This window comes from Roseibium limicola, assembly GCF_017313085.1.
GTDB lineage: Bacteria > Pseudomonadota > Alphaproteobacteria > Rhizobiales > Stappiaceae > Roseibium > Roseibium limicola.
Genome location: NZ_JAFLNF010000005.1, coordinates 112761 through 170431, shown reverse-complemented (window position 1 = coordinate 170431; position 57671 = coordinate 112761). Strand labels below are relative to the sequence as shown.

At 57.0% G+C, this 57671-nt stretch carries 39 protein-coding genes and 1 tRNA gene (2 of these 40 cut by a window edge); 14 read left to right on the top strand and 26 right to left on the bottom strand.

Annotation, left to right across the window (positions count from 1 at the left end; all coding sequences use genetic code 11):
• The 3 genes in view from pip to cysS are tightly spaced (at most 30 nt apart) and all read right to left on the bottom strand, a layout consistent with a single transcriptional unit that may run on beyond the window.
• Positions 1-683: the 5' portion of a prolyl aminopeptidase gene (pip, locus tag J0X15_RS12865; RefSeq protein WP_206941377.1), read on the bottom strand. Its footprint begins 277 nt before the window's first position; 683 of the gene's 960 nt are visible here — the first part of the coding sequence; the start codon lies at positions 681-683; the stop codon falls past the left edge of the window.
• 5 nt (positions 684-688) lie between these two features.
• Entirely contained in the window at positions 689-1147 is a 459-nt protein-coding gene (locus J0X15_RS12860; RefSeq protein WP_209015320.1) for a GFA family protein, read from the bottom strand.
• A gap of 30 nt (positions 1148-1177) precedes the next feature.
• The gene (cysS, locus tag J0X15_RS12855; RefSeq protein WP_206941354.1) at positions 1178-2608 is read right to left on the bottom strand and encodes a cysteine--tRNA ligase; all 1431 of its coding nucleotides are present in this window, start codon (positions 2606-2608) and stop codon (positions 1178-1180) included.
• Between the two features lie 376 nt (positions 2609-2984).
• Here cysS and J0X15_RS12850 point away from each other — a divergent pair, with 376 nt between their 5' ends.
• Positions 2985-3170, top strand: a complete 186-nt coding sequence (locus tag J0X15_RS12850) for a hypothetical protein (protein WP_206941352.1) — start codon at positions 2985-2987, stop codon at positions 3168-3170.
• A gap of 14 nt (positions 3171-3184) precedes the next feature.
• Here J0X15_RS12850 and J0X15_RS12845 read toward each other — a convergent pair whose 3' ends face one another.
• Together J0X15_RS12845 and J0X15_RS12840 are read right to left on the bottom strand one after the other, a co-directional pair.
• Positions 3185-3709, bottom strand: a complete 525-nt coding sequence (locus J0X15_RS12845) for a CreA family protein (protein WP_206941350.1) — start codon at positions 3707-3709, stop codon at positions 3185-3187.
• Positions 3710-3877: 168 nt separating this feature from the next.
• Positions 3878-5035, bottom strand: coding sequence for an MBL fold metallo-hydrolase (locus J0X15_RS12840; protein WP_206941348.1), 1158 nt, complete (start codon positions 5033-5035; stop codon positions 3878-3880).
• Positions 5036-5633: 598 nt separating this feature from the next.
• On the opposite strand from J0X15_RS12840, the gene J0X15_RS12835 reads away from it, so the two are divergent.
• Complete coding sequence (locus J0X15_RS12835) at positions 5634-7028, top strand: DUF2865 domain-containing protein (protein ID WP_206941346.1); 1395 nt, start codon at positions 5634-5636, stop codon at positions 7026-7028.
• Here the strand turns inward: J0X15_RS12835 and gltX are convergent.
• The 5 genes from gltX to J0X15_RS12810 all read right to left on the bottom strand — a co-directional run bounded on the left by gltX (position 6991) and on the right by J0X15_RS12810 (position 13610).
• Positions 6991-8352 (bottom strand): glutamate--tRNA ligase, encoded by a 1362-nt coding sequence (gltX, locus tag J0X15_RS12830; protein WP_206941344.1) that lies wholly within the window; start codon positions 8350-8352, stop codon positions 6991-6993. The genes J0X15_RS12835 and gltX overlap by 38 nt on opposite strands.
• Positions 8353-8526: 174 nt before the next feature.
• Positions 8527-10218 carry an NAD+ synthase gene (locus J0X15_RS12825; protein ID WP_206941342.1) on the bottom strand — a complete coding sequence of 564 codons (1692 nt, stop codon included), beginning with the start codon at positions 10216-10218 and terminating at the stop codon, positions 8527-8529.
• Between the two features lie 114 nt (positions 10219-10332).
• Positions 10333-11175: a cyclase family protein gene (locus J0X15_RS12820; protein WP_206941339.1), complete on the bottom strand. Its 843-nt coding sequence runs from the start codon at positions 11173-11175 to the stop codon at positions 10333-10335.
• 257 nt (positions 11176-11432) lie between these two features.
• On the bottom strand, positions 11433-11996 hold the full coding sequence (locus J0X15_RS12815; RefSeq protein ID WP_206941337.1) for a response regulator: 564 nt from the start codon (positions 11994-11996) through the stop codon (positions 11433-11435).
• Positions 11997-12230: 234 nt separating this feature from the next.
• Entirely contained in the window at positions 12231-13610 is a 1380-nt protein-coding gene (locus J0X15_RS12810) for a class II 3-deoxy-7-phosphoheptulonate synthase (protein WP_206941335.1), read from the bottom strand.
• Between the two features lie 209 nt (positions 13611-13819).
• On the opposite strand from J0X15_RS12810, the gene J0X15_RS12805 reads away from it, so the two are divergent.
• Complete coding sequence (locus tag J0X15_RS12805; protein ID WP_206941333.1) at positions 13820-14545, top strand: VIT1/CCC1 transporter family protein; 726 nt, start codon at positions 13820-13822, stop codon at positions 14543-14545.
• Positions 14546-14560: 15 nt separating this feature from the next.
• On the opposite strand, the gene J0X15_RS12800 is transcribed toward J0X15_RS12805, so the two are convergent.
• Positions 14561-15154 (bottom strand): gamma-glutamylcyclotransferase family protein, encoded by a 594-nt coding sequence (locus J0X15_RS12800; protein ID WP_206941331.1) that lies wholly within the window; start codon positions 15152-15154, stop codon positions 14561-14563.
• 308 nt (positions 15155-15462) lie between these two features.
• Here J0X15_RS12800 and J0X15_RS12795 point away from each other — a divergent pair, with 308 nt between their 5' ends.
• Entirely contained in the window at positions 15463-17016 is a 1554-nt protein-coding gene (locus J0X15_RS12795; protein ID WP_206941329.1) for a diguanylate cyclase domain-containing protein, read from the top strand.
• Between the two features lie 138 nt (positions 17017-17154).
• On the opposite strand, the gene gor is transcribed toward J0X15_RS12795, so the two are convergent.
• From gor to rpiA, 3 genes are all read right to left on the bottom strand, one after another.
• The gene (gene gor, locus J0X15_RS12790) at positions 17155-18531 is read right to left on the bottom strand and encodes a glutathione-disulfide reductase (RefSeq protein ID WP_206941320.1); all 1377 of its coding nucleotides are present in this window, start codon (positions 18529-18531) and stop codon (positions 17155-17157) included.
• Between the two features lie 240 nt (positions 18532-18771).
• A complete protein-coding gene (locus tag J0X15_RS12785) occupies positions 18772-19287 on the bottom strand; it encodes a DUF2059 domain-containing protein (protein ID WP_206941318.1) in 516 nt (171 codons plus the stop codon).
• Positions 19288-19330: 43 nt separating this feature from the next.
• Entirely contained in the window at positions 19331-20032 is a 702-nt protein-coding gene (gene rpiA / locus J0X15_RS12780) for a ribose-5-phosphate isomerase RpiA (RefSeq protein WP_206941316.1), read from the bottom strand.
• A gap of 503 nt (positions 20033-20535) precedes the next feature.
• Between rpiA and J0X15_RS12775 the strand changes: the two genes are divergently transcribed.
• Positions 20536-22191, top strand: coding sequence for a methyl-accepting chemotaxis protein (locus tag J0X15_RS12775; protein WP_209015318.1), 1656 nt, complete (start codon positions 20536-20538; stop codon positions 22189-22191).
• An 85-nt stretch (positions 22192-22276) separates the two neighbouring features.
• Here the strand turns inward: J0X15_RS12775 and J0X15_RS12770 are convergent.
• A tRNA-Val gene (locus tag J0X15_RS12770) sits at positions 22277-22351 on the bottom strand.
• A 120-nt stretch (positions 22352-22471) separates the two neighbouring features.
• Positions 22472-23161, bottom strand: a complete 690-nt coding sequence (gph, locus tag J0X15_RS12765) for a phosphoglycolate phosphatase (RefSeq protein ID WP_206941305.1) — start codon at positions 23159-23161, stop codon at positions 22472-22474.
• 335 nt (positions 23162-23496) lie between these two features.
• On the opposite strand from gph, the gene J0X15_RS12760 reads away from it, so the two are divergent.
• Complete coding sequence (locus J0X15_RS12760) at positions 23497-25365, top strand: tetratricopeptide repeat protein (protein WP_206941295.1); 1869 nt, start codon at positions 23497-23499, stop codon at positions 25363-25365.
• Between the two features lie 30 nt (positions 25366-25395).
• On the opposite strand, the gene J0X15_RS12755 is transcribed toward J0X15_RS12760, so the two are convergent.
• Positions 25396-26529: a polysaccharide pyruvyl transferase family protein gene (locus tag J0X15_RS12755; RefSeq protein WP_206941293.1), complete on the bottom strand. Its 1134-nt coding sequence runs from the start codon at positions 26527-26529 to the stop codon at positions 25396-25398.
• Positions 26526-27257: an acylneuraminate cytidylyltransferase family protein gene (locus J0X15_RS12750; RefSeq protein ID WP_206941291.1), complete on the bottom strand. Its 732-nt coding sequence runs from the start codon at positions 27255-27257 to the stop codon at positions 26526-26528. Before J0X15_RS12750 ends, J0X15_RS12755 begins: the two co-directional genes overlap by 4 nt.
• A 334-nt stretch (positions 27258-27591) precedes the next feature.
• On the opposite strand from J0X15_RS12750, the gene J0X15_RS12745 reads away from it, so the two are divergent.
• On the top strand, positions 27592-28464 hold the full coding sequence (locus J0X15_RS12745; RefSeq protein WP_206941289.1) for a class I SAM-dependent methyltransferase: 873 nt from the start codon (positions 27592-27594) through the stop codon (positions 28462-28464).
• 50 nt (positions 28465-28514) lie between these two features.
• Here J0X15_RS12745 and J0X15_RS12740 read toward each other — a convergent pair whose 3' ends face one another.
• Entirely contained in the window at positions 28515-29381 is an 867-nt protein-coding gene (locus tag J0X15_RS12740; protein ID WP_209015317.1) for an N-acetylneuraminate synthase family protein, read from the bottom strand.
• A gap of 256 nt (positions 29382-29637) precedes the next feature.
• Positions 29638-30450: a ferredoxin--NADP reductase gene (locus J0X15_RS12735; RefSeq protein WP_206941286.1), complete on the bottom strand. Its 813-nt coding sequence runs from the start codon at positions 30448-30450 to the stop codon at positions 29638-29640.
• A gap of 388 nt (positions 30451-30838) precedes the next feature.
• Between J0X15_RS12735 and J0X15_RS12730 the strand changes: the two genes are divergently transcribed.
• The 3 genes from J0X15_RS12730 (at position 30839) to J0X15_RS12720 (ending at position 41518) form a co-directional block, all read left to right on the top strand.
• Entirely contained in the window at positions 30839-32065 is a 1227-nt protein-coding gene (locus J0X15_RS12730; protein ID WP_206941284.1) for a winged helix-turn-helix domain-containing protein, read from the top strand.
• Between the two features lie 417 nt (positions 32066-32482).
• Positions 32483-40111, top strand: coding sequence for an SDR family NAD(P)-dependent oxidoreductase (locus J0X15_RS12725; RefSeq protein ID WP_209015316.1), 7629 nt, complete (start codon positions 32483-32485; stop codon positions 40109-40111).
• Between the two features lie 21 nt (positions 40112-40132).
• Positions 40133-41518 (top strand): aminotransferase class I/II-fold pyridoxal phosphate-dependent enzyme, encoded by a 1386-nt coding sequence (locus tag J0X15_RS12720; protein ID WP_206941282.1) that lies wholly within the window; start codon positions 40133-40135, stop codon positions 41516-41518.
• Positions 41519-41599: 81 nt separating this feature from the next.
• On the opposite strand, the gene J0X15_RS12715 is transcribed toward J0X15_RS12720, so the two are convergent.
• From J0X15_RS12715 to J0X15_RS12700, 4 genes are all read right to left on the bottom strand, one after another.
• A complete protein-coding gene (locus J0X15_RS12715; protein ID WP_206941280.1) occupies positions 41600-42406 on the bottom strand; it encodes an SDR family NAD(P)-dependent oxidoreductase in 807 nt (268 codons plus the stop codon).
• Positions 42407-42455: 49 nt separating this feature from the next.
• The gene (locus tag J0X15_RS12710) at positions 42456-43649 is read right to left on the bottom strand and encodes a capsule biosynthesis protein (RefSeq protein WP_209015315.1); all 1194 of its coding nucleotides are present in this window, start codon (positions 43647-43649) and stop codon (positions 42456-42458) included.
• A 133-nt stretch (positions 43650-43782) separates the two neighbouring features.
• A complete protein-coding gene (locus J0X15_RS12705) occupies positions 43783-44898 on the bottom strand; it encodes a capsular biosynthesis protein (RefSeq protein ID WP_209015314.1) in 1116 nt (371 codons plus the stop codon).
• A 328-nt stretch (positions 44899-45226) separates the two neighbouring features.
• Positions 45227-46450 carry a polysaccharide biosynthesis/export family protein gene (locus J0X15_RS12700; protein ID WP_209015313.1) on the bottom strand — a complete coding sequence of 408 codons (1224 nt, stop codon included), beginning with the start codon at positions 46448-46450 and terminating at the stop codon, positions 45227-45229.
• Between the two features lie 232 nt (positions 46451-46682).
• Between J0X15_RS12700 and folD the strand changes: the two genes are divergently transcribed.
• The 3 genes from folD to J0X15_RS12685 all read left to right on the top strand — a co-directional run bounded on the left by folD (position 46683) and on the right by J0X15_RS12685 (position 54268).
• Positions 46683-47594 (top strand): bifunctional methylenetetrahydrofolate dehydrogenase/methenyltetrahydrofolate cyclohydrolase FolD, encoded by a 912-nt coding sequence (gene folD / locus J0X15_RS12695; RefSeq protein ID WP_206941276.1) that lies wholly within the window; start codon positions 46683-46685, stop codon positions 47592-47594.
• Between the two features lie 213 nt (positions 47595-47807).
• Positions 47808-49823: an autotransporter assembly complex protein TamA gene (locus J0X15_RS12690; RefSeq protein ID WP_209015312.1), complete on the top strand. Its 2016-nt coding sequence runs from the start codon at positions 47808-47810 to the stop codon at positions 49821-49823.
• Between the two features lie 62 nt (positions 49824-49885).
• On the top strand, positions 49886-54268 hold the full coding sequence (locus J0X15_RS12685) for a translocation/assembly module TamB domain-containing protein (RefSeq protein ID WP_206941273.1): 4383 nt from the start codon (positions 49886-49888) through the stop codon (positions 54266-54268).
• Between the two features lie 44 nt (positions 54269-54312).
• Here the strand turns inward: J0X15_RS12685 and J0X15_RS12680 are convergent, their stop codons facing one another.
• Together J0X15_RS12680 and J0X15_RS12675 are read right to left on the bottom strand one after the other, a co-directional pair.
• A complete protein-coding gene (locus tag J0X15_RS12680; protein ID WP_206941264.1) occupies positions 54313-55359 on the bottom strand; it encodes a YeiH family protein in 1047 nt (348 codons plus the stop codon).
• On the bottom strand, positions 55356-56378 hold the full coding sequence (locus J0X15_RS12675) for an Ldh family oxidoreductase (RefSeq protein WP_206941262.1): 1023 nt from the start codon (positions 56376-56378) through the stop codon (positions 55356-55358). The genes J0X15_RS12680 and J0X15_RS12675 overlap by 4 nt, the downstream gene beginning before the upstream one ends.
• 386 nt (positions 56379-56764) lie before the next feature.
• On the opposite strand from J0X15_RS12675, the gene J0X15_RS12670 reads away from it, so the two are divergent.
• Positions 56765-57671, top strand: partial view of an NAD-dependent succinate-semialdehyde dehydrogenase gene (locus tag J0X15_RS12670; protein ID WP_206941260.1) — the 5' portion only. 551 nt of this gene lie beyond the right edge of the window; 907 of the gene's 1458 nt are visible here — the first part of the coding sequence; it begins with the start codon at positions 56765-56767; its stop codon lies beyond the right edge, outside the window.

Sequence of the window (57671 nt, the reverse complement as noted above, 5' to 3'; positions counted from 1 at the left end):
GCATAGGCGAATTCGTCTTCGGCAAAGTGGGCCGAGTTATAGGCATGAGGCAGCAGGGTGATTGTCTCCCCTTCCCACAGGCTCCAGGCCTTCGCTGCCTTGTAGCGCTCGGCAACATTCTCACCGGTCAAGCGCCGGTGATAGGCGGCCATCAAATTGTCGCGCTCAACTTCGGGGATCAGTGAGATGAAAGCGTCCCATTTTTCCGGGAACATTTCCGAGACGCCGTACTGATAGTACCAATCCATCTCGCGCATTGTCAGCGTGTAGATGCCACGTACGATCAGTTCCGACACCCGTTGCGGATGTTTCTGGGCGTAGGCCAGCGCCAGCGTGGATCCCCAGGAGCCACCGAACACCTGCCAGCTGTCGACACCCACCATCTCGCGCAGGCGCTCGATGTCGTCGACCAGATGCCACGTCGTGTTGGCTTCAAGTTCGGCAAGCGGACGGGACTTGCCGCAGCCACGCTGATCGAACAGCAGGACGTCATAAGCCTGCGGATCAAAAAGCTGGCGATGCAGCGGCGAAAAACCGCCACCCGGTCCTCCATGCAAGAAAACCGCTGGCTTGGCACCCTTTGTGCCAGAACGCTCCCAATAGATCTCATGTCCATCGCCGACATCCAGCCATCCGCTGTCATAGGCTTCGATCTCGGGGTAAAAACCGCGTAGCTCACTCATGGGTCTTAATCTTCTTGTGGTGGCCATTCAGCCGTATCGTGATCGGGGTGCTGATGGGAGTGGATGGCGCCCGCCTCAAGACCGCTGTTTTCTTGCGGCAATTGGGAAACGTCCTCACACCATGGCAAGCGGCTTTCCACCGCCAACTGCACCACCGGCGGCATGGCACTCGGATCATCAAGGCTTGTGACCGTGATATCCGGATCAAAGCCGTCAAATTCAAAGGTCAGCGGCGTGCCGCAGGCGCCACAGAAACCGCGGCGCACCTTGTCGGAGCTTTGAAAGTAAGTCGGCTTGCCGCGCGTGTAGGTCAGGTCACGCGAAGTAACCAGCGTCGCATAAGGACTGCCCAACGCCTTCTGACACATGCGACAGTGACAGACGGAAGACCGCCCGAAATCGGACGCCCGATAGCGAACCGCCCCACATTGGCATCCGCCGCTGAGACCTTTCGCATCAGTCATGGCCAAGCGTCCCCGTGCATTCGGCGCGCATTATCGCTTCACTTCCCAGGTGGTGACGCGCTTGCCGGTTTCAGAGTCTTTTGAATCCTTTAGCTGAATGCCTTCAGACGCCAGCTCATCGCGAATGCGGTCGGCCTCGCCCCAGTTCTTGGAGTCCAGCTGGGCAAGACGTTCGGCGACACGGGCTTCGATGCCAGCGGTGTCGAGGTCGTCCGTTTCCACCTTGACCGGCGCAAGAGCCAGCAGCGCTGCCGAGGCCGAATAGACCTCAAGAAGCGTCGGGTCTTTCGTCGCATCTGCCGCCAACCTCTGCAGAACCTTGATCGACGCGACCGTGTTAAGGTCATCGCCGAGAGCGGACAACAGCTCATCGCTAGGCGCCGCATCGGTGTCCACCAGATCCGGCCATTTGGCCAGCAGGCGCTCCGCCTCTTCCAGTCGTTTGACGGAGAAGTCGATGGGCTCGCGGTAATGGGTCATGAGCATGGCAAGGCGCAGAACTTCGCCCGGCCAAACGCGGCCGCCGAACTTGTCGGTCGCCAGAAGCTCGTTGATGGTGACGAAGTTGCCCTCTGACTTGGACATCTTGCGACCTTCGACCTGAACGAAGCCATTGTGCATCCAGACGTTGGCCATCTTGTCCGTGCCATGGGCGCAGCATGACTGGGCGATCTCGTTCTCATGATGCGGGAAGATCAGATCCAGACCGCCGCCATGGATGTCAAACGTCTCACCAAGATGCTCGGCGCTCATCACCGAACACTCAATGTGCCAACCCGGACGGCCGCGACCCCAGGGGCTGTCCCAGCCGGGTTCATTCTCCGAAGACAACTTCCAAAGCACAAAGTCCCCTGGTGACTTCTTGTGGCTTTCAACCGCGACCCGCGCCCCAGCTCTTTGGTCGTCCAAGTTGCGCTTGGACAGTTCGCCATAGGCCGGCATGGAGGCGGTATCGAACAGAACTTCACCGCCATTTGCCGTCGCGGCAACATAGGCATGGCCCTTTTTGATGAGATCTTGAATCATCTCGATCATGCCACCGATATGGGCGGTGGCACGCGGCTCGATGTCCGGCTCGTCGCAGCCCAATGCCTTGACATCGGCGTGGAACTGATCGGCGGTCTTGCCGGTCACTTTTGCAATCGACTCATTCAGCGGCAGATCGGGAAAATCGCGCAAGGCCCGCGCATTGATCTTGTCATCGACGTCAGTGATGTTGCGCACATAGGTCACATGATCGGCGCCGTAGAGATGGCGTAGCAAGCGTGCCAGCACATCAAAGACGATGACCGGGCGCGCGTTGCCGATATGGGCGAAATCATAGACGGTCGGGCCGCAGACATACATGCGCACATTGTCGTCGGAAATCGGAACGAAGTCCTCTTTCTGACGGGTCAGCGTGTTCGTCAGCTTCAGACCTTTAAAGGTTCCTGACGTCGAAGTGCGTGACTGGGCAGTCATGTCGCTCGTCTCTCCCGGCGCGCAGAAGCGCTTCACCACCGGCTGGCCGGGCGGTCCGTCTCAGGAGAAATTTTGCCAAGAGGGAACGGCCACAGCCAGCGATGTCGCTAGCTGCAAATAATCTTGATCGCAATGATGGTGCGTTTGGCCGTCATCATGAGTTTGTTAATGACCGCTTTGAGCACGACGGTCAAGCCCGGAAACGGCAGGAAGCGCGCCATCGCTCCTTCCTTCCCATTGCATCCGTTTATCCAAGTTTACGAAGCTGAACGCTGGCTGAATATCGACCTCAGACAGGGTTCAAGCTGACCTTGCTAAACCCTGGGACATGGACGGGGGCACTGCCTCCTGCAGACAACCTTAAAGAGGCCACCCCATGTTGAACCGCATCTTCGCCCTCGCCATCATGACTTCCGTTCTCGGCACGCCATTTCTGATCCTCCTGGCCCAAAAAATGGACGGACCAGCGACTGCCAGCATGAGCCTGCGCACGTATGAGCGTTGTGAGACCGGCTCCCACATCTGCCAGATCGGCGAGGCCATCCTGCAGTCCGTCGTCTGAGAAAACCAACAGGCTCAATCGTCGAGAAAGTCACCACACTTCGGCGGAACCTGATCGCCCCAAGGCATCAAAGGAACAGTCGAGGTGGAGTTTTTCGGACTACCTTCGATCAGCTTGTCGGAATAGCTCAGATAGACCAGCACATTGCGTTTGGCATCACAGCCGCGCACGATCCGCATCTTTTTGAAGAAAAGTGAGCGCCGCTCCTGATACATCTCCTCGCCCTGCTCGAACTTCTCCTTGAAAGAAACAGGACCTACTTGCCGGCAGGCGAGCGAGACGTCCGAGACTTCCTCGGCAACACCCAACCAGCCGCTGATACCGCCCTTTTCCGGCACGGTGAAATGGCAAGAAACGCCGTCGACGACCGGATCATCGATCGCATAGGTTGCCAGTTTGTGATCCGGGGCCATGAACTTCCACACAGTCGACTTCTTGAAAATCAGCTCAGGATCGTCAGCTGCCTGCGCCACAGGGCCTGCTGCGACAAGAGAGGCGACAGCCAACGCGAAGAGGCCGGTTTTCCTGAAAAACGACATGGGAACCCTCGTGTTCGTCCTGAGCGAAAAGCCCAGGCTCATTGCCTGTTCATGTAGGGACGCGATGGGGCAAGCGCTAGTAGCAAACGCACAAAAGCAGACTTTGGCGGAACGTCTTGCATCACGCCGACTGCCGCCGGACCTTTGCCTTGTCAGATGGCCGGATCGTCAGGCCTTCTCGTCTTCCGCTATTGTCTCTTCCAGCTGATCGTCTTCGCAGGCTGGTTTAGCATCCGTCTGGGAAGTTTCGGCTGTCTTGTCCTGTTTTGGGGGAGATTCCTCGACGTGTGAGGCCGAGTCTGCTGGCGCAGCCTCGGCAGGATCCGCATCCACAGCCTTCTCGGCAGACGACTGAGCAACATCACCCAGGACACTCATCAACGAGGCTTCACGCTCCGTCGTCCAGATAATCGGCATATCAACGCCCTTGGCCTCATCATAGGCCCGCGCAACATTGACGCTGATCCGCTCATCATAAGCGTTAAGGGATTTCAAGCGCGACGTCATGGACTGATCTACTGCGCTCAGAACCTCCCGCAGGTTTGCACCCTCTTCCACTGCCTGAAAACCTGTGTCTTTCAGGGTTTCGAGATAGGTCCGCGTCTGCTCAACCGCCCGTGTTACCGAGCTCGTACCGATGGCACTCTCGCCCGAACTGGGCATGATGGCGTTGGGACGGAAAGCTGCAATGCGGGTCAAGACCCGTGGCCAATCGGCCAAGTGACCGTCAGCGCAATAAGGAGCGTTGCTTGTAGCAACCAGACCGCCGGTGAACATCACACGGGCATCCTCCACCCAAACGACGGTATCGCCGAGCGTGTGACCGCGCCCCAAGTGCATCAAGCGCACTTCCTTGTCGCCCAAGTTCAGCGAGAGAGATGAGGCGCAGCTGATGTTTGGTTCCACCAGACGAGCCGTACCCTTTGCAAAGGTCGAGCGGTCCCTCCTGGCAGCAAGCTGGCGGTTGTCAGAGCCATGATCGGCCAACATGCGGCGCGTCAGATCCGAAACCACGACATCCGCACCTTCAAAACCACTTGCCCCCAAGCCGTGACGGGCGTGAAAGTGGGTCAGGGCAACATAGCGAACCGGCTTGCCGAATTTGTTTGATAGGCTCTCGGAGACAGCAGTCGCGGCGGCTGGAACAGGGCCTGCATCGATCACGAGAATCTGCTTACGTCCGACGACCACGCCGATATTGGCTGTCAGGCTAGCAGTTTCGCCGACAGGCCCCTTCAGGCGTACAGCGTAACAATCCCGGCCCAATTCCTGGAAGGAAACGTTCTTCGACGTGGAAGTGTCGGGGGACGGCGCCTGTTTAGTCATTTTCGTATCTCACCTGTTTGGACCGGCAATGTCTGGCAATGTTTGACACGGACACCGGGTGCCCGTCTGCGCAGATCATTCAATCCTCGGTCAATGGGCCATTTCATGGCCTCTCGTTTAAGTGGCAGGCTCCCACGCTTATCGCGGCCGAACCTCTTATCCGGCGCCCGTTGAGCAGGGATAATGGGCAATTGAGGTCGAATGAGGTTAAAACCACCCAATAGAAAACCGTCTCAGGTTCGATGGCCGATTCGCAAACACTCTGATGTCGAGCAACAGGTTGAGACCGCCTTTTCAACAGCTAGATGACCAAATCAATGCCACTTCGGGCAACCGAAGGCGGCAGCATGGGGCGTGTTCGCTTTGCAGGCCGGCACCCGCGCTCCGCATCTCTGCCCGGATATTTTGGTCATTAACCTGAACAAAGGGTTTCACTTGATATCCTTGCGGCAACTGTCAAGACTACCAAGATCACCTTCAGTGGGAGCTTTTTCCTCCGACTTCCTCGGATAGAATGCCTCCTTCGACGGGCCCTTGGGCTTGCCGGCTGAAGGGCTGGCAATAAAGCTCAATTCTATTGTGTGTTTCGGGATAGCTGATGCTGTTCACCATGCTCTTGACCGTTTTTTCGCGTGCTACCTTCGGTAAAAGCTTGGCATTTGCCATGTCTGCAGGTGGCCGTCTTGCGGCTGCCCTATCGGTCCTGGCCCTGCTCACCTTCAGTGGACCGATCTCGAGCGCGGAAGCCGCAGCAAGCTGCAGCAGCCTGCGCGGTGAGTTGGCGCGCCTGTCAAAGAACTCTTCTTCGGCTGCCAGTGCCAAATGGGAAGACGCCCAGAACCGGCAAGCCTCGGCTTTGCAGGCGGCTGAAAGAGATGCCCGGCACTTCCGCTGTTCCAGCCAGACACAGGACGCCCGTTGCGCGGCACTGACGACGAAAATCGGCAAGATGCGTCGCAATCTGGCGGCCATTGAACGTAAGTTGGCAAAGGTTTCACGAGGCGATAAAACCGCCCGTGCCAAGCTGGCTGTCGAACGCCAGATAAAAGCCGCCAACTGCACATCAAATGGCTCCGCCAAGGCTTCATCTGCTCCGGAAGGCGTTCTCAGCGCGCTGTTTTCCCGCAAAACGCCCAAGGGAACGACCAAACTGACACCGGCAGCCGGCAATCATGAACGTCCAAAGCAGTTGAAGCGGTCCCGCGCCGTTGTTAATTCCGGTGCGTCTTTCGCCTCAGGGAAAACCTACCGCACGCTCTGCGTGAGAAGTTGCGATGGTTATTTCTTCCCGCTCAGCTTCAAGGCAAATCGCAATCAGTTCGAGCAAGACGCCGCGCGCTGTGGCCAGATCTGCCCGGCAGCGGAAACCGAGCTATACGTCTACCGCAACCCGGGCGGCGCGCCGGAAGACATGATGTCGCTCGCGGGAACGCCTTATGAAAATCTGGAGAATGCCTGGCGCTACAAATCCGAGCGCGTAAACAGCTGTTCCTGTCGCGGCCAGAGCTCAGCCGGCCAACGCATGGCCATGCTGAAGACTCTGGACACCTCTCCCCTGAAGGTAGTGAGCAAAGGTGCCGGTCATATCAAGGTCATCATCGGTGGGAAAACGACAGGCGGTGGCTCAAAGTCTCCGACCAACGCCTATGGATTGCGGACCCAGTTGATCGATTGGGCCATGCCGCCTGTCGACCCTCAAGCGATCCCAGTCAGTGTCGATCCGGCAAGCCGGATGGATGCCGCTCTCGGCTTCGACAGCCGGAAGGCCTTCGCCAGCCTGAAGTCGCGGAACAAAACGACGACAACTTCCGCCTTGTCAGGCCCGGACACAGAGCTTGCGGCAACAGCAAGCAGTGCCAGAACTGAAAAAGACCACACCAGCCCCAAAACAGAAGCCAGTGCGATCTTTACAGTTGACGACAAACTGCCAACGCTTTCGCGTGGCGAAGGCGCTGTCAGGGTAGTCGGTCCAGAATATTTTGTCTCCCAATGAGCGGCAGCATGGCCTGCATGTCCGGGCCGTGCTCCAGACCAGTCAAGGCCTTGCGCAGAGGCATGAACAGCCCCCTGCCCTTACGCCCGGTCTCAGACTTCAGCGCTGAGGTCCAGGCCTTCCAGGTCTGCTCATCGATCTGACCTTCCGGCAGCAAGTTACGGGCTGCCGTCAGAAACTCCAGGTCGTCCTGCTCCACTTGGCCTTCGATGCTGCCCCGCACGATTTGCCAATAGAGACGCGCATCCGCGACTTTGGCGCAATTCTCGCGCACTGTTTCCCAAAACGTTTCGTCGGCCATAATCCCCAGACGGGCCAAGCGGGGCTGAACAGCCTCAAACGGCATCTCGTGGACCAGACGGGCATTCAGACCGTTCAACTCTTCGGGATCGAACTTGGCTGCGGATTTCGAAACGCTCGCAAGATCAAACCTGTCGGCAAGCGCGTCCATACTTGGCACTGCTTCGACTGACTGGCTGGTGCCTGTCAGGACGGCGAGAGATGCCACGGCCATTGGCTCCAGTCCATCTTCGCGCAGCGAACCGATGGACAGAGCGCCCTTGCGTTTGGACAATCCCTCACCGTCGATGGTCGTGAGCAGATTATGATGTCCGAACACCGGAGCGGTGGCCTCTAGCGCCCGAAAGATGGAGAGCTGAACGGCTGTGTTGGCAACGTGATCTTCGCCGCGAATGATGTGGCTCACGCCCATGTCGATATCATCGACAATCGAAGTCAGCGTGTAGAGATAGCTGCCGCTCTCACGGATCAGAACCGGATCCGACATGGAGCCCAAGTCGATTGACTGTGGACCACGGCACAAATCATCCCACGTCACGTCGGTGCGCTGAATGCCGTGCGGATCACTCTCGAAATTTGGCAGGAGGAAGCGCCAATGCGGCTTGCGGCCATCGGCTTCCAACTCGGCTTTCTGCTCGTCAGTCAGCTTCATACCAGAACGATCATAGACCGGGGGACGGCCAATGGCACGGGCGCGTGAGCGACGCCGCTCCAGTTCGTCCGCAGTTTCATAGCAGGCATACAGATGACCGGACGCCTTCAGACGTTCAACAACCGCATCATAGGCCGACAGGCGATCAGACTGGCGTTCCTGACGGTCAGGTCTCACGCCCAGCCAGGCAAGGTCCTTTTCAATCGCATCGGCAAATTCCCGCTTGGATCTCTCCACATCGGTGTCATCAAAGCGGAGAATGAAGGTGCCACCAGCTTTCTTCGCAAACAGCCAATTGTAGAGGGCTGTCCGGATGTTGCCAATGTGAATATGTCCTGTCGGGGACGGAGCAAAACGTACGGTAACTGTCATGCCTTGGGGTAACTCTCTCCACTTTCGGCAGCAAGGCCATCAGGCCTCAACCAGCTCTCTAGCTTATTATTATTGTCTCTTGAAGCAGCAGAATTCGAGTTTTCTCGCTACAGCTTCCTGAGTGGGGGGCTTTTCGATGTCTCGGGTCAAGTCCATGGTTGTCTGACAGGATAATTACGTCCTGTCCCGAAAGCGATTGGTTATCGGATAGCGGCGATCCTTGCCAAAATTGCGCGAGGTGATTTTCACTCCCGGAGGCGCCTGTCGGCGTTTGAACTCGGCAATGTAAAGCAGGTGCTCAATCCGATGGATCAAAGCGACGTCATGGCCACGCTTGGCGATATCAGCAACCGACATCTCATTTTCGACCAGGCAGGCCAGAATGTCGTCCAGAACCTCATAGGCGGGAAGACTGTCCTGATCGGTCTGGTTCTCGCGCAGTTCTGCTGTCGGTGCCTTGGTGATAATATTGGACGGAATGACTTCTCCATCGGTCCCGAGCACGCCGGCCGGCTTGTGGTCGTTGCGCCACTCCGACAGGTGATAAACCTGGGTCTTGTAAAGATCCTTGATTGGATTAAAGCCGCCGTTCATGTCGCCATAGAGTGTTGCATAGCCAACGGACATTTCCGACTTATTGCCGGTTGTCACGACCATTGCGCCGAACTTGTTGGAGATTGCCATCAGGATGACGCCGCGGGCGCGTGACTGGATATTTTCTTCCGTCGTATCCTGCTCGCAGCCCGAGAACAGCCCGCCTAGCACCCGGCCAAAACCTTCGACAGGTTCGGCAATTGGCACATGATCGAACCGGATGCCGAGCGCATCGGCACAATCAGCTGCATCACGCACGCTTTCGCGCGACGTATAGCGATAAGGCAGCATGATTGCATGGACCTTGTCGGCGCCGAGCGCATCGACAGCCAGAGCAGCGCAGATAGCGCTGTCGATCCCGCCAGACAATCCAAGGACAACGCCTGGAAAATTGTTCTTCAGCACATAGTCACGCAGGCCCTGGACACAGGCCAACCAGTTCGCCTCGTCCAGATCGGGGAGCGTCGCCACAGGCGCTGCTTCACATACCCAGATCTCGTCTTCATTTCGCACCCAGGTGCTGAGCGAGAGCTCGGTGTCGAACTGCTTCATCTGGAAGGCGAGCGAGCGATCGGCCTGCAGGGCAAAAGAGCCGCCGTCGAAGACAAGTTCATCCTGGCCGCCAAGCTGATTGCAATAGACCAGTGGAAGCCCGCTCTCCACCACTCGCGCAACGACCACCTGTAAGCGTTCCTCTGCCCGGTTTTCCCAATAGGGAGAGCCGTTGGGAACCAGCAGGATTTCAGCACCGGTTTCAGAAAGGCACTCGCAGACTTCGTCGTTCCAGATGTCTTCACAGATCGGAACACCGATCCGGATGCCACGAAAATCCATCGGTCCGGGAAGCGGGCCGGCCGCGAAGACACGTTTCTCATCAAAGACTGCGTAATTCGGCAAGTCGTACTTGAAGCGAAGCGTCTGAACCTTGCCACCGTCCAACAACGCAACCGCATTGTAGACCTTGCCCTCGTCCAGCCAGGGGCTCCCGACCAGCATACCGGGCCCGCCATCTGCCGTCAGCCTCGCCAACGCCTGGACTTCTTCCATGCATCTTTCAATGAAAGCCCGCTTGAGGATCAGGTCCTCCGGCGGATAGCCGGCAATCACCAGTTCTGAGTAAAGTACCAGATCCGCGCCCTGCTCCGCGGCTTCTGCTCGCGCTGCGCGAACAAGTCCAGCATTGCCGGAAATGTCACCCACTGTGGGGTTCAACTGGGCCACTGCAAGCCGCAAGCGGCCGTCTAACGGATTCGGGTGTGTCGTATCGCTCATGGGCCGATGATTTATCCCGAGCAATCACGCAGTGCAATTGCTTTACGCGCCCGATTCACCAAACAACCCTGCGGGACTGATCCCGCAGGGTTGTCATGTATTGGCCTGAAGGCCTCACATCAACGCAATTACTCTGGCCGGTCCACCGGTCGCGCCTTTAACTTTTGGCAAACCAAGGAAGAGATGCGCTCCACTTTGCGGGATCGCATCCAGGTTGGCGATGGCCTCAACACCCCACCGGCCACTGCCCAGCCATTCATAGTGGACCGGGAAAGCACCAGATGAGTTCAGGCCCGTATCCAGGGACAGGGTGTCGACTCCTATGCCTTTCACGTCGCGCTCCTCAAGCAGGAACCTGGCAGCCTCTTCGTGAAAACCGGGAACGTGGTTGAGACCTTCGTTATCGCGGCCGGTAAACTTGGGATCGCCGACCAGGCGGTGCCAACCGGAGTTCATGACGACACAGCATCCCTCGGGCAGCTGTCCATATTCTGCTTCCCAGGCCTTGATGTCGTCCGGTGTCAACGACGTATCCGGGTCATCCTGAGCTCGCGCCGAGATATCAATGACTGCAAGTGGAACCACAAGGTCACTGATCGGAATCAGATCGGCAGTCATGCCATCTTCCGAGAAATGGATCGGGGCATCCATATGGGTGCCTGTGTGCTCCATCAACGTCCAGCGGTTCAGGTTCACCTTATTTTCTTTGAAATTGACGATGTTCTCGACGGTGAACCATTTCTCGCCTCCAAAGGTCGGAAAACCCTCGTAAAGCGCATGTGACATGTCGGTCATTTCACTGAAGGCCAGGCTTTTCTTTTCCGACGCAACGGCTTCCGCAGTGAAGCCACCAGACGCTGCTGCAGCGGAACCGACAGCAAGCGTGAAGCCTGCCTTGAGGAAGCCACGGCGTGTCGCCTTCTCACAAATACTATGTAGACAGCCAGGTGGGCACATAATTTCTCCTCCCAATTTCAGATGCTTGCCAACCTCCTCCAAGGTTGATTGCGTCAAATTGTACGAACTGGTTAGTTTAGTCAATAGTACGTATTCAGGCAGTGCAAATAAGCACAGGCGCTTTCACCCTCCCCTCTGGACGGAGAAGCAAAGTCTGAACAGATTCATCCTGCTCGTTGAATGCGACTTGGAGTTTGGGAGGATTCGAACAGGTCCGAAATGCTCGGAAGTGGCAACGTATGACAGCCAGAACTCTGTTAGAGAAGCGCTCGGGTCAGGTCGTCATCATCGAGCTGATCAAGATCGCTCTGGCTGGGCTTTTCTTCCCGCCGCTTGGTTCCGGCAGGTGCCAGGTCTGTAATGTTGAGAGGCGAGGTCGACGTGCTGGTCCTGGAAACGCCCTTGGTCCGGCCATGGGCCGCCTGATTGTCCAGAACACCGCCGATGCGCTGATAAAGAATAATCGGCGAAACCGGCTTCGCGATAAAGCCGTGAATGCCCATCTTACGCGCTTCCAGAATCGTGGTCTTGCGCGAATTGGCGCTGATGACAATTATGGGGATCGTGCTCAGGGTAAGGTCACGTTCGGCGCGGAGAAACTGAATGAATTCGCGGCCACTGACCGGATGCATGGCCCAGTCGCACAAGATCACGTCCGGCTGGCGATCAATTGCCAGTTCCAGGCCGTCCGTTCCTTCTGATGCTTCGAAAATCTGACGGACGCCAAATCCGCTCAGAATCGACCGGAGGATTGCCCGCATATGAGCATTGTCCTCCACCACCAGGAATGACAAGCGGGATAGGTCCCACCGTTTATCCATATTGCGCCAAGCCTCTCCCTGTCACTTTGCGCTGAAAGCACGCGTTTGCAAATCTTGGTCATCAGGCTGGACCGTTCTCACCAGATCGCCACCACAGACACTTTCACAAGCGTTTGTTGTCCGCCACTGACATTAACGCAGCGTTACTAAAATTATCGATACTTCAGCGTCGACATGAGAACAAAAAAACGGGCGGAAATCCGCCCGTTTCTTAAACATCACAATAACCTGAAATCAACCGTTTACGGCGATACCCGGCTCCTTGCCAGCGCGTTCCTTCTTCAGGTTCTCCGCAATCAGGAAGGCCAGTTCCAACGCTTGATTGGCATTCAGGCGCGGGTCGCAATGAGTGTGATAGCGGTCGCCCAGCTGCTCTTCCGTCAGCGCATGAGCGCCACCGGTACACTCGGTCACATCGCGTCCGGTCATCTCGATGTGGATGCCACCAGCATGGGTGCCCTCTGCGCGGTGAACAGAGAAGAAGTCTTCCACTTCCTTCAGAACACGCTCGAACGGACGGGTCTTGTAGCCACCCGCCGTAATGGTGTTGCCGTGCATCGGATCGCAGGACCAGACAACCTTCTTGCCTTCACGCTCGACCGCACGAATGAGCTGCGGCAGATGATCGAACACCTTGTCGGAGCCAAAGCGGCAGATAAGTGTCAGGCGACCTGGCTCATTTTCCGGGTTCAGCTGATTGATCAGCTCGATCAAACCTTCCGGTGTCAGGCTTGGGCCGCACTTCAGTCCAATCGGGTTCTTGATACCGCGGAAGAACTCGACATGACCATGATCCGGCTGACGGGTGCGGTCACCGATCCACAGCATGTGGCCGGAGGTCGCATACCAGTCACCAGACGTGCTGTCGACGCGGGTCAGAGCTTCTTCATAGCCAAGCAGCAGGGCTTCGTGACTGGTAAAGAAATCAGTGGACCGCATCTGCGGCACGGTGGAGCTGTCAACGCCGCAAGCGCGCATGAAGGCAAGCGATTCCGAGATACGGTCAGCCAGCTCCTTGTAGCGATGTCCCTGCGGGCTGTCGGAAATGAAGCCGAGCATCCACTGATGCACCTGGTCCAGGTTGGCAAAACCACCCTGCGCGAACGCCCGCAACAGATTCAGCGTGGCAGCCGACTGACGGTAGGCCTGCTCAAGACGCGCCGGATCCGGAACGCGGCTTTCCTCGTTGAACTCGATGCCGTTGATGATGTCACCACGGTAGCTCGGCAGTTCCACATCGCCCTTTTTCTCCACATTGGAGGAACGCGGTTTGGCAAACTGACCGGCAATACGACCGACCTTGATGACCGGCTGACTGGCAGCAAACGTCAGCACCACAGCCATTTGCAGAAACGCACGGAAGAAATCGCGGATGTGATCCGGGTGATGCTCGGCAAAGCTCTCGGCACAATCCCCCCCCTGCAGCAGGAAAGCTTCGCCTTCTGCAACTCGGGCCAACTGCTGCTTGAGTGCGCGGGCTTCACCTGCAAATACCAAGGGCGGATAGCTTGCCAGACGATTTTCCACATCTGCCAATGCTGCCTGATCGGGATACTCGGGAACCTGCAGGATCGGCTTCGCCCTCCAGCTGTTCGGTGTCCACTTCTCCGCCATTCTCTCCACTCCTAGATCACGGACGTCTCATTCCGTGGTGTACTGTTATCGAACTTGATATTTTACGTTTACGCATACCATTATCGACCGGAACCGATGCTGTTTCCGGTCAAAACGTGCGCGCGTTTATACACGGGTCTATTGGCGAAGACCACAGCTCGACTTGTGAAAAATTGCCAGTGTTCGCTGACTGGAAAGGCCCTTGAACAATGCCGCTGGAGCACAGCCACAAAGCCTCGGATATCGCAGCCAGGCTGCGAGCTGGGCCAACCGCCAGTTACCTGCGCGATTGGGTATATGGCGGCATCGACGGGTCCATCACCACCTTCGCCATTGTAGCAGGGTCTCTGGGGGCCAACCTGTCGACTTCAGTGGTCCTCATTCTCGGTCTGGCCAACCTCCTTGCCGATGGTTTTTCCATGGCCGTTGCCAATTACAGCGGCACGAAGTCGGAGCAGGAAGACTATCAACGGCTGCTGACGGTCGAAAAAAAGCACCTGCGTCTGGACCCAAAGGGGGAGCAGGAGGAGATTCGACAGATCTACAAGGCCAAGGGCTTTGCTGATGCCGAGCTTGAGACACTGGTGGAGATCATCACGTCGCACCGCCGGACATGGCTGGACACCATGATGCAGGAAGAATACGGCCTGGCGCGCCCGACCCGCAAAGCTGGCTATGCTGCTCTGGCAACCTTTGCCGCTTTCGTCCTGTGTGGCAGTCTTCCATTGGTGCCGTTTCTCTTCGGCATGGCGGCATCCGGCCTGTCAACGACGCTCGTCACCGCTCTGGCGTTCTTTGCGATCGGCGCTGTCAAATCCCACTGGTCCGTGCGCTCCTGGGTCAGGTCAGGACTGGAAACCTGCCTCATAGGACTGACCGCAGCCGGCATTGCCTGGTTCGTCGGCTACGGCTTACGCGTGGGTTTCGAACTTTGAGCGCAGACGCCTCAGTCACGCATCCTTCAGATAAGTGACTCCCAGCTCCCCCAGGCAACCATCGATCAGGTCACGCACATGCGGGTCAAGAACGATTGCCCGTGGATACTGAGGAGCAGCACGGTCCGCGAGGATCGGCACATGCCAGCCTTCCGTTGTGTCAAAGAAGTGCCGAACCCCTTCCTCACCCCAGAAGTTGTGAAAACCGGTCAGAACACAGTCGACGTAGCTTTGCAGGATCGGATTGGCGGCATCTCCCCAAGCGTAGTGAGCTGCCTTTGCCTGAAACAGGAACATATCCTGTGGGCCCGGCCCACCTTTCTCATCAGCGCGAAACTCATGACCGACATCGGATACCTTGTCGTACATATATTCACGTTGCTCGAGACGTGCCAGACCGTCACGCGGCTCGCTCGCAAGGACTCCCCGGATCTGGGCTCCCTCCTTGCGCACGACGCAGAGTGAACAAACCCCACGTTTTGCAGTTTCTCTACCTGAAATACTCCATTGGCGGACCCAGCCTGTCAGCGTACCCGGGGTTACTTGGGTGTGGGAGGGAAGCGTTGCGGTGTTCACAAGCGAGCCATAACCGAAATAGGAAATTGTCATCTACACATCTGAGGGCATGAGTTGAAGCAGGCAGGATGAAGTTGCGTCCCTAGCGGAAGAGCCTGTATTTACGCTTCCGCTTGATCCATGTTCAGGATTTACCGCGTCCTCGAGTACCGGTAAAGCCCTCGAAGCATCATCGCCCATGCCCCCATTCCGCCAGCTCCCCGGTTTGAGCGCACGAGACAGGCTGTCGTAAAGATTGCTTCACCATAGGTAGGCTTTTCACTCTTCGAACTCACCCCGCATTAAGCCTTAGCTGCTAGTCGTATCGGACAGATGGATGCAGGCGGGGGATATTTGACGCAGTGGCACGGCAGACTTTACGCAGACAAGCAGACAGGATCTCGCGGTCGCAGAAACACCAGATTTCGCGTCTGGCCTTCGCGCTCGCCAGTCTGTTGATTGCAGTTTGCGCGATCTCTCTGCTTTTTGTGGGGTATGTCGCCACCCGTGCCTCTGAGAAAGAAGCTCTCAAGCATCAAAGGTATCTGTTCCAAAACACTCTTCGCGAACGCATGCTGGTAATCGTCCACGAGCAACTCGGATTTTCACGCAGGGACATGTCTGTTCGACGTATCGTGCGTGACTTCGACAAGAACTACGTTCGCCAGGAGCTGAAGAGCCTGTGGTCGGCTTTTGGCCACGACCGAAGCATGATCGTTGGCCCGGACAACGTCGTCATCGCAGAGGCTTTTCTGGACTACACCCACATCCTGCGACGCCCACTTTCCGACACCATGGAATTCATGCCCGCAGTCGCACAGGCCCGAAGCCTGTTTGCGGACCACCGTACACGCGTTCCAGGCGGCTACAGCTTCTCGTCGATCCAGGGACTGGATCTGAACAAGATCGCCGCCCTGGGCTTCATGCTTCTCGATGGTCGTCCGGCGCTTGTCAGCGCCATTCCCATCATTCCGGACCAGGATAAGGTCGCATTACCTGACAAGGAGGCCACACTGCTGGTCTCCGTCAAATATCTCGATCGCGACTTTTTCGACTTCGTCAACGCCCAGATCCGGTTTCGAGAATTGCAGTTCCACGTTGGCCCCTCTCCCGAGCCAGATCATCCCGGCCTGGATATCTACGATCTGGAAGGCCTGATGATGGGGCATTTCACCTGGGAGAAACTGTCCGTTGCTCGCCCCATCTGGCACACGGTCATTCCTATCGTCCTGGCCCTGAGTGTCACGCTCGGCATCATGGCTTTCGCGATCGCCTGGCGCATCGGAAAGTTGACGAACTCGCTGCAGGCCAGTGAACATCAAAACCGCTTCCTCGCTCTTCACGACACGTTGTCGGGTCTGGCAAATCGTCTTTCCTTCAACCGGACCCTGGCTGAAGCCGTCAACACACTGTCCCTTCGTCCCTTCGCCTTGATGCATTGCGATCTGGACTGCTTCAAGTTGGTCAATGACACCCATGGCCATGCAGCCGGTGATGCGGTGATCAAGGAGGTCGCCAAGCGCATGCAGGTTGTCATCGGCGATGCCGGTTTGCCCTGCCGAATTGGTGGCGACGAATTTGCCATCATCATGAATGATGTCACAGAGCGTGTCGGCCTTCAAAAAATCGCGGGACAGCTTCTGAGCGCAATCCCCGAGCCTATTGATCTGGGCAACGGAGAAGTTGCCAAAGTCGGGATCAGCATTGGCATTTCCATCGCGCCGGAAGACGGGCTGGGGCCGGGAGACCTGCAAGCTGCAGCCGATGAAGCTCTTTATAGAGCAAAGAACGCCGGGCGCGGCCGCATGGCGTTTGCCGACCACGCGTCCCCACCTCCGGAAAAAGCGCTCGATCCAGACTTCAAGCGAGAGTCACAGAAAGACAAAGAGCAGCGCGTCAAACGCACCGCAGGCTAAGCCTTGCGGCACGTCTAGCGCTCAACCACGTCATTTGGTTTCACTTCCATTTACCGGTGAATGCGCCTCTCCCTGAAACGAAAAAGGGCGGGTTTCCCCGCCCTCCGATTGGGCCTTAAGCCCTGACCGGCGCTGACCCTAGCCACGCAATTTTTCACTCGGCGAACGCATCGTCACCAGCTCTTCAGCGGCAGTCGGATGGACCGCAACCGTACGGTCGAAATCTACCTTGGTGGCGCCCATCTGCAAGCAGATACCAAGTGTCTGCGCCAGCTCGCCTGAGTCCGGGCCCATCAAATGAACTCCGAGAACCTTGTCATTGTCGGCGTTGACAATGATCTTCATCAGCATCTTTTCGTCGCGACCGGTCAGAGTGTGCTTCATTGGCCGGAACTTGGCGCGGTAAATGTCCAGGTTGGGCGTCACATTGAGGGCCTGTTCCTGGGTCAGACCGACTGTTCCCAGTTCCGGCTGCGAGAATACCGCCGTAGCAATCAGACTGTGATCAACGATCCAGGCGTTGTTGCCGAACAGCGTGTCGGCGACAGCATGACCTTCGCGGATCGCGACCGGTGTCAGTGCGACACGATCCGTCACGTCCCCCACAGCAAAGATGTGTTCGACGTTGGTTCGTGACGCGGTGTCGACCACAACAGCCCCGTTCTTCTTCATTGCCACGCCGGCCTTTTCCAGCCCCAGGCCTTCCGTGTTCGGCCGGCGACCAATGGCGTACATCAACTGATCCACGACGTAGGTCTTGCCCCTTTGTGAGGTGACTTCAAGGCGCCCATCCGGACGTTTGGCGATGGCTGCCGGGACATCTTCCGTCAGAATGTCCACACCCTTCTTGGCGACCTCCTCGTGAACTGCATGGCGCAAATCCATATCAAAGCCGTTGAGGATCACGTCCTTGCGGTACATCAGATGTGTTTCGGCCCCAAGCCCGTTAAAGATTCCGGCAAATTCAACTGCAATATAACCGCCACCAACGACCATTACCGTCTCGGGCAGCTCTTCCAGATGGAATGCCTCATTCGAGGTAATTGCATGCTCGATACCCGGGATCTTCTGATCCAAGTTGGCAGATCCACCGGTTGCAATCAGGATATGCTTGGCCGTGATGGTCTGGCCAGTCGCCGTCAACCGCAGTGTGTGGGCGTCTTCGAACTCCGCCCGACTGTCAAAACACTCAACACCGGTCTTTTCCAGGTTGTTGCGGTAAATCCCCTCGAGACGGGAAATCTCCTTATCCTTGGCTGCAATGAGCTGACGCCACGAAAAACTCCGCTCGCCAACAGCCCAGCCAAAGCCCTCAGCATCTTCAAACTCTTCAGAAAACTTCGAGGCATAGACAAACAGCTTCTTGGGGACACAGCCTCTGATCACACAGGTGCCACCATAGCGATACTCTTCCGCCAACCCGACCTTTGCCCCATGAGAGGCCGCAATCCGGGCTGCCCTCACTCCGCCGGATCCGCCGCCGATGACAAACAGATCAAAATCAAACTCGCTCATGGGGCTCTCCAACTTTCAAACTATGTGGAACTCAGTGACTTGAGGACTTTAGTCAGGCGTCATGAAGCCCGCGTCAAGGGGCTGATCTGATCGGGCAGATCAAAGACACGAGAGGCTTCGATCGGAAATCGTGCCATTTACTTGGGTGGCAACCGCGTTGCGTTCAACCCTTGTGCATCGACACAAAAAAGCCTGCCCGCTCGATTGCGGACAGGCTCGAATTTCAAACAACTCAGCCGCTTACTGGGCTTCGGCTGCACGCTTATCGAGTTCTTCGCGAACCATGGCGACCAGTTCGGTCGACATTTTGTTCTGCCATTCGCGCGCGGCACCAATCGCCAGCGCCGTAATCGTCGGGCCGGAATCGGCCACCTTGGAGCCAAGCGGGCTCTCATAGAATGCGGTCAGCTGGTTCAGTTCTTCTTCGGAAAACCTGCGTGCCCAGACCTGGTAGATCGTATTATTCAGGTCGCGACGACGCGGAGCCAACTTCAAAGCCATTTCAGACGTCACATCCACGATTTCCTGCGTGCGCGACGGATCGGCCTGAACAAAGAGCGTGCGCGTCTGTTCTGCCAGAACTGGCAAAATGTCATCAAAAGAGCCCATCGCCTTGGTGGCAACGACAACCTTGCGCGCGGCTTCGATGTGGCTTTCGGAGAATTCGTTTTCCTGCGCGCGCAGCGGCTGAGCAGTTGCCAGTACCAGCGTCGCTGCGAACAGCACTCCATAGGAAACAATCGACGTCAGTTTCATTCTTAAGACTCCTAACAAGACCAGGCTCAAGCCCAGCCTCCCACTAAACTTCAGATCCGGCGGTCATCTCGAAGACACCATCAGTGCCTGCCACATAGGCCTTGTCGGCCAGGCCAATGAAAAGCCCGTGCTCGACAACACCCGGAACGGCAACCAAGGCCCGAGCCAAAGTTTCGGCATCGGGAATCGCCGTTAAATGTGCGTCGAGGATGTAATGTCCACCGTCTGTGACGAAAGGATGTTGTTCCCCGCCTCGCATCGTCAGTTCTCCACCGAGGCCGAGGCTGACAAACAGTTTTTCGAGGGCGTTACGGGTTGCACCGAGACCGAATGGCACAACTTCAATCGGCAACGGAAATTTACCCAGTGTCTGAACACACTTGCTGCCATCCGCAATGACGATCATTCGAGTGGAGGCTGCAGCGACGATTTTCTCGCGCAAATGCGCGCCGCCGCCGCCCTTGATCAGACGCAGGGCGTTGTCGATCTCGTCGGCACCATCAACAGTCAGATCCAGCGCCGGGGTTTCTTCCAGCGTCGTCAGCGGAATGCCTTCTTCCTGCGCAAGTGCACGGGTGCGCTCGGAAGTCGGAACTCCGATCACATCAAGGCCACCGCGAACCCGTACTCCCAAGGCGCGCACAAAATGTTCGGCTGTGGACCCGGTTCCGATCCCCAGCCTCATACCGCTTGTCACATCTGCGACCGCCCGCTCGGCAGCCAGACGCTTCATGTCGTCACTCATCTTACCTGCTCATTCCGTTACGAGCCGAAGCTCCCGCGCCCGTTCTGTCCCGTAGCAGCGCCAATGCAGCTGCAGTGCAGTTACAGTTCAGTTCCGGCACATTTCCGGTGACGCCCTCACCGCTATTTCGACGGCCATCAGAGACGCACTCAAGTTAGTGGGTGCTTAGCATGGCTTGTGAAGCGGGCAAAGTGCAAAGCCGAAAACCGAAGTGAATGCTTCCCCAGCCAGTTCACGTCCAAGGGACCGCAGCGACAGCCGCATGAGATGGCTCGAAATCAAACGGAATGCGTAATTATGCGTAGGTTAAGAACTTGTCGACGAATAAAACCTAGAGTTAGCAAAAATATATAATAAAAGTTGATACTCAGAGGAACGCCATGTCTTACTTTTCTCGCAGAAAAGCCAAAATAGTTTCAACTGACCTTACATCTATAGAAGAAAATTCGATTTCCTCTCAGGAAGTTAGCGTCGACCACCGGGCAACCGCCTCCCAAAATGACGTGGCTCCTTCAAGCGCCCACACACTTGATGCGATCGAAGATGATCTTCAGGTCGCCGCCAAGTCAATGAGTGAAGCGGCCGGGGAAGTCACCAGCAAAATCAACAGCCAGCGCCACCTGTTGGGCCAGGTGGAAGATGCCAGCGACCGACTGGAAACCCAGTCCAGCGAAGCCGCAAGCACGGCGTCTGAGCTCGCTCATTCAATTTCTGAGCTTTCGTCTGCCAGCGACGAGATCGGGCGCCAGATCACCAACTCCAATCAGCTTGTAGATCAAGCGCGCGGTCTTGCCGACGAAGCCAACCAGGGCGTTCTGGAGCTCCAGTCGGCTATTGATGCAATTGCCAATGTGGTTCGCCTGATCTCAGATGTTGCCAAACAAACCAATCTGCTGGCTCTCAATGCGACAATCGAGGCCGCACGCGCCGGTGAGGCAGGCAAAGGCTTCGCCGTGGTCGCCAGCGAGGTCAAGGCTCTGTCGCAACAGACACAGAACGCCACCGACGAGATTTCCAGCAACATCGCCCGACTCCAGGATTCTGCAGGTACGAGCATCGGCAATGTGACGCGGGTGATTGACGTCATCGCAGAAATTCGTCCAAGCTTCGCCACGGTCGAGGCTGCCGTCCACGAGCAGATCGACACGACACGCTCGATCGGTGATCGGGCCCGAGATACCGCTCAATTCGTGCAAGAGGTGAGCAGCCAGGCGCAGGCCATTGCCGCGTCCACCGAGCAAGCCATGAAGGTTGCCGACGAAGCTGCGCAGGCCAGCACGGGCATGGGAGAGCGAGCAGACGGGCTCGGCAATCGTTTCACCATGATGATCCGCCAGACAGCACTCGGCGACCGTCGCCAGCAAGATCGCTGGCCGGCACGGCTGAACGGAACCCTCAGGGCCCCTCAGGGGACGCAGCGCTTCGAGACCCTCGACATATCGGAAGGTGGACTGCTTCTGAAGCCGGAAGGTGATCCATCGTCTTCCACCGGCAGCCTGCTCGATCTGCAAGTTACCGGATTGGGAAGCACACAGGTCCGCGTGGTCGCAGTGTCAGAAAATGGTCTCCACTGCAGCTTCGTGTCCCCCGGCACCGAGTTCATAAGTGCGGTGCGGCAAAAGATTGCGCAGATACACAGCGAGCACGAGGTCTTCGTCGAACGCGCGCAGGACGGCGCCAACCGCATTGCCGCTGCCATGGATGAGCTGATCAGGACCGGACAGCTGCAAGCCGATGATCTGTTCGACACCAGCTACGAGCCGATTGAAGGCAGCGCGCCGCAGCAGTTTGCAACGCGCTATCTCAAGCATCTGGAAAAGCTGCTACCCACCATTCAGGAAGGAATCCTCGGTACGGACAAATCCATGGCCTTCTGCGCCGCAGTCGACCGCAATGGCTACCTGCCAGTCCACAACAAGATCTATTCACATCCGCAAAAAGCAGATGACCCGGTCTGGAATGCCGGAAATTGCCGCAACAAGCGTATCTTCGACGACCGCGCGGGCTTAAGCGCGGGTCGCAACACTCGCCCTTTTCTCATCCAGACCTATGCCCGTGATATGGGCGCCGGAAACATCATCTGGATGCGGGAGATCGATGCGCCAATCCTGATCCAGGGACGCCATTGGGGTGGCTTCCGCACAGCCTACAAAATGTGATGTAACGGACGACAAGGTCCCGCACTCCCGGGCTCACTTGAACCTAAGTGCTTTCCGTAAAAATCCACCAAATCATTGAAAAATATGGTGGGCGATACTGGGATCGAACCAGTGACCTTTCCGGTGTGAACGGAATGCTCTCCCGCTGAGCTAATCGCCCTGTGCCTGACGGCCAGTGAAGCGGGTAATTAAATCAACCAAAGATCCCGGGCAAGGGGGAGAAAGGTGCTTTCCCCCAGCTGCCCTGCGCTCAATTGCGAATACAGGGTGGCTTCGCGCTTCAGTCAATGACCGCGTCTAGAGCCGCCTCAAGTGCGTCGAAATGCGAAATTACCCGATCCGGGTTCAACTCGTTCACCGGCACAGGAGTGTAGCCGAAATCAACTGCGACGACCGGTATGCCGGCAGCCCGTGCAGCATCAATATCCGTGACGCTATCGCCGACCATGACAGACCCTGCCTTGGTGCCGCCGCTGCGTTCAATTGCCCCCAGAACCGGAGCCGCATCGGGCTTCGGCTTGTCGAAGCTGTCGCCACCGACAATGGCATCGAAATGCCTGGTCAAATCCAGAGCCGCCAGCAAGGGCATCGTCAATCGTTCCACCTTGTTGGTGCACACAGCAAGACGGAAGCCACGCGCCTTCAGACGCTCAAGACAGGCCACCACGCCAGGAAAAGGCCGCGTGTGATCAGCGATATGCGCTTCGTAATGGGCGAGGAAGTTGCCATACATTGGCGCGATGCTGTCTTCCGTCCAGGCGACGCCATTTGCTTCCAGACCACGCTGCAAGAGAACTTTGGCGCCATGGCCAATCATCGTCTGCACACTCTCCGGCGGAATGGCCTGATGCCCTTCTTCTGTCAGGATTACATTCAAGGTGACAACCAAGTCATCCATGGACGACACAAGCGTGCCATCCAGATCGAAGATGATGACGGGACGACGGTCGGTGGATTTCTCTGAGGACATGAATATTCCAGGCTCTGGCGGGAAGGCTGCAGATGAAGGGCGCGCAGAAGGGCTTTCCCCCTGATTACCCCTCTCCGTCCGAACCAGCAAGGGCATGGACTTTGACGGATGGATGCATGAACCACTCCGCCTACTTCATGCGGGCCACCCGATCGCGGAGAACATCCCCCCACAAAGTCAGCAGAACCTCTTAAGATTTAACACTCATCCACGTGAACCTGACCGACCTGAATGACCTAGCGTTAAAAACTGACGCATTTGAATTCGGCACTTGTTACTCTTGGTCAAGAATCAATCTATCGACGCATCAAGCGTGCTTGTGACCCGGAGATACGATGGCCCTGAAGAAAGCCGCCGCCCCGACAACTTTCAGTGAGAAGATGCATCAAGCTCTTGCCTTGCAAAAGGCCGGAGACATCGAAAAAGCACAGCGGCTCTATAAATCGGCGCTCAAAAAAGCCCCCCAGTCAGCCGATGCCAATCACCTGCTCGGCGTTTGCTACCGCCAGCTGGGAAAACCCGAAAGAGCCAGGCAATACATCCAGAAGGCGATCGACATTGCGCCCGACCGCGCGCCCTTCTACGCCAATCTGGCCCGCGTCTTTTCCGATATGCCGCACATGGAGCCCGAAAGCGTCTTGGCCGTTGCCGAAAAGGCACTAATTCTGGACCCAACCCTGATCGAAGCGCGCAATCTCAAAGGTATTTCGTTGTCCCACATGGACCGAAAGACAGAGGCCGAAGACATTTTTCGCGCCCTCATCAATGAACACCCCAGGTTCGTCGACGCTTATCGCAACTACGGCATTTTGTTGCGGGACAACAAGGATCATGACAAGGCTGTCTATTTCTTCGACCGGGCGGCACAGCTGGATCCGAGCAATGTGGAAAACTTCGTCCAACGCGCCCGGTCTCGACTGGAAATCGAAGACTTCAAAAACTCCCGCCCCGAGCTTGAGGCCGCCCTGAAACTCTTCCCAAAGAACGGCGATCTGGCGCATGAATACGCCCGCCTTCTGTTCAAGACCGGAGAATCCACGGAAAGCCTGAAGCACGCTGAATTTGCCGCGAAAAATGATCCCAAGAATTACCACAAGCTGGTGACGCTCGGAGTTCACTATCACAGCACCGGGCGGTTCAATGATGCGGTTGTCACTCTGGACAAGGCCCTTGATGCAGCTGGCTCCGACCTGCCTGCGGCGTCCTGGAACAAGGCGCTCGCCCTGCTTGCCGCCGGTCGCCTGAAAGAGGGGTGGGCACTTCACAAGGCACGCTTCGAGGACAAGAACTCTTCCGCTATCAATCGTCAGTTCGATGTACCTGAGTGGGACGGCAGCCCGCTGGAGGGCAAAACAATCATGGTCTGGAACGATCAGGGTGTCGGCGACGCACTGCGCAACGCCTCCATGATCCCGGAGATGATCGAGAAAGACTGCAAGGTCATCGTTGAAGCACCCGCAAAGCTCGTCGAAATGTACGAACGCAGCTTTGAAGGCGCCCTTGTTCGCAAGGGGCAATACGATCCGGAAACCCTGGAGACTGAACTGAAGGACTACGATGTCCATTGCTGTCTAACGGATCTGCCGCAGTTCATCCGTCCCTCGGCCTCCGACTTCAAGAAGAGGAAATCGCCCTACCTGCAGTTCGACCGTGAACGCGCGCTCGAGTTGCACGGCAGACTGGACAACCCGGAGGGCAAACCTGTCATAGGCGTCGCCTGGCGAAGCGGTAGTCTGGCTGCCTGGCGGTCACGCTGGTACCTCAGCATTCTGGAAATAAAACCGATTCTGGAAACCCCGAATGCGATTTTCCTCAATCTTCAGTATTCCAGCAAGGACAAAGAGATCCGCTGGGTTCGCGAAGGGCTTGGCGTCAACATGCAGCACTTTGACGATCTCGACCTGCGTGATGACATGGATGCAGCGGCAGCCTTGACAGCTTGTGTCGATCTGGTGATCAGCGCGAACACCAGTGTTGCCGATCTTGCGGGAGCGCTTGATGTGCCATGCTGGCGCTATGGGTCTGTCCACTCGGTCGTGCTCCTGGGGCAGAAAAACCCACCCTGGTATCCGAGCATGACTTACTACCGCATTCCACCGGAAAAACACGCCTCCGACATTGTTCCGCGGCTTGTATCCGACCTCAGGGCCTGGCTAAAAGCCCCAGACTGCTCACGACGACTAAAGCGCCTCGGGCTGGAATAGCGCCGAGCCCCAGTGCCATCACGAAATCTGTCAGAGTACGTCAAACAAGCGTCGATGAAACGCCAGAGATATCTCACGGCACTCCGCCAACCCCGTTGCCATTTCCGCCTTCAACGAGGCCTTGTTGGCGAGAGTTTCGAAAATCCGGTCCGCGATGGCTTCACCACCCCCTGCATCCGCACTCTGCTGGGTCGACAACCACGCCTTTTCAAGCCCGACCTCCTTTAAAAAGAAGCCCACCTTGTCGTGACTCCCCAAACCTAGGATCGGCGTATTCATACCGTAAGGCACGATGTTGGCGTGGCCGCGCATGCCGATGGTCAGATCCATCTGCCGGTAGCAATCCGCCAGGAAGCCGACCTGCGCCAGTGACGGCGGATAAATTTGCGAGGCGGCGTCTTCTAGATTGAGAATACGATCACCGAGACGCTCCTGGAATTGAGGCCAGACATCGCTGTCGATCCGGTCTTCCAGATGCGGGAGAAAGTAGACCTGCAGATCAGGATGCTGTGCCGCGACCCTCTCAAAAGCCGCGCATATGGCAGAGATCAGGTTGCCGCGGCTCTTCTCCCACGGCTCGGCGAACCGGAAATGCGGGCGATCACCCGCCCAGTTCAGGCCGATTTTCGGCCCCGCTCGAGGTTTACCTGGCAAGGTAAAGGCGTGCGGCGGCACGTACAGACCCGGATCAGGGATGACGTCTATGCGGTCGCCATCCAGCCCTCCTTCCATCAGAGCCTTGCGGCTTCCCTGATTGCGCACGGAAAACAAGGCTGCCTTCTCCTGAACGGCGCGCAGATGCCCCATCGCCTGAGGAAGCAGCTTGAGACTATCGAAATGGAAGGGATTGTAGCCGATGGCATAGACTGCCAGCGGGATCCTGATCCGCTTGAGATCCTCCAGGCTGATATTGAATTGCCAACCAGAGAGGCTGGAATCCTCGGGCCGGTGAAAGATCATCCCGCCGCCCCCCAGAAGAAAGAGGTCGCATGTTTCGTTGATCAGGTCGATCAGGTCGGGATGAAATCGCGTTCGCTGGCAATGGATTGGAAGAAAGTCGAGATCATCCGGGGCGCTTTCGCGCAGGATGCTCATTTGGCCGGCCTGAAGGGCGAAGTCTCCGAAATTGCGGCCCCAACCGCCGATATGGGCGATGCGGATCATACTGCGCGTTCCTCTTCCAACAAACTCTTGTCCAGATCAAAGTCGGGCGAAGTCAAGAAGTGCTCTGCCATGGCGAAATCATCCAAGGAGTTGATATCGAGGGAGTGCAGCCGATCCATGACGAAAGGTCGAGCGTCTTCGGTATGAAACGAACCCGTCCGCTTCAAATGCTCAACACTGGCGATGTAGATGCTTCCATTCACGCCATAGACCGGCTTCAGGTCCTGACGCTGCACATTGAGATTGCCGGTCTCGACAACAGGCTTCATCCGCCCCTCCTCGATCCAGCGCAGGCTGATAAGCGGTGTCAGACTGCGATAAACGGATATCACCGGGCTTTCCGGCTGCTGGGCAAAAAGGCCCAGCGCCTTCTCGACATGCCAACGCCTACGTAACGGCGCGGTCGGGAGTAACATGGTAATCGCATCAGGGGCCGTTGAGCGATACTCGCTCAGCCACTCGATCAAATGCAAAACGACGTGGACAGCATGCACGCTGTCCTGCGCCAGGTCAGCCGGCCTGACGAAAGGCACGGAGGCACCGTAACCTCGGCTGACTTCGGCGATCTCATCATCGTCGGTCGAAACGATGACCTCATCGACGCCAGCAACCTTCAGAGCTTCTTCGATTGTCCAGGCAATCAGCGGGCGGTTGGCCAAGGGCTTCAGGTTTTTGCCTGGCACACCTTTGGAGCCTCCCCGCGCCGGAATAACGGCGATACAGGACATTCAATCCGCCCTTCTGTCTCATCTATCAGCGAAACCAGGGATTTTCACAGCACTCAACCGACCCGAATCCGCCAACACCTTCCCTATAGTTCTCCGAACCCACAGCGCATTCAACCAAGAGGCGGCCAAGTGCTTAAGTTTCAACAAATTTATTAATTGATATCCTCTCCGTCAGCTGAGACTATTGATTTCGTAAACAATTGTATTCCCACCCAAACTATACGTATTTTTATACATGCGCTCTTTACGTCAAGGACCTTCCATGCAGCCGGCAACACAGGAGTTTCAGCTTACCTCCAAGGCGGTACACATTCGCCAACTTCTGGATCTGGGCTTGATCCGCCAGACGAGCGTGGAGCTTCACTGGCCCCGCACCCGAGATGCGGACATCAAGGTTTTAAAAGATACGGAAAGCGGGGTCATATTTCTGGCCGAGACGATCGAGGTAGAGAGTCACTACGGCCAGAAAACCATCGGCAAATTAGACCGATCCGAAGTCGCGACACGAGACGGACTACAGCGGCTCACCCGAAATGACGACGACGCGAGACGGCTGGCCCAGACCTCCGAACTAATACGCGGCAAGAGAGTTTGTGATTTCGGAACAGGACGAGGCCTGTTTCTGGACGACGCGTTATCCTTGACAACGGATGTCACGGGCATCGAAATCCGCAAAGATTTGCGTGACCTCATTTCCGACAGGCTAGGCGCCCGCGGACAAATCGCGGCATCTCTGGCGGATACTGCTGGCGATTTCGACCTGGTGACGCTGTTTCATGTGTTGGAGCACATACCGGATCAGCTGCAAATTCTGGCAGACGTCGAGAAAGCCATGAAGCCCGGCGGAACACTCTTCATTGAAGTGCCGCATGCCCGAGACTTCCTGTCGGAAGAGCTGGCCATCACTGAATATCGTGACTTCACCTACTGGAGCGAGCATCTGGTGCTACACACCCAGGATAGCCTCAGGACATACTTGGCCGCATCCGGCTTCACCGATATCAAGGTCGATTACTTTCAAAGATACGGATATGCCAACCATCTCCACTGGCAGATGGAGAGAAAGCCGGGCGGGCACGCCCATTTCGCACACTTGAGTTCAGAAGCTCTTGATGCAGCTTATCGGGCCCATCTCGCCACTCTCGGGCGTACAGACACGCTCATTGCCACCGCCAGAAAGCCAAACAAATCCTGCTTGGGAAAGTAGGTTATTTCTTTCCCAAGCGGGGTTTAGAGTTACCGTTACAGAAATGCCCCCTACAGGGTGTGGTTGCGGCGCAATTTCTCGGCAATGGGTTTTTCATCTTCAAGAAAACGAATGTCGCCATTACCGAGCACAACTTCAGCCCGCCGGATCTGCGCGACCATCTCTGCCACGTCTCCCATCTCAAGCGAGGCCTTCTGATCAGATCCCCAGTCTTCTCGACTTAACGTGATGTGGCGCTCGACAGAAACCGCCCCCAACGCCGCAGCAAGCACGCTCGGCAGTATCCCCTCCTCATGACCGGAGTAGCCTATCTTGAGGTTCGGAAACCGGGATTTGAGCGTCGCAATGCCACGAAGATTGAGATCTGCATCGCGGGACGGATATGTCGACGTGCAATGGTAGAGGCAGGCAATTGTTCCACCAGCGCCCTCGATAACTCCGACTGCGCGTGAAATCAGATCCATGTCCGCCATGCCGGTTGAAACCAGCAATGGCCGCCCTGTCGCCGCGCAATGCTCCAGGAACGCCTTATCCGTCAGCATCGCCGAAGCGACCTTCAGATAGGGGCTGTCGTACTTCATCAGGAACTCGGTCGAGGCTTGATCCCAGGGGGAGGCAAACCAGTCGATACCGACCTCACGGCAGAAGCTGTCGATGGCCGTGTAGTCCTGTTCGGAAAACTCCAGCCCGCGCTTCAGGTCCCCGTTGGTCGGACCAAAGACGTTGTCTCTTGGTTTGGCCAGCTCTTCCGCAGTGTAAACGACGTCAAGGGTGCGTTTCTGAAACTTGACTGCATCGCAGTCAGCTACCTTCGCCGCCCGAACCATCTCAAGCGCCTTGGACAGATCGCCGTTGTGATTGATGCCGATTTCGGCAATGACGTAGCATCGGCCGTCAGTGATCATTTCGCCAGACATTCTCGGAGCTTGCCTCCCATTCGCTAGCCGGAACAATAAAGATACCCGGAGCATTTATTACTTGGCCTAAAACTAGTGCCATTCCGCTACGTTCGTGTCCAGACATGGCTTGACCAACACACAGTTCACGCAGAATTCATGCATAAACAGCGCAGAAGCCTTAGGGAATAAAAACAAAAACGGCCGCCCATTCAGACAGCCGTTCAATAATCTAGCGCGGTGAATCTCGGGAGGAAGCGAGCTTCAGACCGGAGAATCAGCCAACGAAGGCGCGCTCCACGACAAATTCGGCAGGCTTGTTGTTGGCGCCTTCATGCAAGCCAGCCTTCTCAAGGATTGCCTTGGTATCGCGTAGCATGTCCATCGAGCCACAGATCATTCCGCGATCGATGGCAGGATCCAGAGGCGGCACGCCCAACTCTTCAAACAGGCGCCCATTCTCGATCAGGTCGGTAATCCGCCCCTTGACCGGATAGTCTTCACGGGTCACCGAAGTAAAATGCTTCAACTTTTCAGCAGCGAGCTCGCCGATCAGTGGATCATTTTTAGTGGCTTCCACCAGATCCAGGCCGTACCGCAGCTCTTCCACCTGACGACAGGTGTGAGTCACGATGACCTCGTCAAACTTTTCGTAAGTGTCCGGGTCGCGGATCAGGCTGGCGAAGGGCGCCAGACCAGTGCCAGTGGAGAACATGTAAACACGCTTACCCGGCACAAGGGCATCATTCACCAGCGTGCCTGTCGGCTTCTTCTTCATCAGAACAGCGTCACCCGGCTGCACTTTCTGCAGATACTGGGTCAAAGGCCCATCAGGAACCTTGATGGAGAAGAATTCCAGCTCTTCATCCCAAGAGGGGCTGGCAATGGAATAGGCGCGATAAAGCGGCTTTCCATCAATCATCAGACCGATCATCACGAACTCGCCGGAACGGAAGCGGAAGCTTGCCGGCCGTGTCATGCGGAACTTGAACAGGTGGTCAGTGTAATGCTGAACCGATGTCACTTCCTGGATGAACGCGCCCGCAGGGGCTGCAGCTTCCAGATCAGCAGGTTTGGAAAGAACGTTCATCAGTCCTCGTCTTCCATTCACAAGCAGTTAAATCTCTAGATCTCAGAGCACAGTTTCTAGCATCCACCGCGAAGCCTGTTGAGCAAAGAGAATGCTGCCCAGCGCGTTCTTCGGGAATATTCCACTGAATCCAGACCCGGTTTGGCAAAGTTTATTCCGAACGTGCACAGCACTCCTTGCGCGGACCAGTTTACCCGCGCGAAGGCCCTCAACTCTTCGGATTATCAGCTACGACCGAACAACCCGCCTGCTCTTGCACACACCATACGAAATTTGCAAGGCAGCAGCATGCCACAATCCTTTCCAAGCCCGGTTCAAATTGCCTAGACTGACAGTCAAGTCGGCCCTCACTTTAATGGACCGGTACTACAGATCATAAAGAGCGTTTATGCCAGCCCCCTCCCCATCACGCCCACAAGTTTCCAATGAGCAAGCTCGCCGGCTCTTCCTCGACCGCCACGGGTTGAGTCGCCCACCGAACAAAGAAAGCAGTGTCTCAGCACGACTTCAATCGACGATCCAGAACCTGGGCTTCGTCCAGATCGACAGCATCAATACGGTGGCGCGGGCCCATCACATGATCCTCCGCTCTCGTCTTGGAACCTACAGGGAAAACCAACTCAAACGCCTCTACGAGAAAGATCGCCAGCTGTTTGAGCAGTGGACGCACGACGCATCCTTCATTCCAATGGAGTTCTTCCCCCACTGGAAGCACAAGTTCACCCGAGACAAGGAACGCCTCAGCGGACGATGGGAGCGCTGGCAACAGCACGACTTCCAGCAGAAGTTCCAGGACGTCCTGCATCAAATTGCTCAACACGGCCCGGCAACATCCGGGGATGTCGGTAAAGACGAACCCCGCTCCAAGGGTGGGTGGTGGGAATGGCACCCTTCAAAGACGGCGCTGGAATTTCTATGGCGCACCGGCGCACTCAGCGTCACCGGACGCGACGGCTTCAAGAAGGTCTACGATCTGACCGAGAATGTCGTGCCGGATCATATCCTGACGCGAAAGCCTGAGCTTGAGGAAACCATCGCCTTTGCCTGTCAGATGGCGCTTGATCGGCTCGGCTTTGCCACATCCGGCGAATTGGCAGCCTTCCTCGACTTGATTACACCGAACGAGGCCAAGACCTGGGCTCTGGCAGCGGAAGCCCGCGGAGAGATACAAGCGGTCGACATTCTCGACTGCGATGGTCGGTCTCGCACCAGTTACATGCGTCCCCTTACTCTACAGACTATGGAAACACTGCCAAACCCGCCCGGAAAAGTCAGAATTCTATCGCCCTTCGATCCGATGCTACGAGACCGCAAAAGAGCGATGCGCCTGTTCGACTTCGACTACAAGATAGAGGTGTTCGTACCCGAACCTCTGCGTACATATGGCTATTATGTTTTTCCGGTACTGGAAGGATCCCGAATGATTGGCCGTATCGACATGCGAGCAAATCGGAAAGACGGTAGCCTCAACGTAATCGCCTACTGGCCAGAGCGTGGTATTCGAGCATCCAAGGCACGAGACCTTTCGTTGGAAAAGGAACTTTATCGTCTGGCTCGCTTTTGCCAGCTGACAACCCTTAGCTTCGAGAAAGACTGGCAAAGGGAAACCCGCTAGGCTACCTACCGCGTGGTAATAACTATTGTAGATTGCCTTTCACGAGCTTGCCGCACAGAGGAAACTGTGACAAATGCTACAGTCGAAATTCCTTCGGCTATATTGAGGATATTGGCTGCACCAGCAGATCCTGTGCCTCTGTTGAAATGTTCGTAGATTGGACAAGGCCGCTGGGGTATTGTTTCAAAGGCGTTTCAATTTTTTGCCTTAGCGGCGACATGGTCTTAAAGGGATATTGAGGGTGAGGACATTTTGCTTGCGTTTGAAGGTCGCGACTTCAAGGCAACGATCGAGAAGCACAGCTGTATTTATGCTAGCATGCATCTCGCCGGTGCCACGCGACCTTGGGACACGCGATTAAAGCGCGCTCATTCCCATTTCTGACTCGAAGTAAAAAGACACTATAAAGGACTTCACGTGGCGTCTCTGAGTTCCGATATTCGTATCGTCGGTTATGCAAGCCGACTCCCAGGAGCAAATACCACTGAAGAATTCTGGGAACTCCTGCGTTCGGGCACCTGCTCAGTTACGAGTGTCGACCCGCAACGCTGGCCGCTTTCCAGGTTTCGTCATCCTGACACCGCCATGCCTGGCCGTTCATACACTTGGGCTGCCGGGCAGATTGATGACGTCTGGGGGTTTGACCCTGCCTTCTTCGGCATCTCCCCTCGTGAAGCCCTGCAGATGGATCCGCAGCAGCGGTTGTTGCTGCAACTGGTCTGGGAATCGCTGGAACACGCCAACATTCGCCCAAGCGACATTGCCGGAAGTTCAACCGGGGTTTATGTCGGCGCTTCCTCTCTCGATTACCACCACCGTTTCCTGACAGATCCGGCCAATGCCGACATGCAGTTCATGACCGGCAATACGCTGTCGATTGTCTCGAATCGGATTTCCTATATTTACGATTTGCGCGGCCCGAGCTTTACCGTGGACACGGCATGCTCCTCTTCACTTGTCGCACTACACGAAGCTGTCAGCGCGCTTGAGAGCGGCCGGATCGACACTGCAATCGTCTGCGGCATCAGTCTGCTTCTGAGCCCTTTCCCGTTCATCGGGTTCTCGCGCGCGACCATGTTGTCGCCGACCGGCCTCTGTCAGGCATTCGACGCCAATGGCGATGGCTATGTGCGCTCGGAAGGCGGCGTCGTCATGGTACTTCAGTCGGAGCGCGCCAAGAAACTGCCTGGTACAATGGCACATGCGCGGCTTGTCGCCTGCGGCTTGAATGCCGACGGTCGAACCGTCGGCATGTCCCTTCCCTCATCGGAAGCGCAGGGCAATCTGCTCCAAGAGATTTACGGCGGCCAGCTGAACGTCAATCCGAACGACCTTGCCTTCATTGAAGCGCACGGCACAGGCACCAGGGTCGGCGACCCGGCCGAAGCTCAAGCTCTTGGCACCAGCGTCAGTCAGAAACGCGATGATAAATTGCTTATCGGCTCGGTAAAGACCAACGTCGGCCACCTTGAACCCGCCTCTGGCCTGGTTGGTGTTCTAAAATCAATTCTGGCGCTGAAACATGACCTGCTGCCGAAGTCTCTGCACTTCAAGGAACCGAACCCCGATATTCCATTTGACGAATTGAATCTCGAAGTTGCAGCTGAGGCAACTCCCCTCGCGCCCAGCGACAAGCCTCGTTTGGCTGGCATCAACTCCTTTGGTTTCGGTGGCACCAACGCACATGCTGTCATTTCTGACGGCGATCCGGTTGCTGCCTCTTCCAGTGCCTCAACTTCGTCAAAACCGTCCGTTCTCGCCCCTCTGCTTCTGTCCGCACGCTCCAAGGCCTCTCTGGCTGAACTTGCTCAAACCTACAAGGATCGACTGACGAATGCGCCTCAGTTGGCCAAAGACCTTGTCCTGAGCACAGCGCAGCGACGTGACCTGCTGAGCGAACGTCTGATCGTTCTCGGCGAAAGCCTTGAAGACAAGCTTCAGGCTCTGGACGCCTTCATCAAGGACGAAAGCGACGACCGGATTGTCACAGGATCAGCGCAAAAGCCGAAAGTGCCAATCGGTTTCGTGTTTTCCGGAAACGGCGCACAATGGGCCGGCATGGGCCAAGAGGCCTACAAGCAGGACCGGGGCTTTCAGGAGAGCTTCGAAAAGGTCGATCACATCTTCATGGGCGTTGGCGGCTGGTCCCTTCTGACCACCCTGTTTAGCGACGATCTGGAAGCCGAGATCGAGCGCACCGAAATTGCACAACCGTTGCTGTTTGCCATTCAGGTTGCCGTGACCGAAAGCCTGAAGATGCGCGGTATCGAACCCAACGCTGTCATAGGTCATAGCGTTGGTGAGGTCGCCGCAGCTTGGGCCAGTGGTGCTCTGACGCTCCCGCAAGCGGTCAAGGTTATTCACGCGCGTTCAACAGAACAGGAAGTCGTGCGCGACCTCGGCTCCATGGCCGCCCTATTGCTACCGGCAGAAAAGGCCCGCGAAGCTTTGGCTGCGAGCGGCTTGCCGCGCCTTGAGCTGGCGGCCATCAACAGCCCGCGCAGCGTGACGATCTCTGGCGATGTCGATAGTCTCGATGCCTTCGCAAAGTTTGCCCGCAAAAATAAGTGGGCAATGCGTCGCCTCAATCTGGCCTATCCGTTCCACAGCGCTCTGGTTGACCCAATTCGCGAACCGCTGCTGAAAGCGCTGTCAGAAGTAACGCCGGGCAAGCACGTCCTTCCGTTCTTTTCCACTGTGACACCGGATGAAACCGCACCGTTGCTGGATGCCGACTATTGGTGGCGTAACGTGCGTCAGCCTGTTTTATTCTCTGAAGCCGCGAATCGGATGGCACAGAGTGGCATCGGCGTCTTCGTCGAGATCGGTCCAAAGCCGGTCTTGTCGACCTATGTGAACGATGTGCTACGTGCTGAAGGTGCCCGAGCAACCGTAATCGGATCTCTCGATCAGCCGCCGAAATCCAAGGCTCCGGTGTCTATGGCCGATGCAAAGGCTCGTACGCCGCTTGATCGGGTTGCAGCCAGCATTCTCGCAGCTGGTGGCGAGACTGAACTCAGCGCCTTTGTCGGAGACGCTCCCGACGTTGCAATTGCCTTGCCGCAATACCCTTGGCAGAACACCGAAATTCGGCCCGAAGCCACCGATGAGGATGTCGACTTTATTTTTGGGGTCGACATTCCATTGCTCGGTTACCGGATGCGGCCAGAAGCTGCCGAATGGTTCAATACGCTCGACGCGCAAGCCCATCCGTGGCTGGCAGACCACAAGGTCGAAGACACGGTTGTTTTTCCGGCGGCTGGCTTTGCCGAAATGGCCCTAAAAGCCGCCCTGCAATGGAGCGGTCACGATCAGATCGAGCTGCGCGACTTCGACATTTTGCGTCCACTGGTTTTTGAGGATGGAGACAGCTTTGAAACGCTGGTTCGCCTCTCTCCTGACGACCATGTGGTCGAAGTGCTCTCTCGCCCGCGCTTGAAAGACAGCGAGTTTGCTCTGAACGCGCGGGGGCATTATGTCTCGGTATCGAGCGCCACGGGGACGCCGAGGCTTCAGTCGTCCCAGGCCGTGCAGGCGAAGCTTGACAAGGATGAGCTGTATCGCATCACCCAGACTTTCGGACTGAATTATGGTCCGATCTTCCGTCGTGCTGAATCTGTCACCGCGAGCTCCCAGACCGAAGCAGAGTTGACTTTATCACCACGTGATGCGGCCATCGCCTCCCTGCCGTTTGCCTTCTGCCCGAGCCTGCTGGACAGCGGTTTCCATGGCTTGTTCGCACTGTTATCTCAGCTCCCGGATCTGCCGAAAAAGACCAGCTTCCTGCCCATTCGTATCGGAGCCCTGCGTTTGCTGCAGCCCGGTGTCGATCCGGTAAAAACCCTGATTAAGGTCACCAAGGCTTCGCCACGATCGCTCGAAGCAAATTTTGAGTTCATCGATACCGATGGTCTGGTTGTGGCACGTCTTGAGAAAACCCGGTTCCGCGCCGTAACCCTTGGCAAGATCGAACACACCGACGAGCTGATCTACCGTCAGACCGCAGTCCTGCTACCGGACAGATCCCGTCAGCTAGCAAAAACACTGTTGCCTGGTGGTTCGCTTGATGCTTTTGGCCAACAGGCTGAATTTGCGTCTGAAACGGCGCCTGATCTGAGCGATAGCGTTTTGCTGATCGAAGCTCTCGGCCGTACAGTCGCGCATACTGGCATGTTCCAGGTAGCAGGTGGTACGCCCTTCACAATTCCCGATCTGGTTGCAGACGGACACTTGTATGAAAATGCACAGCCGCTGTTTGAAGGTCTGCTCGACTGGTTGCTGGAAAGTGGCCTTGCCGATATACATGACCAGGAAGGTGACACTGCATCATGGATCCTCACCGACCCGGCTGATGGACCAAGTGTCGATCTGCTGATGCAGACCGTCTACCGAGAGGCTGGCAACCGAATTGCTACGGCTTCACTGCTCGCCCGGCTCTCGCAGGAGCTGCCGAATCTGCTTGAAAATGGCCTTCCTGCGACTGCGCAAGGATATTATGCGAACTCGCTTTTCGCAGCCCACACCGAAGGCTCTGGCGCAAATCAGGCTCTCGACAGCGGATTGAAAAAAGCTGTCCTCGCGCTTCTGGCAGAGGCACCCAAAGATCGTTCGCTGCGCATTGCCTTGATCGGCGCCCAATCCGGAGGGCTGGCCCTCGCGCTTGATCGCGCCTTGGATCCTGTAACGCAGGAACTGGTCATCAGTGATGCCATGAACAGTAATGTTGCCCGGGCCGAACGGCTATGGACTGGATCTCGTAGCACACGCCATGTGCCGCTAGCAGACCTTGCGGATGATACCGGTGGGTTCGACTTGGTGATCGGGGCAGGTCCAGCTGGGAATCTGAACCGTGAGCAGCTGGCCCTTCTGAAAGACATTGCCATCGTCGGTGCACAATGGCTGACCGCAGAGCCACTACCGTCTCCATTAGAAAACCTTATTCAGGGTATTGGTGCAGATTGGTGGGCCGTTGTCGACGAAGAGGACGACGAGAACACGGACCGGGATTGGGCAAGCGTTCTGGAAGGGCTCGGTCTGACTGAGATCGAAACGCGCGCGCTCGAAACCAGCGAAGGCGAGATTGACGTTAGCTCGGCACGCACAAAGTCTTTTGAACCTGCAGTCGCCGACAACGAAAATACTGCTCCAGTGGATCAGTCAGAAACAAAAGCGCCTATTGTCGTGCTTGCTGATCGTGAAGGCACGTCTCGCAAATTGGCCGAAGGTCTGCACTCTTGCCTGGAAAAGCGGGGGTACCCTGTCCAAATTGCTGTGCCCGCAGCCGAAGGTGAACCGGATATTGGCCATCTGGCCATCGACATGAACGGCTCTCTCAGCGAGCTGACTGACGTCTCGGCCAAGGGCGGACAAATCATTTTTCTGCTTGGCGCCTATGGCAATCCGTCGGATGCTCTCGCCTTGAGCAATGATCGGCTTTGGGCGCTGACGCGCGTGCTGAATGCGCATGGCGGTGATGAGGGGCAAATCACCTTCATCGCTCCAAATGCGGCGCGAGACATGGCAACGGCAGCAATGCCCGCACCTGAGCAATCGGCCCTTTGGGGTTACGCCCGCGTGGCAATGAATGAATTCCCGCAAATCAAGATGAAGCTCATTGATCTGGCTCCAGATCTGGCGCCGGGGCTGGCCGCGGCCCGTCTTGCCCAGGAATTGGCCTCCGATGACAACGAACGCGAAATCGTTCTCGACGGTGACCGGCGATATGGCCTGCGTGTTCTGCAAGGTGGACTGCTCGACGAGACCCACCTGCCGGATGGCAGCTTGCCGTCGGTTCGCCTGGACGTCATCCAGCAGGGATCTCTCGATCAACTTGCCTGGACCCCAATCGCCCGCCCCGAGCTGAAAGCCGGGGATGTGGAAATCGAAGTGAAGGCCAGCGGCCTGAATTTCCGCGATGTGATGTGGGCTCTTGGTCTGCTGCCGGAAGAGGCCTTGGAAGACGGCTTTGCCGGACCGACGCTGGGTATGGAATGTTGTGGCACCGTGGTGCGTGTTGGTCCAGACGTTAGCCGGTTCCAGCCTGGTGATCAGGTCATCACCTTTGCGCCGGCCTGTTTCTCCGCCCATGTCATGGTGGATGAAAGCGGCTGTGCGCCAATGCCGACGACTGTTTCTCCAGAAGAAGCTGCGACCATTCCAGTCACCTTCCTGACGGCCTACTATGCATTGGTAAAACTTGCCTCATTGGAGGAAGGCGAGACGATCCTCATCCATGGTGGTGCGGGCGGTGTGGGGCTTGCCGCCCTACAGATCGCCAAATGGCGTGGCGCCAAAGTGATTGCCACTGCAGGCTCCCCGGAGAAACGCGCCTTCCTGACACTTCTGGGGGCCGATGTCGTGCTCGACAGTCGGACCTTGGAGTTCGTCGACGCGGTAATGGATGAGACGGCTGGCGAGGGTGTCGATGTGGTGCTCAACTCCCTCTTCGGAGAGGCAATGGAGCGCAGCATCGAGGTTCTGAAGCCTTTCGGCCGCTTCCTGGAGCTCGGCAAGCGTGATTATTATGGCAACACCCGTATTGGCTTGCGTCCGTTCCGCCAGAACCTGACCTATTTCGGCATTGATGCCGATCAACTTCTGACGCGACAGCCAAAGCTGGCAAAGCGCCTTTTCAAGGAGCTTGTGGAGCTGTTTGAAGACGGAACTCTGGCACCTCTGCCCTATCGTGCCTTTGAAGCAGATCAGGTGGTAGAAGCCTTCCGACTGATGCAGCAGGCCGGACATATTGGCAAGATTGTTCTGCGCCCACCGCAGATCCCGGAAATCAAGCCTGAGCCGGCGCCGCTGGCCATGAAGCCAGACGCAACCTATGTGGTTGCAGGCGGCTTCGGCGGATTCGGTGCTGAACTGCTGAAACGCCTTGCTATGCATGGCGCTGCTCATCTGGCTGTACTCAGCCGTCGCGGCGGCGCTTCAGAAGATGCACAAGCCGTGATCGGCGAGCTGGAAGCCATGGGTGTTCAGGTCTCGGCTCACGCGTGTGATATCACCGACGAATCCGCAGTTGCCAGCGCGCTGCAGACCATCCGCCAGGACCAACCGGCAATCGCCGGGGTATTCCACACTGCGATGGTTTTGAAAGACGTGTTGATCGCCAATCTCGACCAAGATGCCCTGAACAGGGTTATCGCGCCGAAGGTGCGCGGCGCTGAGTTGCTGGACCGGTTGACGCGACAGGATTCGCTCGATCACTTTGTTGTTTATTCCTCCGCCACCACACTGGTGGGTAACCCTGGACAGGCCAACTATGTGGCTGCCAATGCTTATCTGGAAGCTCTGGCACGCAAGCGCCGCACAGAGGGACTGGCTGGATTGGCAGTTGCTTGGGGTGCAATTTCCGATGCCGGCTATCTGGCTCGCAATACCGAAGTGGGTGACTTGCTCGCGCGCAAGCTGGGCAAGCATTCTCTGGCCGCGAGTGAAGCGCTGGACGGACTTGTCGATCTGATGCGGCAACCGCAAGATGATGTCGCAACTGCGGCCCTCGGCTTTGCCAGGATCGACTGGGCAGCAGCCTCCCGCGATCTGGCTCTTATCGGTACGCCACTCTTTGCCTTGATGGGCGTCGGCGCGGGAGATGATGGACAGGGCTCGGAAGGGGCAGTCGATCTGCACGTGCTGCTAAAAGGCATGACCAAAGTCGAGGCAAGCCAGACTGTTGGCAAGCTTCTGGCCGCCGAGATTGGCAAAATCCTTCGTATCTCCGGCGATGATATTGACGCACATAAGCCCTTGTCTGAAATCGGCATGGATTCACTAATGGCACTGGAATTACGCATGAGTGCGGAACGTCAGCTGGGTATAGACATTCCCCTTATGTCGCTGGCAAATGGTGCAACGCTCAACGATTTGTCCGGGCGGATTGCAAGCCGAGTTCTCGGCGAGAGCGGTGACGAGGGTATCTCAGGTGAAACTCAACGCCTCGCCAGCTCCCATATCGATGGCGCTGGTGAGAATATGAGTGATCTGGCGGAACTTGAACAACGGATGAACGACAAAAGTCGCGAATTGGGATCTTTCCTCTAACTTTGAGAAACGACCTACGGAATGGATGCTTCGGAAAAGGCAAAACTGATCGACAACCTGCGAACCGGTCGCAAATCTGCCCGGGATCGGCGGGGAAGCGGCTCCGCAAGAGTTGGTTCGTCAAGTCTGCAGGAGAATGCTGGCCGCGAGAAGGACAAGCGCCCGAAGGCCTTCGACTTCCGCAAGTTGCCGCAGGTAAAACAACTCCAGATGCAACGCGCGGCAGCAGACATTCTCGGCGTTACCAATCCGTTTTTCCGTCCACATCAGGGCATCGCCAGCAACGTTACGCTGATCGATGGAGAGACCTATGACAACTTCGCCTCTTACAACTACCTTGGACTCAACGGTCATCCGCTGATCAACCAAGCTTCAGCAAAGGCAGTTGAAACCTTTGGCACCAGCGCGTCCGCCAGTCGGATTGTAGCGGGTGAGCGGCCGATTCATGGTGAGCTAGAAACTGCATTGGCCCATTTACATGGGGTGGAATCTTCTATCGTCATGGTGTCTGGGCATGCGACCAACGTCTCAACGATCGGCCACTTGATGGGTAAAGGCGACCTGATTGTTACCGACAGTCTTGTTCACAACTCGATTGCCGAAGGCGCTCGCTTATCAGGCGCCACTCGTATCAACTTCCCTCACGATGACTTCAAGGCACTGGAACGTCTGCTGCAAGAGCAGCGGCACAAGTTCGAGAATGTGCTGATCATCATAGAAGGCCTGTATTCCATGGACGGCGACGTCCCAGACCTGAAGCGGGTGATCCAGATAAAGCAGGCCTATGATTCATGGCTTATGGTCGATGAAGCTCATTCCATCGGAGTGCTCGGCCAGTCAGGCCGTGGCATCTGTGAGGAACAAGGCATTGATCCAACATCCGTCGAACTCTGGATGGGTACTCTCAGTAAGACCTTCTCGTCTTGCGGCGGCTATATCGCCGGGTCAAAAGTTCTGTGCGACTATCTGAAGGTCAGTAATCCTGGCTTTGTTTTCTCAGTCGGTCTGTCCCCAGCGCTTAGTGCAGCTGCGCTTATGTCGATCGAGATGATGGCAAAGGAGCCTGAACGCGTTGCCAAGTTGCGTGAAAATGGCGCTTACTTCCTGAAAGTCGCCACGGATGCCGGCTTGAACACGGGGCCAAGCATCGGCGCATCTGTCGTTCCGGTAATTGTCGGCGACAGCTTGCGAGCTGCCATGCTCTCAAACAATCTGCTGGAACGGCGGATCAATGCACTACCGATCATCTTCCCTGCCGTTGCTGAGAAGTCGGCACGTCTGCGCTTTTTCATCACCAGCGACCACACGCTGGAGCAGATCGACCGGGCGGTGAATGCAACTGTGGAAGAGCTCGACAAGTTGAATGCCGATACAGGGGTTATGGACCGGCTGTTGAAGTCCTCATAGGACAAGCCGTCACGCTCGCGCAGCTGATCGAAGGGTACGCAGCAGCTTAAATCAAGGGACAACAAAAGCCGGGCGCGTTTGTTACACGTCCGGTTTTTTCGTATAGCGCGGATCCGGCTCAATCGTCGCTGCGAAGCCTCCCATGAAAATATCGCCAAGTTTTGCAGGCAGAAGATTTTGCAAACGAATTCCCCACGCCAACAAGAACGGAAAGGCAAAAAACGCTCGCTTGGCCTCAATGGCACGCCACATCCTGTCTGCCGCTTTCTCTGCTGACCACTCAAGCGGCTTTGGACCATTGTGGCGCGCAGACATCGGCGTCGTCACAAAACCGGGGCAGATGATGGTAACACTGACACCAAACGGCCTCAGCCAACCGCGCAAGGAGTGTCCATAGGCAATCACTGCCGCCTTGGTCGCACTATAACCTGGCATCTCCGGCAAGGCGCGCATACCTGCCAGGGACGAGATCAAGACAACTTGCCCCCTCAAACGTGATCGCATGCCTTCCACCACTGCGCCGACTGTATGAACAGTGCCACGCAGGTTGATGTCGATCTGACGGTCGAAGTCTTCGAGAGCTTCGTGGCTATTGCCGGCACCGAGCCCGGCTGTCACCCCTGCATTGGCAATCACCAGATCAATTTCAAACCGCTGCTGCACGTCAGCCAAGGTACGTCCCATCAGCTCCGTGTCCCGCGAATCGACAGAAGCCGTCTCCACGGTCGCACCCAAAACTGCGACCTGTGCCGCAAGTGCATCCAGTTTTTTCTGATCTCTGGCAATAAGCACCAGATGTCGACCAGGCTTCGCCATGCGTTTCGCCAGGGCTTCGCCAATGCCGCCGCTCGCCCCGGTCAGAACGATGGTTTTGTATGCCTCAGCCATCCAAGCCTCCTGTTTCCAGCTTATCAGTGTTGTCGATCCGCCAATATCATCATAACGGAACACCCAAGGCCCTCGCGCGCTCCAACCTGGGAGGCGGAAAAACATACGCCCCAGGCTCATTGACGCTGCACTCAAGCATACGGCGGACCATGTTTTCGGCTGCAATGCGAGTGCCCTGCTTGTTGTGGATAGAGCCAGGCACCTGCACTGTGCCGGCCAAGGCTCGGCAGTAAGCAGCCAGAAGGTCCGTGTCTGGTCTTTTCGGCGCTCCCCAAAAATCTTCGAGTAATCCATCGTGCGTCATCCCGACGATGTCGAAATGCGCTGGTACGAGTGTCTTGACAGGAACGCCTGCCATAAGCGCTTCCAATCCGGCTGTGGAATTCAATGTCACCAGTCCGCTTGCCAACGGAAACAGGTCCGACATCCGGCCGCCGTCGATATACTCAACACGCCCCACCAAACCCCGGCGACGGGAAATATCTTTTATGACCTGCGGCCAGTTTTCGTATCCCACATCCAACGGATGGCTTTTGATCAAAAGCTTCGCACTCGCAGGCGCGTTTCTCGCAAAGGACGTCAGGATTGTATCCAGAACCTCGGAGAAGCTGTCAAAGGGCGAATGGGCTCTCAGCTGAAAGTCTCCTTCCAGCTGCAGCGGGAGCAGGAAGAGCGGCCCCCGTAACCGTTTTAGACGCGCAACAACCTCCGCCGCTTCTCGATCGCGCTTCTTGGCGCGTATCATCTTCCAAGCTCCACGCAGGTACTCCGGCACAGGCGAATAGATCGTATGACGCTGAAAGTGCGGGAAAAGTGGCCTGGCAACCACATTCAACAGATTGTAAATGACGTCCGGCCCAAGTTCTAGCCAGGTCGACTTCTCAAACCGGTTGTCGAGATCAATGGGACCAACGGATTCAGAAACTGCGCGGATCTGCTGCGGATCATCGGGGAAACAGCTCAAGGTCGACAGGCCGTTGCGCTCAAGTGTCATCCAACCTGACCGCAAAAGGCCGAGTTCAGTTACAAAGACACGTGCGCCTACTGCAAAGGCGACGTCAATCGCAGCCTTGTGGTAGATTCGCTGATCCCCATGGACAACCAGGTCTGTAATGCCGTTTTTCTGTATGAAGCGTTCGACAAACTCAGGCCAGACGCTGACCTTGCCGCGAAACGAGATTGTACGTGGCCCGGGCCAGTGCAGCCAGTCACCAGCACATAAATTGATCCGCGATACCCTCACACCAGCTGCGGTAAGGCGCCTCCCCATTTGTCGGTAAAGAGGAGACAGGGGGCCCTGGAGAAACAGAAAGTGGCGCTCGGAGCCAGGAGCAGAGACAGCCTCTACCGGCAAAACAGTTTCTATATTGGTAGTCTCAGCGGCGCCACGCATTGAACCACCGCTCGGTTTTGCCCCGATTGGCCATTTGTTCAACGAAGGTCACTGGAATATTCATCGCTTTCGCCCTCGCAAGTCGCGGCGGCTCCTCGCATAGTGCACCGGGTTCGTTCACCCGGTTTTCCATCAGCCGGCGTGCCATAGCGTAAGCGGCAACGCGCTGCCCCTTCGGTTGGTAGAAGTCACCTTTGACCTGGATCGTGGCAGCCAGAAGTCGCTCCAACGAATCCAGGAGTTCGAGGTCCGGCACGGTCCCGTTCTTCCAGAAATCGTCGATAGGCACCTGACAGGTCAGCCCTTCCATGTCGTAGAGCGCGATACCGAGAACTTTCGTCGGACATCCTACACGCAGGGAATGCAGACCAGTCGTAGAATTGATCGTCAAGGCACCACGCGAATACCGTAGAAGTTCATCGAGATTGCCGCCATCAATGATCCGGACACGGCGCTTGACGCCAAACCGCTTGGCAACAGACATCAAGATGCGTGTCCAGGGCTCGATGCCGTTGTCGAGCGGATGAACCTTGAAGACGAGATGAGCTTCCACAGGCGCCGACTTGGCGAAGGAACGTATGACTTCTTCCGCAGCCTTGCCTATGTGGTTGAAAGGAGAATTGAAGCGCAGCTGATAGTCGCTCTGCAGCTGCAGCGGAAACACATAGTAAGGCGTGCCGGAGGCCACCAGATCGTCGATCACCTTCCCAGCGCGGCGATTGCGCCAGCGCGCCAGCGGCAGACGGAAAAGATGGCGGGTATAGTCAGCCAGCGGGTGATAGCAGCGGTCTCGGTCGTACTTGGGAAATGCCGATGCCAGAACAACATTTGACATGTTGTGAATCACTTCAACGAAGGCTTCCTCGCCAAAGCTATGTCCATAAAGCTGTCGTCGATCAATATCTGGAAGGTCCCGCGCCGCGGTCCGAATGGTTTCCGCGTTATTGGGAAACAACGAATGAGCCGACATTCCATTGCGTTCAAGAGTGATCCAATCCGGGCGCAGGTACCCGAACTCATATGCAAAACACTCGATCCCCAGGTCCTGAGCCACTTCATGTGCTGCCACATGATATGGCAACCGGTCAGCGTAATACACGATATCGGTAACGCCATTCGCTAGGCAGAAATCACTAAGCCACGCTTTCCAATCGCTCAGGCTGCCTCGATAGTTTGTGCAGCGCAGGTCATGCCAAGCAAGCCAGTCCCCTGCGCAAAGATTGACGCGTAAGCTTTTGGCACCCAATAGGTCGAGTTCATCGGCGAGGACCCTGGCGAAACGCGCAGGTGGCCCCTGCAGAAACAAAAATACTCGAAACGCCTGACCCAAACTGGATACTCGCACTTATGAAACCAACACCTGTACCCCACCAGGAGAAGCCTCGCAGCGGGTCAGCCTCCACAGGCTTATCACATATTCCAATGTGTTAATCGACGAGGGTGTTCGCCGCAGCAACATTGCTGATTAACGGCGCAATAATAGCAAGGAATTTCCCAAACTCGGCAGTCGGATGATTGGACACGTACATGATGTCCTTGTCCCGTAGTTCAAACTCCCGGGCAAGAAAGAAGCCACGCGGATCACGCAGGCTCAAACGGTAAACAACCGGAACCTGCGTCTCTGACGGAATGGAGCGAGACAATTGAGGATCAAGGGCCTGAGCCAGCTGAGCATCTTCATAACGGAACAGAAAAATTCCAGCAGCATCGGCCTTGTAATCGTTCAGGCCACCAACGGTTGCGAGGCCTTCAGCCAACGTCACCTTTTTGGTCTTGAAAGGAACGAGTGTGTTGCTCTTCACCGCTCCAAAGACAGAGAAGGTACGCGGATGATGCGAAAGTAAGACCGTGTCGCCCGGCGAGACGGTCACATTATTTTCCGGGAACTCAATCAGGTGCTCGAGGCGTGTCGTGCCAGAATGCCGACCCCGCTTCAGGGTAACAACCGTCTCGAAGGTTGCTTCACGAGACCCGCCGGCAGAGGCGATCAGATCTAGAAGCTGCATCTTGCGACTTGGCAACGGGTAAACGCCCGGCTTCATCGCATCGCCAACAACAACGGCGGTGGTGGACAGTTTATCGCCCAGCGTCACGACCACCTGCGGCTCAACGGCCTTGCCGATCAGCTTTTGCTGGATCGATTGACGCAGGCCCTCGACAGTCAACCCTGCAGCGCGAACACGGCCCGCATAAGGCACGAAGATATAGCCGGTTTCATCAACAACGGCCGGAATTTGATTAACGCCATCGTTCTCAGAGCTGAACAGCCCTTCACGTGTTGCTTCCCAAATTCCGATCACCAGCGTATCGCCCACGCCGAGGGACGAAGGAGAAGCCCCATCACCGACGCCGAGAAAACGATTGGCGAAACTGCTGGGACGATAACCTTGCAGCATATCAACTGTCTGCGTGTCGAGATTAATCAGGGAATAGCCGGTCTGCTCAGCGTCTGTTTCCACATCCTGCGCGGAAATATGAATTGCGCCAGGACCATCAGCGGGGAGAGCCCCACATCCGGCTAGCAACATCGAAAGAAGCGCAGGTGCGGCAAATCGCATGAAATCGTCCATTACTAAAAACAAGCTAGGTTCTCGTATCACGCCGAATCGCCTGCGTCCAAGCAGTTGACCAGCAATAAGGAAAAGCCTCAACAGATGTGTCCCTCCGGTCACAGTTGAAAGCGATTCCCTTAATGAAATGAAAAACTTTCGCTTGCATCCCCAATTTGCTCGTCACCGGAAATCGTCGATCCGGGCGAGCTATCCCTCGCTTCTTTTACCCGCAAAACCGAGATGTGGCCGGATTTTTTGTTCTGGTGCCTTGTCCACGCCCGAGGAGCCTTCCATAAAGGCGCTTCGGCCCGCCTTCAAACGGAAGATGATCATGACCCAGCCCACCCTGATCGACGGCAAAGCCATCGCAGCAACTGTGCGCGACGAAATTGGCCGCCGCGCCAGCGAACTCCTTGCCTCCACCGGAAAAAGACCAGGCCTGGCTGTCGTCCTGGTGGGCGAGGATCCCGCCAGCGAGGTCTATGTGCGCTCCAAGGATCGGACCGCAAACGAGCTGGGGTTTCATTCGGTGAAGCATACCTTGCCAGCCTCAACCGGCGAGAGCCACCTGCTCGAACTGATCGGAACGCTGAATGATGATCCGGACATCCACGGCATTCTGGTGCAGTTGCCGCTCCCCTCACATATCGACGAAAGCAAGGTGCTGCGGCTGATCAAACCCGAGAAGGACGTCGACGGCTTTCATCCAGTCAACGTTGGGCTGTTGACCTCCGGCGAAAAGGACCACGCGCTGATCCCTTGCACGCCGCACGGAAGCCTGATCCTCCTGAAGCGGACGCTCGGAAGTGATCTCAGTGGCCTCAACGCCGTTGTCGTCGGACGGTCCAATATCGTCGGCAAGCCAATGGCCAGCCTTTTGCTTCAAGAAAGCTGTACAGTGACAGTAGCACACAGCCGAACGAAGGATCTGCCAGACGTCATTCGGGCTGCTGACATTGTCGTGGCCGCAGTCGGCCGCCCCGAGATGATACGCGGTGACTGGATCAAGCGCGGAGCGACCGTGATCGATGTCGGTATCAATCGTCTGCCGGCACCGGAAAAGGGCGAAGGCAAGACGCGCCTCGTCGGTGACGTCGCCTTTCGGGAGTGCCAGTCCCACGTCGGCGCAATCACGCCGGTTCCCGGTGGTGTCGGCCCGATGACGATCGTCATGCTGATGGCCAATACCCTGACGGCAGCCCGGCGGCAACTGGGATTTCCGGAAGACAAGCCAATTTTCTGAATCCACGGCGAAGCCTTGTCAGAACCGGAAAACCATGTTTTCTCAAATAACTTTCTACCCTTGCGGCAGCAAGGTTAGGGCTTGCTTATTCTTAACTGAATGCAATCTAGTATAACGGATGGAGGGTTAATCTGGCCGAAGACGCACTGGACTTGGAGCGAGAAACCGCCTTGAGACCAGAATTTTCAATATTGGGATGAAAGGCGGCGTTTAGTGGGTCGTAGACCGTCTGCCACACTGCGGGACACATCTGAATACCTCGCAAGCAACAAGTCCGAATCGCAACTCGGGCTTTCCATCAACCGACGCAGCTCTCTGCGGCGGATGAATGTGCTTGCCTTGTCTGCATCTCTGGGCATTACATTTTCTGCCGCCTTTGCTCTGAGCGCTGTGCCGGCGGCTCAAGCCTTCGAAATATTTGGAAAAAAATTCTTTGAAGGCGACAAACCTTCAAATATCAGCGTGCCAGATCCCCTTCCCTACTCAGCAGAACTCTCTGTTGTTGGCAGCCAGGAAGACGATCTGCAGGACAAGCTAAGCGCAGCTTCAACTCTGGTGACCAAGGAAGACGAGGCACCCTCAGGACAGGCTGGGCTTATTTCACGTGGCCTGTCTGACGTGAAGCGCATTCTCGGCCAGCTTTATGCCAACGGATATTATGGAAGCACGGTCTCCATTCGCTTCAACGGCACCCTGCTTGAAGAGACTCTGGAAAGTGGCAAGATTCCCGGCCCCCGCCCAGTCGAAACCTTGATATCGGTTGATGCTGGATCGCAATTTCAGTTTGGCGAGATTACTGTGCTCGCGTCCGGGCCTGGCGCAGAAGACTTGCCGAAGGATCCGCTCCGCTGGGATCTAATCTCCGGTGAGCCTGCACGCTCGGGCAAGATCCTCAATGCCGAGCAGAAAATCGAATTGTATCTGCGTAAGCGAGGCTATCCGACAGCAGATATCGGCGAGCGTGAGATCGTTGCCGACCACGCCACGCGCAAACTGGATGTCAGTCTCCCGGTTGAAACCGGGCCAAAAGCCGTTTTTGGCGCCGTTACGGTCTCAGGCACAGAAGTCACCGATCCGGCGTTTGTTGAACGTTATGCCCTCATCCCGGAAGGGGAGATCTATTCGCCCGAGACGTTAGACAAATCCCGGAAGAGACTGAACGATCTTGGTATTTTCTCCTCGGTTCGGCTGGTGGAAGGCACTGTTCAACCGGATGGGTCCTTGCCTATCAGTATCGAGGTGAGCGAGCGCAAGCGGCATGTCGTTGGCGCGGGCGCCTCCTGGTCGTCGACAGAAGGTATTGGGCTGGAAGCCTACTGGCGCCGCCGTAACCTGTTTGGCAAAGGCGAATTGCTGTCGATTGAAGGGTCCGTGGGTCGGTTATCGGCATCCAGCTTCACCGACATGGAATATGCGACCCGTATCGCCTTCGACAAGCCAGGTGCCTTCGGACCACAAACCTCTTTTAGCACGGCACTTTCTGCAGCTCAGGAAGCCCCGGATGCTTATACCAGCCGCACCGTAAAACTGGAGGGCTATTACAAGCGCACCTTCAGCGAGACGCTGTCCGGGCAGGCCGGTGGCGAAATCAGCTTCTCCAATGAGGAAGACGTTTACGGCACGCAGGATTATCTGCTGGTCGGAACGCCGGTCGGGCTGACCTACGATAGCCGCGACAATGTTCTGGACCCGACGGAAGGCTTTTACCTGAAGGCCGATGTCGAGCCGGCCTACGACACGATTGGCGGAGAAGCCATGCTGTTTACCCGGGCGACCGGCAGCACCTATTACGCACTTGATGAGGCCAACCGCTTTATTCTTGCCGGCAAAGTTTCAGTCGGAAGCATTCTCGCGCCAAGCATCCGCTCGGTTCCGGCCAGCCGCAGGCTGATTGCCGGCGGAGGCGGCTCAATTCGAGGTTATGCCTACCGCAACGTCGGGCCACGCGTGAACGGCGAAGTTGCTGGTGGCAGAAGCCTTGTGGAACTCTCTGGCGAGGTACGGGTTAAAATTACGGACACCCTTGGAGTGGTGGCCTTTGTGGATGCTGGCAACGCCTATGAGGATGCCCTGCCCGACTTCAGCCAACCGCTGAAATTCGGCGTTGGGGCCGGCATTCGTTACTATACGCCCATTGGGCCATTGCGCGTGGATGCGGCCATACCGTTGGATCCTGGGCAAGACGACCCAGATTTCGCCCTATATGTTGGGTTAAGTCAGGCTTTCTAAGCCAATGCCCAAGAAATTTCCGGAAGGGAGACCTGTCCGGCTTTGACAAATCAGGTGCCGAATTGACCAAACTGGCCAAGAGCCTTGCCGTTGTCGCGGCCCTACTGCTGTTGCTTCCCCTCGCCCTGATCTTTCTGACGATCACCGTCCTGCAGTTTTCCAGTGGCCGTGCAGTGGTGTCTGACCTGGTATCGAGCATCGCGTCGACAGCTGACCTCCAGATCAAGCTGGAGGGGCTCTACCTTGCCTATGACCTGGATGCCGGATTTGATCGCGTTATTCTGGCAGACCGCGAAGGTGTCTTTTCTTCCGCCGAAAATTTCTCGCTCGAATGGCAACCCACTGCACTGCTTGGCAGGCGCATCGATATCACCTCCGCCGACATTGCCAGCGTTACGGTCCTGCGCCAACCGACATTGCCCGCAGCTACAGACCAGGCGGCCGCCACAACGACCGAGGACAACAACGCCTTGTCCCTGCCGCCGAGTCGTATCGGCTCGCTGACCATCGGAATGCTGTCTCTCGGCAAAAAGCTGCTGGGTGAAGACATCCAGTTGTCTCTGAACGGTGGCGGGTCGATCGATCCCGATCCGATGACACTCACCGGTGCGCTGGAAGTCTTCCGCAAAGGCCCGACCGTCGCTGACGGAACGTCTGGTGGGCGCATTTCTGCCAATGTTGCCTTTGCTCCCGATGCGGGAACACTTGCCTTCACCCTGGATGTAGAAGAACCACAGGGCGGACTTGCCGCCAGACTGCTGGATGTCCCCGGTCTGCCAGCGCTGAATGTCGCATTGAAAGGCGACGGACCGTTGAGCGACTGGGCCGCCGATCTGGCCGTCGCACTTGATGGTCGCCAGACCGTCAGCGGCACTGCACGCCTGACGACGGATGGTGTGGAGCGTCAGCTGACCACCAATCTGCAGGGGGACCTCTCCCCGCTGATGCCGTCATCCGTCGCCGCCTTCTTCCTGGGCAATACAGACCTCGAAGGCTCAGCACACCTGTCAGAGAGTTTCATTCCGTTAGACGGCGCTCTCCAGCTTACCACCGGCACCTTGAACCTGACCGCAAAGGGTGATTTCAATCCGCAAGTCAATGGATTGAATGCAACCGTCAACCTGGATGTGAGTGCCGGAGGTGGCAATCTGATCGCCGTGGAGATCGGCGACCGCCGATTGCAGTTCGGTCCCCTCGCGCTTCAAACGCAAGTCTCTGGCCAATTGACTGCAGCTGATTGGTCGATCGAGTTGACGGGGCAGTCCCTCGGAACAAACGAAGGCAAACTCCAGAACCTGGCGTTGACCGCCAAGGGAAATGGCGCTGACTTTTCCCCCGACGTTCTCGAAAGTCCCTTGTCCGCCAAGCTCACTCTAAACGGATTGGCACCCACAGACAGGGCCCTGCAAGAGCTTTCCGGCGACAGTGAGATAACGCTGACCGGCCGGGTAAATGGGGTGGCTCAACGACTGGATATTGCCGAAGCCATTGCCATGCTTCCTGGCATTCGCGTGGACCTTGCAGACAGCCTGATCTCTCAACAGGACCTGAGGATAGCCGCGACAGCTTCCGCTGACGACCTGTCGCGTTTTGCAGCACTTGCAGGCAAACCACTTGAAGGTGTTGCAGAGCTTGCCCTCACCGCACGCGGCGCGCCTGCCAACCTTAATCTGACGGGCACTCTTCAGGTGGCTGGATCCGGCGTAAAGGTCGGCATTCCCCAGGCAGATGCGCTGTTGGCTGGCGAAACGCGACTGAAGAGCGACTTCAAACTGGCCGGAGCAGACAATCTTGAGCTGACCGAACTTTCTGCGACCAGCGAAGGCTTCAAGTTGACAGGCAATGCCGCTTTGAAGGCGCAAGAGATCTCCGCGGATCTCGCTGGCGAATTGAGCGAGCTGTCTCTGCTGAACCCACAAGTGGTGGGCCCACTTGCCTTTTCCGCGACAGTCGGCGGCCCGCTGACCGCCGCCGAGGTCAACCTGAACCTGTCGAGCGAAACGATCACTCTGGCAGGATCAGACCTGCACAACTTCGATGCGGACATTGAGGCCACCGCCTCAGCCACGGAACCGGCAGCCACAATCTCAATGACAGGACGGTTGAAAGACCAACCGCTCAACCTGTCTGCCCGACTGACCAGCTCTGACGGGGGTGTCGTTCTGGACGATCTCCAAGCCGATGTTGCGGGCAATAGGCTCTCGGGTCGGTTCGAGTTGGCGGATCTTTCCAGCGCGCCGCAAGGCCTCGAGGGCACTCTGACAATTGACGCTGGCGATCTGGCCTCCTTGTCCCCGCTTGCCCTGCGTCCCTTGGGCGGAAGTCTGCGCGGCGATATCAAGGTAACGGCAGCCGAGGGACTGACCACTGCGGCAGATGTGGAGCTCTCCGCAACGGATCTTAAAATTGAAACACTTGCCATCGGCAGTCTCAGCCTGAACGCCAAGATAGATGACCCGTTTGCAGTGCCATCCATCAATGCCAAAGGCACCGCCCGCGACGTTCTTGCCGGATCGGCACCGTTCAAAACCCTGACGCTGACGGCACAAAGCTCCGGGCGTACGACGGACTTCGAGACCCGCGTCGCGCTGACCGACGGGGCCAACCCGGATGGGGTCAACCTGACCGGCACGGTAACTTTGGAAGACAATGGCGGCATCACTCTCGCCCTATCTGATCTCGACGGACGCTATCAGGGTATTGAGACCGACCTGAGCAGCCCGGCGCAAATCCTCTATGAAGGCGGCAAGACCAGTATCGAGCCAATCACCCTGGCTCTGGGCAACGGACGCCTGACCGTCTCAGGCAGCGTTGCGGACACACTTGACCTGACAGCCGACCTTAAAGACGTGCCGTTGACCCTGGCCAACGCCTTTGCTCCAGACCTGGGGCTCAGCGGCATATTGACCGGAAACGCAAATGTCAAAGGCCCGACCTCCGCACCGCAGGTTTCTTGGAAAGCCGGTATTGCGGATCTTAGCGCTGCACAATTGCGCCAGAACGGGCTTTCCGCTCTCGGCGTCGACAGCACCGGACAGCTGGAAGGCACAGTCGTCACCCAGACCACCAAGGTCTTCGGTCCCGACGGCCTCGTTCTGACAGTGAGCGGTCAGGTACGCACCGGCACACAGGCGCTCGACCTGGCGCTGGATGGCTCTCTGCCGCTCAGCTTTCTGCGTCGCCCCTTTACGGAGGCCGGCCTGAGGGCAAAGGGCGCCATGGCACTTTCAGGCCAGGTCAAAGGCACTGTGACCTCGCCGCAGTACTCTCTCTCTGCCACCCCAAGCTCGGTGATCCTGACAGACCTCAACACAGCCACGACCCTGCAGAACTTCAAAGGCTCTTTCGAAGTCACTCAAAGCGGTCTCTCCGTTTCCAACGTCACAGCTGATCTGGCTGCAGGCGGGTCGATTTCCGCCAATGGCAGCATTGGCCTGGACGAGGGCAATTCCGCCAACCTGACGGTCAAGGCGAACCAGGCGCGTTATGTCGATCCGGGTGTCGTCAACGCCCTCTTCGATGTTGATGTGGCAGTGAATGGCCCCCTCACGGGGACATCGTCTGCGGCAGAAGTCTCTGGCGACATCACCATCGGAAAAGCAGACATCACCATTCCCGACAGCCTACCCGGCACAGTTTCACCGGTCGCGGTGAAGCACGTCAACGCGCCAGCGGATGTGCGCGAACAGGTCAAGGACATTGGAGGTGGGCCCAGCAAGCAGAAAGAACAAAGCACTGCGACGTTACCGCCACGCCTCAATATCAACGTTTCCGCACCAGGGCAGATCTTCGTGCGTGGGCGTGGGCTGGATGCCGAGCTTTATGGCAACCTGCGGATTGTAGGCACGACCAATGATCCTCAAGCAATCGGCGCCTTCACCCTGCGCCGTGGACAGATGGATGTGCTGACACGCCGGCTGACATTCTCCAAGGGCGAGGCAACCTTCACGGGTGACTTCACCCCGATCATCTCGTTTCTCGCCACAACAACCGTTTCGTCAACCGCGATCAATGTGGGCATTACCGGGCCGGCAGGCGATCCTTTGATCAGCCTGACCTCCTCACCCGATCAGCCACAGGATGAGATCCTGGCACTGCTGCTCTTCGGCGAAGACATGGGGTCCTTGTCACCGACGCAAATCGCCCAGCTGGCGGCGGCCATTGCCACACTGACTGGCGGCAACGACAGCGGTCCTCTCGCCTCATTGCGAAAGTCGCTGGGCCTTGATGCCATCGACATCGACACATCCGGGGAGGATGGTCCGACGGTCGGAATCGGTAAATATGTGAATGAAAATATCTACCTGGGTGTCGAACAGGGCACCAAGGAAGGGTCGAGCCGGGTCAAGGTGGATATCGATCTGGACAAGGGCTTCAAGGTTCGCGGCGAAGTCGGAGCCTCTGGCGATTCAAAAGCCGGGATTTATTTCGAAAAGGAATATTGAGCAAAACCTGCCCGGACCATCGAACCGGGCGGGTATCACGAGGCTCACAGATGTCCGAGCAGCAGAATGGTCATGGTCAAAGCCAGGCTGGCGAGAAACACCGTTTCAGCGACAATCACCCCGATATGACGAGCGCCGAGGGCGGCCATCGCCTTCAGCGAGGTTTTGACGCCGAGGGCAGAAATCGCGGCAATCAGCAGCCAGCGTGACGTGAGGACGAGCGCTTCCTGCCCTTGGGCCGGAATGACTCCGGTGGAGTTGACCAGCAACAGCACTGCGAAGCCGACTGCAAACCATGGGAAAGACGCCCAGCCGCTGGGAATGGAACCGCCGCTTTCTTCTGCGGCCCGCCGTGAGGCCGCCCGGTAGGAGAAGGCAAGGATCAGCACGACGATGGGCAACATCGCAACCCGCAGGAGCTTGACATACGTGGCGATGTCTCCCGCCTCGTCGGAGACCGCATAGCCTGCGCCAACCACCTGCGCCACGTCGTGGATGGTCGCCCCCAGCAGCACACCCACCACCGTGTCGGAAAACCCGAAGAGACCGAAAACAATCGGGTAGAGGATCATCGCGATGGTCGACAAGGTGGTCACTGCGATCACCGTGAAGAGGGTATCGCGTTCAGCTTCCCTGGTTTGCGGCAGGGCGGAAGACACAGCGAGAGCTGCCGAGGCTCCACAAATGGCCACCGCGCTACCGGTCAGCAAGCCAAACTCGCGCGACCGGCCGAGCAGACGTGCCAACCCCCAGCCAGTGAGAATGGTCGCGACTACGCAGGAAATGACGAGTGCCAAGGGACCGGCACCAAGGCTTTCGATCTGTTGCAGGGTCACGCGGGCGCCAAGCAAGGCCACGCCAACCCGCAAAAGCTTGCGGGCGGTGAATTCGATCCCGGCAATGCACGGCCCTTCCTGCGACAGGAAGTGGAAGGCAATGCCAAGCAGCAGCGCAAACAGCATGACCGGACCACCGTAATGGTCGGACAGGAAGCCGGCGGCGGCGGCAATTGTGAAGCACAACAACAAGCCGGGAAGCAGTTTCGCCACCCCTTGAGTGCGCTTTTTAGCGTCGCGAATGCCCATCCTCATGCTGCCCCCTGTTGCTGACCTGACAAGGCCAGCACTTCCCGATAGATTTGCTCCGGAATGAGAATGCCATCTCGAGCAGCCGCTTCACGCAGTCCAATACGTCGGCTGCCGGGCATTCGTGCGCCTTCCACCCCTTCCACGGCTTCGACCATGGTTGTCATCTTGTCGCCGAAAGCGCCAAAGGAGGATAGGTTCGGATCAATAGCAATGATGACCTGACCAAGATCAGGTGCGGCGCCTTCACCTGAAAAGAGGCTTGTCGACTGGTGTCCGAGCGCCGCGCCGACCAGCGCCCCGCCGAGAACATCGATCATCATGGCAAGGGCGGCCCCCTTGGCGCCACCAATCGGAACCATGGTTCCTTTCATCGCCGCAGATGCGTTCGTTGTCGGGTTGCCTTCCGCGTCGAACGCCCAGCCTTCAGGGATCGCCTTGCCGGTTTTTTCCGCCGTCATGATCTTGCCCTTGGCAACCGTTGATACCGCCAGATCGATGACCAGCGGAGGCTGGCCTGGTACCGGTGCGGCAAAGGCAATGGGATTAGTGCCAAACAGGGCCGTCTTGCCCCCCCAAGGCGCGATAGCCGCAGGCGCATTGCCGAAGACAAAAGAGACCAGACCGGCCTCGGCCAAAGCCTCACAATGGGCGCCGCCCTGGCCGAAATGATGCGAATGACGAATAGCCACCATGGCAATGCCCTGGCTGCGAGCCATGTCCGGCAACTTCTCCAACGCAACAGAGATTGCCGGATAGGCAAAGCCGTAGTTGGCATTCACTCGCAAAACCCCAGGGGCTGCTTTTTCGATCTCAGGCACCGCATAGCCATCGACTTTGCCGGAGCGCGACTGTGCCGCATATCCAGAGACGCGACTCAAGCCATGACCTGGCTGACCAGATGCGTCGGCGGCGACCAAGGCATCCGCAACAAAACGCGCGTTTTCTGCAGACGTACGGTTGGCCACCAATGCCTTGAAAACGAGATCATGGGCATCCTGAAGCGACAGGGAAACGTCTGACATGTGAACCTATATATTTTGGGAATGATATTCTCGAAGGAGTGCTTCCGATAGCATGAGCAGGTTGCGCTTGACCAGTGGATCAATTTCACAGTCCGGCACAACAGCATCGCCTTTGCTGGCCGATATCGGCTGGCTCTATAAAAAGCAGGTTTGGAATCAGCCCCAAACTCAACGGTTTCGCCAGGCGGAACCGATGGTAGCCTTGACCCGAACGCGGTGTAGATGTTTGCTGCGGTGGAATTATGTGATCACATTTCTTCACTGGCGTGAATACGCGTCAGGCACCATATGTGAGCAGACAGATCATTCACATAACGGGCGAGGAAACGCCTGTTTCAAACACAAGAGGCCCGTCTTCAACCGGGACCATTGAGGGAGCACAGCTCATGAGCTTCGACAACGCTTTCAAAAAGGAAGCCATTTACATCAACGGCAGCTGGAGTGCTGCGGACAACGGCGCGACGGTTGAAGTCATCAACCCGGCGACCGATGAGATCATCGGCACCATCCCCCATTGTGGCCGCGCCGAGACTGCCCGCGCCATTTCCTCTGCTCATACTGCTTTCAAGAGCTGGAAGAAGACCACTGCTGAAGAGCGTAGCAAGCTCATGGGCCGGTTGGCCGACGAGATCGTCGCGAATCTGGATGAGCTGGCCCTTCTGCTGACCGCTGAGATGGGCAAGCCTCTGGCCGAAGCCAAGGGCGAGATCATGGGCGGCGCCAAGTACATCCGTTTCTTCGCCGAGGAAGCCAAACGGGTTTACGGCGACATTATACCCTCTCCCTGGGGCGACCGTCGCATTCTGGTGACCAAGGAACCTGTTGGCGTGGTCGGGGCCATCACGCCTTGGAACTTCCCGAACTCGATGATTGCCCGCAAGCTGGGGGCTGCACTTGCCTCGGGTTGCACCATGGTGATCAAACCCTCCGAGTTTACTCCCTACTCTGCTCTCGCCTACGGCATCCTGGCGGAAAAGGCAGGCCTTCCGGCAGGCGTGATCAACGTGCTCACCGGTGAAGCCAAGGATATCGGCGAAGAGATGTGCGAGAACCCGCAGGTCGCCAAGATCACCTTTACCGGCTCCACGCGCGTCGGCAAGATTCTCGCCGGCAACGCTGGCAAGGCGATGAAAAAGATCTCAATGGAATTGGGCGGCAATGCGCCTTTCATCGTCTTCGATGATGCGGATCTGGACAAGGCCGTGGAAGGTGCGATTGCATCGAAGTTCCGCAATTCCGGCCAGACATGCGTCTGTGCAAATCGGCTCTATATCCAGGCGGGTGTTTATGACG

What these genes read in the sequence shown, in the direction of transcription:
- gor (WP_206941320.1), bottom strand. Translation starts at nt 18,531, where the DNA reads ATGAGCGAGTTTGATTTTGATCTGTTTGTCATCGGCGGCGGATCCGGC.
- folD (WP_206941276.1), top strand. Translation starts at nt 46,683, where the DNA reads ATGACCCAGCCCACCCTGATCGACGGCAAAGCCATCGCAGCAACTGTG.
- J0X15_RS12800 (WP_206941331.1), bottom strand. Translation starts at nt 15,154, where the DNA reads ATGACAATTTCCTATTTCGGTTATGGCTCGCTTGTGAACACCGCAACG.
- J0X15_RS12845 (WP_206941350.1), bottom strand. Translation starts at nt 3,709, where the DNA reads ATGTCGTTTTTCAGGAAAACCGGCCTCTTCGCGTTGGCTGTCGCCTCT.
- J0X15_RS12735 (WP_206941286.1), bottom strand. Translation starts at nt 30,450, where the DNA reads ATGAACGTTCTTTCCAAACCTGCTGATCTGGAAGCTGCAGCCCCTGCG.
- J0X15_RS12835 (WP_206941346.1), top strand. Translation starts at nt 5,634, where the DNA reads ATGCTGTTCACCATGCTCTTGACCGTTTTTTCGCGTGCTACCTTCGGT.
- J0X15_RS12805 (WP_206941333.1), top strand. Translation starts at nt 13,820, where the DNA reads ATGCCGCTGGAGCACAGCCACAAAGCCTCGGATATCGCAGCCAGGCTG.
- J0X15_RS12760 (WP_206941295.1), top strand. Translation starts at nt 23,497, where the DNA reads ATGGCCCTGAAGAAAGCCGCCGCCCCGACAACTTTCAGTGAGAAGATG.
- J0X15_RS12840 (WP_206941348.1), bottom strand. Translation starts at nt 5,035, where the DNA reads ATGACTAAACAGGCGCCGTCCCCCGACACTTCCACGTCGAAGAACGTT.
- J0X15_RS12680 (WP_206941264.1), bottom strand. Translation starts at nt 55,359, where the DNA reads ATGAGGATGGGCATTCGCGACGCTAAAAAGCGCACTCAAGGGGTGGCG.
- rpiA (WP_206941316.1), bottom strand. Translation starts at nt 20,032, where the DNA reads ATGAGTGACGACATGAAGCGTCTGGCTGCCGAGCGGGCGGTCGCAGAT.
- J0X15_RS12755 (WP_206941293.1), bottom strand. Translation starts at nt 26,529, where the DNA reads ATGATCCGCATCGCCCATATCGGCGGTTGGGGCCGCAATTTCGGAGAC.
- gltX (WP_206941344.1), bottom strand. Translation starts at nt 8,352, where the DNA reads ATGACAGTTACCGTACGTTTTGCTCCGTCCCCGACAGGACATATTCAC.
- J0X15_RS12825 (WP_206941342.1), bottom strand. Translation starts at nt 10,218, where the DNA reads ATGAGCGATACGACACACCCGAATCCGTTAGACGGCCGCTTGCGGCTT.
- J0X15_RS12815 (WP_206941337.1), bottom strand. Translation starts at nt 11,996, where the DNA reads ATGGATAAACGGTGGGACCTATCCCGCTTGTCATTCCTGGTGGTGGAG.
- J0X15_RS12785 (WP_206941318.1), bottom strand. Translation starts at nt 19,287, where the DNA reads ATGAAACTGACGTCGATTGTTTCCTATGGAGTGCTGTTCGCAGCGACG.
- J0X15_RS12850 (WP_206941352.1), top strand. Translation starts at nt 2,985, where the DNA reads ATGTTGAACCGCATCTTCGCCCTCGCCATCATGACTTCCGTTCTCGGC.
- J0X15_RS12740 (WP_209015317.1), bottom strand. Translation starts at nt 29,381, where the DNA reads ATGTCTGGCGAAATGATCACTGACGGCCGATGCTACGTCATTGCCGAA.
- J0X15_RS12750 (WP_206941291.1), bottom strand. Translation starts at nt 27,257, where the DNA reads ATGTCCTGTATCGCCGTTATTCCGGCGCGGGGAGGCTCCAAAGGTGTG.
- J0X15_RS12715 (WP_206941280.1), bottom strand. Translation starts at nt 42,406, where the DNA reads ATGGCTGAGGCATACAAAACCATCGTTCTGACCGGGGCGAGCGGCGGC.
- J0X15_RS12820 (WP_206941339.1), bottom strand. Translation starts at nt 11,175, where the DNA reads ATGTGCCCACCTGGCTGTCTACATAGTATTTGTGAGAAGGCGACACGC.
- J0X15_RS12720 (WP_206941282.1), top strand. Translation starts at nt 40,133, where the DNA reads ATGGATGCTTCGGAAAAGGCAAAACTGATCGACAACCTGCGAACCGGT.
- J0X15_RS12810 (WP_206941335.1), bottom strand. Translation starts at nt 13,610, where the DNA reads ATGGCGGAGAAGTGGACACCGAACAGCTGGAGGGCGAAGCCGATCCTG.
- J0X15_RS12730 (WP_206941284.1), top strand. Translation starts at nt 30,839, where the DNA reads ATGCCAGCCCCCTCCCCATCACGCCCACAAGTTTCCAATGAGCAAGCT.
- cysS (WP_206941354.1), bottom strand. Translation starts at nt 2,608, where the DNA reads ATGACTGCCCAGTCACGCACTTCGACGTCAGGAACCTTTAAAGGTCTG.
- J0X15_RS12675 (WP_206941262.1), bottom strand. Translation starts at nt 56,378, where the DNA reads ATGTCAGACGTTTCCCTGTCGCTTCAGGATGCCCATGATCTCGTTTTC.
- gph (WP_206941305.1), bottom strand. Translation starts at nt 23,161, where the DNA reads ATGTCCTCAGAGAAATCCACCGACCGTCGTCCCGTCATCATCTTCGAT.
- J0X15_RS12860 (WP_209015320.1), bottom strand. Translation starts at nt 1,147, where the DNA reads ATGACTGATGCGAAAGGTCTCAGCGGCGGATGCCAATGTGGGGCGGTT.